55 protein-coding genes, 2 tRNA genes and 4 pseudogenes (1 of these 61 running past the window's edge) are annotated in these 57,671 nt (G+C 34.5%); 36 read left to right on the forward strand and 25 right to left on the reverse strand.

Translation table 11 applies throughout. The features are described 5' to 3' along the window. Both dacB and queA read right to left on the reverse strand, forming a co-directional pair. On the reverse strand, nt 1-65 hold the 5' end (the start) of the coding sequence (dacB, locus tag AAGD44_RS01720; protein ID WP_341764316.1) for a D-alanyl-D-alanine carboxypeptidase/D-alanyl-D-alanine-endopeptidase. It extends 1,285 nt beyond the left edge of the window; the window shows 65 of its 1,350 coding nt (coding positions 1-65); its start codon is at nt 63-65; its stop codon lies off the left edge, out of view. Nucleotides 66-222: 157 nt separating this feature from the next. Next, nucleotides 223-1,251, reverse strand: coding sequence for a tRNA preQ1(34) S-adenosylmethionine ribosyltransferase-isomerase QueA (gene queA / locus AAGD44_RS01725; RefSeq protein WP_341764317.1), 1,029 nt, complete (start codon nt 1,249-1,251; stop codon nt 223-225). Between the two features lie 337 nt (nt 1,252-1,588). Between queA and nuoL the strand changes: the two genes are divergently transcribed. From nuoL to AAGD44_RS01750, 5 genes are all read left to right on the forward strand, one after another. After that, entirely contained in the window at nt 1,589-3,511 is a 1,923-nt protein-coding gene (gene nuoL / locus AAGD44_RS01730) for an NADH-quinone oxidoreductase subunit L (RefSeq protein WP_341764646.1), read from the forward strand. A gap of 307 nt (nt 3,512-3,818) precedes the next feature. Beyond that, entirely contained in the window at nt 3,819-5,315 is a 1,497-nt protein-coding gene (locus AAGD44_RS01735; RefSeq protein ID WP_341764318.1) for an NADH-quinone oxidoreductase subunit M, read from the forward strand. A 245-nt stretch (nt 5,316-5,560) separates the two neighbouring features. Then, nucleotides 5,561-5,803: a hypothetical protein gene (locus AAGD44_RS01740; RefSeq protein WP_341764319.1), complete on the forward strand. Its 243-nt coding sequence runs from the start codon at nt 5,561-5,563 to the stop codon at nt 5,801-5,803. A gap of 276 nt (nt 5,804-6,079) precedes the next feature. Beyond that, nucleotides 6,080-6,703, forward strand: a complete 624-nt coding sequence (locus AAGD44_RS01745) for a glycoside hydrolase family 25 protein (protein WP_341764320.1) — start codon at nt 6,080-6,082, stop codon at nt 6,701-6,703. 90 nt (nt 6,704-6,793) lie between these two features. Continuing rightward, complete coding sequence (locus tag AAGD44_RS01750) at nt 6,794-8,134, forward strand: ankyrin repeat domain-containing protein (RefSeq protein WP_341764321.1); 1,341 nt, start codon at nt 6,794-6,796, stop codon at nt 8,132-8,134. Nucleotides 8,135-8,143: 9 nt separating this feature from the next. Here the strand turns inward: AAGD44_RS01750 and tsaD are convergent, their stop codons facing one another. The 15 genes from tsaD to phaZ all read right to left on the reverse strand — a co-directional run bounded on the left by tsaD (nt 8,144) and on the right by phaZ (nt 22,893). Then, a complete protein-coding gene (gene tsaD / locus AAGD44_RS01755) occupies nt 8,144-9,127 on the reverse strand; it encodes a tRNA (adenosine(37)-N6)-threonylcarbamoyltransferase complex transferase subunit TsaD (protein ID WP_341764647.1) in 984 nt (327 codons plus the stop codon). Between the two features lie 61 nt (nt 9,128-9,188). Then, the gene (gatB, locus tag AAGD44_RS01760; RefSeq protein WP_341764322.1) at nt 9,189-10,637 is read right to left on the reverse strand and encodes an Asp-tRNA(Asn)/Glu-tRNA(Gln) amidotransferase subunit GatB; all 1,449 of its coding nucleotides are present in this window, start codon (nt 10,635-10,637) and stop codon (nt 9,189-9,191) included. A 257-nt stretch (nt 10,638-10,894) separates the two neighbouring features. Continuing rightward, on the reverse strand, nt 10,895-12,394 hold the full coding sequence (gatA, locus tag AAGD44_RS01765; RefSeq protein WP_341764323.1) for an Asp-tRNA(Asn)/Glu-tRNA(Gln) amidotransferase subunit GatA: 1,500 nt from the start codon (nt 12,392-12,394) through the stop codon (nt 10,895-10,897). Nucleotides 12,395-12,407: 13 nt separating this feature from the next. Further along, complete coding sequence (gene gatC / locus AAGD44_RS01770; protein ID WP_341764324.1) at nt 12,408-12,710, reverse strand: Asp-tRNA(Asn)/Glu-tRNA(Gln) amidotransferase subunit GatC; 303 nt, start codon at nt 12,708-12,710, stop codon at nt 12,408-12,410. A gap of 128 nt (nt 12,711-12,838) precedes the next feature. Further along, nucleotides 12,839-13,396: a ribosome recycling factor gene (frr, locus tag AAGD44_RS01775; RefSeq protein ID WP_341764325.1), complete on the reverse strand. Its 558-nt coding sequence runs from the start codon at nt 13,394-13,396 to the stop codon at nt 12,839-12,841. Between the two features lie 38 nt (nt 13,397-13,434). Beyond that, nucleotides 13,435-14,151 carry a UMP kinase gene (gene pyrH / locus AAGD44_RS01780; protein WP_341764326.1) on the reverse strand — a complete coding sequence of 239 codons (717 nt, stop codon included), beginning with the start codon at nt 14,149-14,151 and terminating at the stop codon, nt 13,435-13,437. Nucleotides 14,152-14,374: 223 nt separating this feature from the next. Next, the gene (gene prfA, locus AAGD44_RS01785; RefSeq protein ID WP_341764327.1) at nt 14,375-15,442 is read right to left on the reverse strand and encodes a peptide chain release factor 1; all 1,068 of its coding nucleotides are present in this window, start codon (nt 15,440-15,442) and stop codon (nt 14,375-14,377) included. Nucleotides 15,443-15,506: 64 nt separating this feature from the next. Continuing rightward, nucleotides 15,507-16,772, reverse strand: a complete 1,266-nt coding sequence (locus AAGD44_RS01790) for a pyruvate dehydrogenase complex dihydrolipoamide acetyltransferase (RefSeq protein ID WP_341764328.1) — start codon at nt 16,770-16,772, stop codon at nt 15,507-15,509. A 16-nt stretch (nt 16,773-16,788) separates the two neighbouring features. Then, nucleotides 16,789-17,325, reverse strand: coding sequence for a translation initiation factor IF-3 (infC, locus tag AAGD44_RS01795; protein ID WP_341764648.1), 537 nt, complete (start codon nt 17,323-17,325; stop codon nt 16,789-16,791). Between the two features lie 489 nt (nt 17,326-17,814). Next, nucleotides 17,815-18,546, reverse strand: a complete 732-nt coding sequence (gene rnc / locus AAGD44_RS01800) for a ribonuclease III (RefSeq protein WP_341764649.1) — start codon at nt 18,544-18,546, stop codon at nt 17,815-17,817. Between the two features lie 23 nt (nt 18,547-18,569). Next, complete coding sequence (lepB, locus tag AAGD44_RS01805; protein ID WP_341764329.1) at nt 18,570-19,394, reverse strand: signal peptidase I; 825 nt, start codon at nt 19,392-19,394, stop codon at nt 18,570-18,572. A 16-nt stretch (nt 19,395-19,410) separates the two neighbouring features. Continuing rightward, nucleotides 19,411-20,334, reverse strand: coding sequence for an energy transducer TonB (locus AAGD44_RS01810; RefSeq protein WP_341764330.1), 924 nt, complete (start codon nt 20,332-20,334; stop codon nt 19,411-19,413). Then, nucleotides 20,324-20,758: a protein TolR gene (gene tolR / locus AAGD44_RS01815; RefSeq protein ID WP_341764331.1), complete on the reverse strand. Its 435-nt coding sequence runs from the start codon at nt 20,756-20,758 to the stop codon at nt 20,324-20,326. Before tolR ends, AAGD44_RS01810 begins: the two co-directional genes overlap by 11 nt. Next, nucleotides 20,758-21,483: a protein TolQ gene (tolQ, locus tag AAGD44_RS01820; RefSeq protein WP_341764332.1), complete on the reverse strand. Its 726-nt coding sequence runs from the start codon at nt 21,481-21,483 to the stop codon at nt 20,758-20,760. Before tolQ ends, tolR begins: the two co-directional genes overlap by 1 nt. A 102-nt stretch (nt 21,484-21,585) precedes the next feature. Further along, nucleotides 21,586-22,893, reverse strand: coding sequence for a polyhydroxyalkanoate depolymerase (phaZ, locus tag AAGD44_RS01825; protein ID WP_341764333.1), 1,308 nt, complete (start codon nt 22,891-22,893; stop codon nt 21,586-21,588). A 374-nt stretch (nt 22,894-23,267) separates the two neighbouring features. Here phaZ and der point away from each other — a divergent pair, with 374 nt between their 5' ends. Continuing rightward, nucleotides 23,268-24,614, forward strand: a complete 1,347-nt coding sequence (gene der / locus AAGD44_RS01830) for a ribosome biogenesis GTPase Der (protein ID WP_341764334.1) — start codon at nt 23,268-23,270, stop codon at nt 24,612-24,614. A 75-nt stretch (nt 24,615-24,689) separates the two neighbouring features. Here the strand turns inward: der and AAGD44_RS01835 are convergent, their stop codons facing one another. Next, nucleotides 24,690-25,421, reverse strand: a complete 732-nt coding sequence (locus tag AAGD44_RS01835) for a hypothetical protein (protein ID WP_341764335.1) — start codon at nt 25,419-25,421, stop codon at nt 24,690-24,692. Nucleotides 25,422-25,603: 182 nt separating this feature from the next. Here AAGD44_RS01835 and AAGD44_RS01840 point away from each other — a divergent pair, with 182 nt between their 5' ends. From AAGD44_RS01840 to AAGD44_RS01865, 6 genes are all read left to right on the forward strand, one after another. Continuing rightward, entirely contained in the window at nt 25,604-26,356 is a 753-nt protein-coding gene (locus AAGD44_RS01840; RefSeq protein ID WP_341764336.1) for a YebC/PmpR family DNA-binding transcriptional regulator, read from the forward strand. Continuing rightward, complete coding sequence (locus AAGD44_RS01845) at nt 26,357-27,103, forward strand: NTP transferase domain-containing protein (RefSeq protein WP_341764337.1); 747 nt, start codon at nt 26,357-26,359, stop codon at nt 27,101-27,103. A 139-nt stretch (nt 27,104-27,242) separates the two neighbouring features. Beyond that, entirely contained in the window at nt 27,243-27,872 is a 630-nt protein-coding gene (locus tag AAGD44_RS01850) for a hydrolase (protein WP_341764338.1), read from the forward strand. Next, nucleotides 27,872-29,131 carry a serine hydroxymethyltransferase gene (gene glyA / locus AAGD44_RS01855; RefSeq protein ID WP_341764339.1) on the forward strand — a complete coding sequence of 420 codons (1,260 nt, stop codon included), beginning with the start codon at nt 27,872-27,874 and terminating at the stop codon, nt 29,129-29,131. Before AAGD44_RS01850 ends, glyA begins: the two co-directional genes overlap by 1 nt. 527 nt (nt 29,132-29,658) lie before the next feature. Further along, nucleotides 29,659-29,877, forward strand: coding sequence for a palindromic element RPE1 domain-containing protein (locus AAGD44_RS01860; protein ID WP_341764340.1), 219 nt, complete (start codon nt 29,659-29,661; stop codon nt 29,875-29,877). 272 nt (nt 29,878-30,149) lie between these two features. Then, nucleotides 30,150-32,057: a hypothetical protein gene (locus AAGD44_RS01865; protein WP_341764341.1), complete on the forward strand. Its 1,908-nt coding sequence runs from the start codon at nt 30,150-30,152 to the stop codon at nt 32,055-32,057. Between the two features lie 450 nt (nt 32,058-32,507). Here the strand turns inward: AAGD44_RS01865 and AAGD44_RS01870 are convergent, their stop codons facing one another. Beyond that, on the reverse strand, nt 32,508-34,538 hold the full coding sequence (locus tag AAGD44_RS01870; RefSeq protein WP_341764342.1) for a transketolase: 2,031 nt from the start codon (nt 34,536-34,538) through the stop codon (nt 32,508-32,510). Between the two features lie 99 nt (nt 34,539-34,637). Here AAGD44_RS01870 and AAGD44_RS01875 point away from each other — a divergent pair, with 99 nt between their 5' ends. From AAGD44_RS01875 to AAGD44_RS01905, 7 genes are all read left to right on the forward strand, one after another. Beyond that, nucleotides 34,638-35,516: a DUF1189 family protein gene (locus tag AAGD44_RS01875; RefSeq protein ID WP_341764343.1), complete on the forward strand. Its 879-nt coding sequence runs from the start codon at nt 34,638-34,640 to the stop codon at nt 35,514-35,516. Nucleotides 35,517-35,569: 53 nt separating this feature from the next. After that, nucleotides 35,570-36,262: a pseudouridine synthase gene (locus AAGD44_RS01880; RefSeq protein ID WP_341764344.1), complete on the forward strand. Its 693-nt coding sequence runs from the start codon at nt 35,570-35,572 to the stop codon at nt 36,260-36,262. Further along, nucleotides 36,259-36,849: an RsmD family RNA methyltransferase gene (locus tag AAGD44_RS01885; RefSeq protein ID WP_341764345.1), complete on the forward strand. Its 591-nt coding sequence runs from the start codon at nt 36,259-36,261 to the stop codon at nt 36,847-36,849. Before AAGD44_RS01880 ends, AAGD44_RS01885 begins: the two co-directional genes overlap by 4 nt. A gap of 45 nt (nt 36,850-36,894) precedes the next feature. Next, nucleotides 36,895-38,235 (forward strand): DNA repair protein RadA, encoded by a 1,341-nt coding sequence (gene radA, locus AAGD44_RS01890; protein ID WP_341764346.1) that lies wholly within the window; start codon nt 36,895-36,897, stop codon nt 38,233-38,235. A 258-nt stretch (nt 38,236-38,493) separates the two neighbouring features. Then, nucleotides 38,494-38,697, forward strand: coding sequence for a hypothetical protein (locus AAGD44_RS01895; protein WP_341764347.1), 204 nt, complete (start codon nt 38,494-38,496; stop codon nt 38,695-38,697). Nucleotides 38,698-38,810: 113 nt separating this feature from the next. Continuing rightward, nucleotides 38,811-38,885 (forward strand) — tRNA-Ala (locus tag AAGD44_RS01900). A gap of 139 nt (nt 38,886-39,024) precedes the next feature. After that, nucleotides 39,025-39,570: a hypothetical protein gene (locus tag AAGD44_RS01905; protein WP_341764348.1), complete on the forward strand. Its 546-nt coding sequence runs from the start codon at nt 39,025-39,027 to the stop codon at nt 39,568-39,570. Between the two features lie 49 nt (nt 39,571-39,619). On the opposite strand, the gene AAGD44_RS01910 is transcribed toward AAGD44_RS01905, so the two are convergent. Next, complete coding sequence (locus AAGD44_RS01910) at nt 39,620-40,723, reverse strand: IS4 family transposase (RefSeq protein ID WP_341763462.1); 1,104 nt, start codon at nt 40,721-40,723, stop codon at nt 39,620-39,622. Nucleotides 40,724-40,921: 198 nt separating this feature from the next. Here AAGD44_RS01910 and AAGD44_RS01915 point away from each other — a divergent pair, with 198 nt between their 5' ends. From AAGD44_RS01915 to AAGD44_RS01965, 11 genes and pseudogenes are all read left to right on the forward strand, one after another. After that, nucleotides 40,922-41,632, forward strand: coding sequence for an IS6 family transposase (locus AAGD44_RS01915; RefSeq protein WP_341764349.1), 711 nt, complete (start codon nt 40,922-40,924; stop codon nt 41,630-41,632). A 114-nt stretch (nt 41,633-41,746) separates the two neighbouring features. Continuing rightward, nucleotides 41,747-42,145: pseudogene (locus tag AAGD44_RS01920) on the forward strand (type IV secretion system DNA-binding domain-containing protein); the annotation flags it as partial. 2 nt (nt 42,146-42,147) lie between these two features. Then, nucleotides 42,148-42,807, forward strand: a complete 660-nt coding sequence (locus tag AAGD44_RS01925) for a hypothetical protein (protein WP_341764350.1) — start codon at nt 42,148-42,150, stop codon at nt 42,805-42,807. Between the two features lie 95 nt (nt 42,808-42,902). Continuing rightward, complete coding sequence (locus AAGD44_RS01930; protein ID WP_341764351.1) at nt 42,903-43,868, forward strand: Rpn family recombination-promoting nuclease/putative transposase; 966 nt, start codon at nt 42,903-42,905, stop codon at nt 43,866-43,868. A gap of 153 nt (nt 43,869-44,021) precedes the next feature. After that, nucleotides 44,022-44,288, forward strand: coding sequence for a hypothetical protein (locus tag AAGD44_RS01935; protein WP_341764352.1), 267 nt, complete (start codon nt 44,022-44,024; stop codon nt 44,286-44,288). A 963-nt stretch (nt 44,289-45,251) separates the two neighbouring features. Continuing rightward, a pseudogene (locus AAGD44_RS01940) lies at nt 45,252-45,362 on the forward strand (IS110 family transposase); the annotation flags it as partial. Nucleotides 45,363-45,462: 100 nt separating this feature from the next. After that, on the forward strand, nt 45,463-45,954 hold the full coding sequence (locus tag AAGD44_RS01945; protein WP_341763541.1) for a helix-turn-helix domain-containing protein: 492 nt from the start codon (nt 45,463-45,465) through the stop codon (nt 45,952-45,954). A 4-nt stretch (nt 45,955-45,958) separates the two neighbouring features. Beyond that, on the forward strand, nt 45,959-46,456 hold the full coding sequence (locus tag AAGD44_RS01950) for an IS630 family transposase (RefSeq protein WP_341763542.1): 498 nt from the start codon (nt 45,959-45,961) through the stop codon (nt 46,454-46,456). 9 nt (nt 46,457-46,465) lie between these two features. After that, a pseudogene (locus AAGD44_RS01955) lies at nt 46,466-47,317 on the forward strand (IS110 family transposase); the annotation flags it as partial. Between the two features lie 132 nt (nt 47,318-47,449). Further along, a complete protein-coding gene (locus tag AAGD44_RS01960) occupies nt 47,450-47,686 on the forward strand; it encodes a hypothetical protein (protein WP_341764353.1) in 237 nt (78 codons plus the stop codon). A gap of 204 nt (nt 47,687-47,890) precedes the next feature. Continuing rightward, a complete protein-coding gene (locus AAGD44_RS01965; protein ID WP_341764354.1) occupies nt 47,891-49,036 on the forward strand; it encodes a hypothetical protein in 1,146 nt (381 codons plus the stop codon). A gap of 97 nt (nt 49,037-49,133) precedes the next feature. Here AAGD44_RS01965 and AAGD44_RS01970 read toward each other — a convergent pair whose 3' ends face one another. Further along, on the reverse strand, nt 49,134-49,844 hold the full coding sequence (locus AAGD44_RS01970) for an IS6 family transposase (RefSeq protein WP_341764349.1): 711 nt from the start codon (nt 49,842-49,844) through the stop codon (nt 49,134-49,136). Nucleotides 49,845-49,951: 107 nt separating this feature from the next. Here AAGD44_RS01970 and AAGD44_RS01975 point away from each other — a divergent pair, with 107 nt between their 5' ends. Both AAGD44_RS01975 and AAGD44_RS01980 read left to right on the forward strand, forming a co-directional pair. Next, nucleotides 49,952-50,569, forward strand: a complete 618-nt coding sequence (locus tag AAGD44_RS01975) for an IS982 family transposase (protein WP_341764355.1) — start codon at nt 49,952-49,954, stop codon at nt 50,567-50,569. Nucleotides 50,570-50,591: 22 nt separating this feature from the next. Then, on the forward strand, nt 50,592-51,302 hold the full coding sequence (locus tag AAGD44_RS01980) for an IS6 family transposase (RefSeq protein ID WP_341764349.1): 711 nt from the start codon (nt 50,592-50,594) through the stop codon (nt 51,300-51,302). A gap of 170 nt (nt 51,303-51,472) precedes the next feature. Here AAGD44_RS01980 and AAGD44_RS01985 read toward each other — a convergent pair. After that, a pseudogene (locus tag AAGD44_RS01985) lies at nt 51,473-51,886 on the reverse strand (IS6 family transposase); the annotation flags it as partial. A 32-nt stretch (nt 51,887-51,918) separates the two neighbouring features. Between AAGD44_RS01985 and AAGD44_RS01990 the strand changes: the two are divergent. Then, nucleotides 51,919-55,101 (forward strand): tetratricopeptide repeat protein, encoded by a 3,183-nt coding sequence (locus AAGD44_RS01990; RefSeq protein WP_341764650.1) that lies wholly within the window; start codon nt 51,919-51,921, stop codon nt 55,099-55,101. 82 nt (nt 55,102-55,183) lie between these two features. On the opposite strand, the gene AAGD44_RS01995 is transcribed toward AAGD44_RS01990, so the two are convergent. Continuing rightward, the gene (locus AAGD44_RS01995; protein WP_341764356.1) at nt 55,184-55,336 is read right to left on the reverse strand and encodes a palindromic element RPE1 domain-containing protein; all 153 of its coding nucleotides are present in this window, start codon (nt 55,334-55,336) and stop codon (nt 55,184-55,186) included. A gap of 73 nt (nt 55,337-55,409) precedes the next feature. Here AAGD44_RS01995 and AAGD44_RS02000 point away from each other — a divergent pair, with 73 nt between their 5' ends. Further along, entirely contained in the window at nt 55,410-55,937 is a 528-nt protein-coding gene (locus tag AAGD44_RS02000) for a transposase (protein WP_341764357.1), read from the forward strand. Nucleotides 55,938-55,959: 22 nt separating this feature from the next. Here AAGD44_RS02000 and AAGD44_RS02005 read toward each other — a convergent pair. Together AAGD44_RS02005 and AAGD44_RS02010 are read right to left on the reverse strand one after the other, a co-directional pair. Then, nucleotides 55,960-56,049 (reverse strand) — tRNA-Ser (locus AAGD44_RS02005). Between the two features lie 189 nt (nt 56,050-56,238). Next, complete coding sequence (locus tag AAGD44_RS02010; protein ID WP_341764651.1) at nt 56,239-56,547, reverse strand: hypothetical protein; 309 nt, start codon at nt 56,545-56,547, stop codon at nt 56,239-56,241. 215 nt (nt 56,548-56,762) lie between these two features. Between AAGD44_RS02010 and AAGD44_RS02015 the strand changes: the two genes are divergently transcribed. Both AAGD44_RS02015 and AAGD44_RS02020 read left to right on the forward strand, forming a co-directional pair. Continuing rightward, nucleotides 56,763-57,038 (forward strand): hypothetical protein, encoded by a 276-nt coding sequence (locus AAGD44_RS02015; RefSeq protein WP_341764358.1) that lies wholly within the window; start codon nt 56,763-56,765, stop codon nt 57,036-57,038. Nucleotides 57,039-57,052: 14 nt separating this feature from the next. Then, the gene (locus tag AAGD44_RS02020) at nt 57,053-57,499 is read left to right on the forward strand and encodes a hypothetical protein (protein WP_341764359.1); all 447 of its coding nucleotides are present in this window, start codon (nt 57,053-57,055) and stop codon (nt 57,497-57,499) included. The last annotated feature ends 172 nt before the right edge of the window (nt 57,500-57,671 follow it).

Here is a 57,671-nt window from a genome sequence, read left to right on the forward strand (position 1 = left end):
TCGCCGTAGGCATACGAGCTATTATAAATCATTAAACACAAGAGTAGAGAAACTATTTTTTGCATAAGCCTAATTTAAATTGAGTTAATTATTTAAACTAAATTAATCCTTTTAGTCACAGAAATAAAGCTGTTATATTAAAAATATATTATATAGCCATCAAGTAAAGTGCGACTGTGATTATTCTACTATAAAAATTTACTTGTCTTTTATCGTGCCTCTTTATTTTTTTAAATATAACAGCGATGCATCACCATAGCTGAAAAAACGCATTTTATTCTCTATTGCATATTTATATATCTTCACTGCTTCCTGATAGCCAACAAATGCACAAACTAAAATAAATAAAGTCGATTTAGGTAGATGGAAATTAGTGAGTAAGAGGTCTACCATCTGAAATTTAAAGCCTGGCTTAATAAAAATTTCTGTTTCAACCCCTCCCTCTTGTACTTGGTTATTAATTGCGGCGCTTTCTAAAGCTCTCAGTGAAGTTGTACCAACAGCGATGACCCGACGATTCTCTTTTTTTGCCTTATTAATTATATTAGCGGTAATGCTATCAATATGATAATATTCACGGTGCATTTTATGTTGCTCAATATTCTCGGTTTTAATTGGTAAAAACGTCCCAGCCCCTACGTGCAAAGTAATAAAAACAATTTCGATATTCCTGGCTTGAATTAGCTGCAGTAACTGCGTAGAAAAATGTAAACCGGCAGTTGGCGCTGCTACTGCCCCAGGATTTTTACTGTATACAGTTTGATATCTAATATTATCCTCTACTAAATTTTCTTCTCTTTTAATATAAGGAGGCAGGGGCAGGTGCCCATACTGCTCAAGAAATTCAAAAACCGAAATATTAAGCAATTCAAATTTAACCTCAACCTGTCCTAGCCCAAGTTTATGAAGGATAGTAATTTTATTACCGCTAAAATCAAATTGATCTCCTTCCTGAAGCTTTTTTGCGGGCTTAGCAAAACCATGCCATTTATTATCTCCTATTTGCTTATTTAAATATAATTCTATCTTTTTTCCATCATTATTCAGTAGTAACTTAGCCTTGATAACTTTACTATCATTAAATACTATTACATCGCCAGGCATTAAATAATCTATTATATTGTAAAATTTGTCCTGCGCTAAATGAGTATTTGGCTTAGCTATTAGCAAATTAGAGTGGTCTCGTTTTGCCTCTGGCGCTTGAGCTATTAAAGCATGAGGCAAAGAAAAATCAAAGTCTAATAATTTCATGCAACTGCAGTTCCTTTTATAAAGAGTAATTATTGTTTATTTTTGAAAAAATAATTATAACATGAAGATTAGAACATTTATATTAATTATTACTGTCCGGTTTATTTGTCGCCGCCTCAATATTTTTCGCTGATAACAATGAGCCAAAAGGTAGACGAAAAAGGATTAATAGTGTAGAAATAGCAGTATACTCTTGTACGCATCTGAATCTGAATTTGTGCGCATCTAAAATGTAAACGTATATGTTACTCCCGCGCGTTTACCGCTGCCAAATAAAATGAGGGGCCTGGCAGAACAAAAGAGTATAATATTTAGTAATTAAATTATGGATATAGAAATGATAATAAACGCTGCAATATTGATGGTTATGTTGCCGTTAATTTCTAGTATTATCAACGGTGTGTTTGGCAGATATATTAATAAAAAATACGCTACTTTAATTTCGAGTAGTGCGATAACTCTAGCGGCCCTACTATCTATCTTAATATTTTACCATGCCGGAATAAATAATAGAATTATTCATGTTATTCTAGCAAAATGGTTAATAATTTCTGAGTTAAAAATATATTGGGCTATTTATATTGATCCCCTGACCGCTATTATGTTTTTAGTAGTTACTTGGGTTTCGGCAGTAGTGCATATTTATTCTTTGGGTTATATGAAAGAGGATGAAGGATTGGTGAGGTTTCTATCTTTTCTTTCGTTATTTACCTTTTTTATGCTCATTTTAGTATCGGCAGATAATTTCCTACAACTATTTTTTGGCTGGGAAGGGGTTGGGCTATGCTCATATTTATTAATAGGTTTTTGGTATAAAAAAGAGTCTGCCAATAAGGCAGCAATTAAGGCTTTTATAGTCAACAGGGTAGGGGATTTTGCTTTTATCTTGGGTATCATCACTATTATTATTTATTTTGGCTCCTTAGAGTTTGCCACTGTTTTTATGAAAGCAGATTCTTTGGCAAATACTCCGTTTATTAGTCCTAAATTTATTAGTATGTTAGGCTTTAAACCTCTAGTCATTGATGTAATATGCTTCCTATTATTCTTAGGATGTATGGGAAAATCTGCTCAAATTGGTTTCCATATATGGCTGCCTTCAGCTATGGAGGGTCCAACCCCGGTTTCCGCTCTTATTCATGCTGCCACTATGGTAACAGCCGGGGTATTTTTAATAGCTCGCTGTTCTTATTTATTTGAGTATAGCATCGCAATACGGCAATTTATTGCTATTATTGGAGGGATTACCTGTTTATTTGCTGCAACTATTGCCATAATGCAGCAGGATATAAAAAAAATTATTGCTTATTCCACCTGTAGTCAACTAGGATATATGTTTTTGGCGTGCGGGGTATCTGCTTATAATGCAGGCGTATTTCATCTGGTAACACATGCTTTTTTCAAAGCTTTATTATTTTTATCAGCGGGCAATGTGATTCATGCTTGTCATGAGCAGGATATTTTTAAAATGGGTGATTTAAAAGGTAAAATGCCCCTTACTTATTGTAATTTTTTAATAGGATCTTTTGCTCTTATAGGTATTTATCCCCTAGCGGGATTTTATTCGAAAGATGCTATTTTAGAATTAGCTTATAGTAGTGGCAGGATAGGGCTAGTAGTTTTTGCTATGGGAATTGTTGCCACTATATTAACTAGTATTTATTCTATGAAAATTATTTTATTAGTATTTCATGGTAAAACCAGATTGAGTATAGAGGATTACCATAAGGTGCATGAGGCACCAAATATTATGAACTTACCTCTTATTCTTTTAATAGGAGGAAGTTTTTGTTCTGGAATGATCGGGTATTATATCTTGTCTCTAGATAAACCAAATGGGTATTTTAGGAACAGCATATTTAATGTCCATATTTATCAAAAATTAGTATATCATCCTCCTCTATTGATCAAATTATTGCCACTTATTGTGGGGATAATAGGAATTATTTTAGGGGTCTACTTATATACTAACCTTAAACATACCGTAAAACATGGCTTTTTTAGAAAGTTATTATTCAAGCAATATTATTTTGAAGAAGTTTATCAGATTATTTTCATAAGACCATTATCAAGGCTTAGTAAACTATTCAACATTATTGATCAAAAATTTATTGATAGGCTAGGGCCAAATGGCCTAGCTAAACTAACCAACTATTTTAGTGTAATAGTGAGTAGATCCCAAACGGGTTATATATTTGATTATACCCTATATATGACTTCATTTATTATAGTTGGGATTACTCTCTATATACTCCTCTGATATGAATTTGCATGGATTGTTATTCGGCGCTCTCCTAGATTTACTTCAGCTTCGCTCCTCAGCCTAGCCGCAAAATCATCGGAAGAGGAGTATACTCTAGGAACTTCAAGAATTGGCGTCGTCTTGCCCTAAAGATCGAGGATGCTCACGTACTTTATAGTACGCTGCGCTGCTCGACTTTGCCACTCCTCGCTCTTCTTGAAGTTGATTCTATCGTCTACCAACTCTTCAGGTACGAGCAGTATATATACTGCTTTATTTATAAAATTAATTTGAAAATATGCAAAATTGTTTTTAGGATTTTAAAATGTTAGAACTACCTATTTTATCAATAAGTATTTGTCTGCCATTATTAAGTGGTTTATATATTCTATTATTTATAGGGCAAAGCAAGTCCTCTAATAAGCAAGTTTATGCCATCTACGTGGCAGTCTTAAGCTCTTTTCTTACTTTATTATCAACGATTTATTTATTAGTACAATTTGATAACAGCTCTTATAATTATCAATTTATTGAGCAATATAGTTGGATTAAGGCAATAGGGCTAGAATTCCATGTGGGAGTTGATGGTATTTCAGTATTTTTTATTGTTTTAACATCTTTTTTGACCTTTATTTGTATAATAGCTAGTATATTGACTATACAAAAATATATTAAAGAGTTTTTACTGTGCTTTTTATTAATAGAAGCTTTTTGTATTGGGGCTTTTGCTTCCATGAATTTGTTATTATTTTACTTATTCTTTGAAATTATTCTAGTCCCTATGTATATCATTATAGGGATTTGGGGGGGAGAGAATAGAATTTATGCTGCCTTAAAGTTTTTTCTTTATACATTTTTTGGTTCAGTATTTTTCTTGCTTTCATTAATGTATATTTATAGTCAATTACATAGTTTTAATATCGTGACTCTGAACGTTTTAGTTCCCTTATTGCCCTTATCAATACAGAAAATATTATGGTTAGCCATTTTTGTGGCTTTTGCGATCAAAGTTCCAATGCTCCCATTTCATACATGGCTTCCTGATGCGCATGTGCAAGCTCCAACTGCGGGTTCGGTTATTTTAGCTGGTATATTACTAAAACTCGGCGCCTATGGTTTTTTACGGGTATTATTACCAATGTTTCCAGTTATATCTCAAGAATTTGCCTTTTATGTATTAGTGCTCAGTGTATTTGCAGTAATATATAGTTCACTTGTGGCCCTGGCGCAAAAGGATATGAAAAAGATGATAGCTTATTCATCAATAGCCCATATGGGTTATGTCACTGGAGGAATTTTTAGCCTAACAGAAGAAGGAATTAAAGGAGCAATATTTCAAATGCTTAGCCATGGGATAGTAGCTTCTTCGCTATTTTTAATAGTCGGTACTTTATATGATAGACTACATACTAAGGAAATATCGCAATATGGGGGAGTAGCCGATAGGATGCCTGTGCTAGCAGTATTTTTTATGATTTCTATGCTGGCCTCCATAGGATTACCAGGAACTAGTGGTTTTATAGGGGAATTTTTATCTATAGTCGGTATTTATAAATTTAATATGGTTATAGGGGGCGTTATAGCAATCGGTATTGTGTTAGGAGCAATTTATATGCTTAAATTATATAAAGAGGTGATGTTAGGGCCAACAAATAATGAACTGGTAAACAAAATGGAAGACTTAACTTACTATGAAATATTAACTATTGCTCCTCTGTGTACTATCATTATTTATCTAGGGCTTTATCCAACTATAATTATGAATATGCTGCATATTTCTGTGGATAAAATTTTATTACAATATATTTCTTATGGTTATTAGGTTCTGTAAAGGAAATTTTTATAGCTTGATTTATGCGTATTTTATCTGCAAAATGGTCTACCAACTCTTCAGGTACGAGCAGTATACAGGTAGGCTTAATAAAATTTTGAGCATTAATTTCCTTTTTAAATTTTAATCAATTTTTAGTATTTTAAATCTCTACCCTGTCAGTTTGATGTTTATTGCTTGTAATAGTAAGGCAACTATTGTAAAACCATAGATATAGGTCTAAAGAGGAACGAAAAATGGGAAGGAAATCCAATACTAATAACACCGCTGCAAGGGAAACCGAAATGGAAAGAGAAAAACGTTTAGATCGGGAAGAGTCAGCTAAAAAACTAAAAGCAATCATATTTGTTGTGGTGCCTCTTTTAATCGCATTTTTAGTATTCAGCTACTTTTTTCTTAACTCCATAGAAGAAAAGAGTAAAATGTTAGAAACGCAAACAAGTGGGGGAAGTGGTACAGAAGGGTCACAAGATAAATAAACTACTTCTATTATAAATTTACGACTGAGTGAGTCAAGATTATAGTAGAGAATAAAACGGCATTGCCGATAAATAGTTGATGCCTGAGCATTGTCATTGCGAAAAGGCCAGAAGGCTTATGAAGCAATCTCGAAAAATCCTGCAAACAAACCAATGTTTCCTGGATTACCGCGCTACGCTCGCTTAGCTCATAACGTTTACGGTATCCAAGCACAATCTTTGATCGCCATCAACTATTTATCGGCAATGCCAATAAAATAGGAGGTGAATTTATATATGAGCCAATATGAGCAAGCCATTGATGTCTCATGGCATCAAGGGGATATTGACTGGGAGAAAGTAAAAAATGCGGGCATTAAGCATGTGATGATTAAGGCGACCGAAGGGTTTACTATCCAAGATCATAAGTTTTTATATAACTGGGCAAAAGCTCAAGAAAACGGCATCCACCCTAAAGCTTACCATTATTTTAAAGCACTCTCAAGCACTCCTACCGAGCAAGGAGTAAATATTAGCAAGGTCTTAGGGCAGTGCGGCTTTAATAACGATAAAGACATATTAGCCATTGATATAGAAGAGGGAGGCAATCAGCGCGCCACCGCTATGCAAATAGCGCATAATCTTTATGAGTTAATAGTAGATCTAGAAAGCAAGCAAATTAGAAATATATACATTTATTGTAGTAATAATTATTGGGAAAATCATGTCAATTGGCAGGCTTATGATTTTAGTAAATATCCCTTGTGGATAGCCTCCTGGCACGACCCCAATGACCTTCCTCTCTCCCCCCAAATTCCCACTACCTGGCAAAATAAAGGCTGGGCTTTTTGGCAATATTCTGACCATGGTAAAATTGATGGAATTGACGGTTATGTCGATTTAGATTTTATAAAAAGTTGAAATATTATTATATGTTTTTTATTGCTTATGCTACGCTAAATTCCTAAGGGATTTGCAAGGTAAATAATAACTTATAGAGAGAAAGATATTATGGGAAATGAAGAAGATATTAAACGCATATTAGAATTAATGCGTACTACGCCACTAGTAGAACTAGAGGAGCAATGGTCTCAGTTTTCACGACAGGTTGACTTCTCCACAATGCATGAGGAAGAATTAGTCAATACAGTTAAGGGAAGCGGTATAAATCTTGATATGATTAGTACCGATAGACAGACGTTTTTATTATGGTCAATACGCGCGGCAGTACGCACAGGGCAGGAGAGGCTGACTAGAATATTATTGAAAGCTGGGGCTAATCCCAATCTCTCTATAGATAACAAGTGGATATTAAGTAGCTCAATAGAGTATATAGAGGATATGCGCCACTTGATAAGCCCGGTTGCTCAAGATAGGGCATTTAAAAAAATAGTGGAGTTGTTGATTGAACATAATGCGGACGTAGAGTCTGCTGTGAAGCACAGTAATTTGTTTCATAATACGGATCATAAATTACTCAAGCTACTCCTTAGTAAATGTAGTCCGGAATTTATCAAAGATAATATAGATATTGGTCTTGCTCCAAATGGTAACATTCCCTTAATAAGTGCAAATTTTGAGAAGGCACAAATCTTGCTTGAATACGGTGCGAATCCTAATGCTGTAAATCTACAAGGTAATAATGCTTTACATATGGCTGGAAACCTCAAAAAAGTACAAATCTTACTTAAACATGGTGCGAATCCTAATGCTGTAAATCTACAAGGTAATAATGCTTTACATATGGCAGCTATGCATGATATCATACCAGACCATATTGCCATATTAGAATTACTAATTAACAATAAGGCTGATATAGGGGCTAGAAATGTAGATAGAAACACTCCTTTCGATTTAGCAAGAGAGAAGTTTTATTCTATACACCCAGTCGCTAAGTTAATCCGTGATTATGAAGCAAGAATAGATGTAGTAGCTAATAATGTAATTCGTCGTATAAACGGAGAAGTATTGTCGACTCAAGAGCTGGATGAATTTGTACATATTAATAATATTCAACCACAGTTGTTAGTTGCAAAAATAGGAGAGAAAAATAGTGCTATTGATGCTTCAAAGGAGATCAAGAAGTTAGAGAACTATAGGTCAGAGAATTTTGGCCGCCTTAGTCGGATACATGCAAGAGCAATACCACAGAAAGAGAATAAGGATGAACCGAGCCTTGCTGATCTTGCTAGAGAACCTGCCTTATTCCGCCAAATTTTTCAGCATCTTCAATTCGCCCATATAAAGACTTCTACCTCTACGCCAGGCAGTTCGCATACTACGCAAGCAGCGCGTAGAAATCAGGCACCTTCAACTTCCCGTGGTGGTGGTAACGGGGGAAGGAAAGTGTAAAAGGGAAATTTATAGCTCTTCCAAGCTCCACCTAGCTTTTGGGCAAAAATTTAAAGGACTAGAGAGATTATTTTTCATTCTCTCTAGTCCGGCAAAAGCAATCATCGCCGCGTTATCTGTGCATAGTTGGGGCGGTGGTACTATAAATTGGTAGCCTAGCTTTTCTGCCTGGGCCTTTAGAATAGTGCGAAGGTAATGATTTGCTGCCACCCCCCCAGCTATAACAAAAGTTTTTTGTTTTAAAGTAAATTCTTGCATAAATGTTTGATACATGAGGGCACTATTATGCATTTTTGCTACTAGGATTTCGCCCACCACATACTGAAAGCTGGCCGCTATATCATTAATTTCCTTCTCTCCTATGGGCAGTAATTTTGAGATTAATATCCGCACCGCTGTTTTTAAACCAGAAAACGACATATTACAATTATGTTGATTTATAATAGGTTTAGGTAAAGCATATTGATACGGATTACCAAATTTTGCTCGCGCTTCAATTTCCGGCCCACCCGGGAACGGTAAATTTAGCATTTTTGCTACTTTATCAAACGCCTCCCCAACGGAATCGTCAATAGTTTGACCTAAAATTTTATACTTGCCCAGATCCTGTACGGCAATAAATTGGCTATGCCCTCCTGAGACTAATAGGAGTAAATAAGGATAGGTAACGTCATTAGTTAATCTACAGGTCAGTACGTGACCCTCAAGATGATTAACCGCAATAAACGGTTTGTCGAGCACGCTAGCAAGTGTCCTACCAAACATTGATCCCACTATTACTCCGCCAATTAAGCCAGGGCCAGAAGTAGCAGCAATCCCATCAATCTGTAATAGGGTCAATCCAGCTTCTCTTAAGGCAGCAGCTAGCGCTTTTGCTAAATTATGCAAGTGAGATCTAGCAGCAATTTCAGGTACCACCCCTTGAAATAGTTCGTGCTCTTTATTTTGGGAAATAACAATGTTTGATAAAATTTTCCTATTTGCCGTTACTATCGCTACGCCAGTATCATCACAACTTGATTCAATACCTAATATATTAATAGAGCCTTCCAGATTATTTAAGTTTTTCCTTTAATAAGCTATTAACTAAAGTAGGATTTGCTTTACCTTCAGTTTTTTTCATAACCTGCCCTACAAAAAAGCCAAATAATTTTTCCTTCCCGCTTTTATACTCAGTAACAGCATCAGTATTGTTTAATAGTATTTCATCAATTATAGAGGATAGAAGGTCAGGATCAGAAAGCTGAATTAAAGCTTTCTCTGTGATAATCTCTTGGGCAGTTTGACCTGTTTCAAACATGGTTTCAAAAACTATTTTGGCAATTTTGCCAGAAATTACTCCCTCTTCTATTAATTTTACCATTTGCGCCAGCATCTGGGGGGTGATCTTACATTCACTTAAATTTATTGAATATTTATTAAGTTGCCCAAATAATTCACTAATAATCCAGTTAGCCAGTATTTTAGGGCTACACAGCAGAACGGCAGACTCAAAATATTGGGTGACGAGCTCATCAGCCGCTAGCACTTCTGCATCATAGTTGCTTAAGCCGTATTCTGCTTTATATCTTTCAATTTTCTCATCAGGCAGTTCAGGTAATTCTGCCGCTAATTTATTAATTAGCTCTTCGGATAGAATTAAGGGTAATAGATCTGGGTCAGGAAAATAACGATAATCATGTGATTCTTCTTTTAAACGCATGGTCCTAGTTTCCCCAGTATTATCATCAAATAATCTGGTTTCTTGTAGTATTACCTGCCCTTTTTCAATTAAATTTACTTGTCTGTTTGCTTCAAACTCAATAGCTCTCATAATATTACGAATAGAATTTAAGTTTTTAATTTCACATCTTACTCCCAATTCGGCCCCGGGCAGCCTAACAGATACATTAGCATCACACCGTAGAGAACCTTTCTCCATATCTCCATCACAACTTCCTATATAACGTAGTAACGTCCTAAGCTTACGAACAAATTCTGCAGCTTCTTCAGGTGATTTAAGATCAGGCTCACTCACAATTTCCATTAACCCTATACCCGCTCTATTCAAATCAATAAAAGTATAATAAGGTGATTGATCATGTATGGATTTCCCAGCATCCTGTTCTAAATGTAATCTATTAATTCTAATTCTTTGTATGCCACGTTCTTGGGTAGATATATCTAAATAACCGTCTTGTACAATGGGATTATAGAATTGAGAAATTTGATAGCCAGCTGGTAAATCAGGATAAAAATAATTTTTACGATCAAAACGGGAGTGTAAATTAATTTGAGCATTAAGTCCAAGACCAGTCTTAATTGCTTGATGGACACAATACTCATTTAATACTGGTAGCATCCCTGGCATAGCCGCATCAATTAAAGACACTTGCGAGTTAGGAACTGCGGCAAATGCGGTTGAGCTGGAGGAAAAAAGCTTGGATTTAGAAGAAATTTGCGCATGAATTTCTACACCTATTACATATTCCCATGTGCCTGTATTGCCAATAATATAAGACATTTTAAATCCTAATATAACCTCAATTTGATATAAAAATATTAGACTTCCTGCATAAGTCGATCTAGTGGGTGTCGAGCTAGCGGGTAATTTTGTTGTCAAAACGCGGCCTGACGCTCCTCATGTACATTTGAGTATGCAAGTGCAGCTCGGCTTCGTTTTTCCTAAAAATCTCTCCTCTATTTTCGACTTATACAGGAAGTCTATTTTATCAAATCTGTTTGTTTAAATAATAGAGTTCTTGCATAGTTAAAACAATTCTATCTATGCATTTTACCTGACCTTGTGTAAGTAAAATTTATATCCTGCACCCCTCGCTCTATAGAAGCTGCGACTCGCAATGTATCATATTCATTTAGAGGTTTACCTATTACTTGCATACCAAGCGGTAATCCGCGCGCCGATAAGCTCACTGGTACAGAACAGCATGGCAGGCCTGCAAGGCTAGGCGGAATAGTAAATAAATCATTTAAATACATTGTCACCGGGTTATCTTGTTTTGTCCCTAAATCAAAAGCTTCAGTGGGAGTGGTGGGTAAAATTATTGCTTCCACTTCTTTAAAAGCTTTCTTAAAATCATCAGCGATCAAATAGCGTATTTTTTGCGCTTTTAAATAATAGTCATTTATAAATGAGGAGGAAAGCAAATATGTACCGATCATAATACGTCTTTTAACTTCCGCGCCAAAACCAGTGGTTCTAATTTTTTCATACATTTGATCAATAGATGTAGCCTCGCCCTCTATCTGAAGCCCATATCTTATACCATCATATCTTGATAAATTCGAGGAAGTTTCGGCAGGTGCTATAACATAATAAGCAGCTAAAGCATATTTAGAATAGGGCAGGGAGATATCCTTAATCTCTGCTCCCTCATTTTTCAAAATATCAATAGTTTTGTTCCACATTCTCAGAATATCTGGATGCACTCCCTCTTGCTGCATGAGATCCAAAGGAATACCTATTTTTGTTCCTTTTATACTTTTTTGGCAAGCAGATTGTAATTCTGGTACTGCAGAATTAATAGAAGTGGAATCTTTCTCGTCAAACCCCATCATTACCTGTAACATTAACGCAGCATCTTCTACCGTTCTAGTTAATATTCCCGCATGATCAAGAGAGCTAGCAAAAGCTATCATCCCATACCTAGAGCACCGCCCATAGGTTGGCTTAAATCCTACAATTCCTGTATAACTAGCTGGTTGACGTACCGATCCCCCCGTATCGCTACCTAGGGCAGCCATAGCTAAAAACGCGCTAACGGCCGCTGAGGATCCCCCAGATGAGCCCCCAGGTACCAACGGAGTGGAGGGAGCATCTATCGCCTTCCAAGGGCTAATAACAGGCCCAAAATAACTAGTAATATTAGCTGAGCCCATAGCGAACTCATCCATATTAGCTTTCCCTAGAATTACTGTACCATTATTTTGAATTCTATGACTCACAGTAGATTCATAAGTTGGAATAAAATTACTAAGCATTTTGGAGCCAGCAGTGGTTAATATCCCTTTTGTACAAAACAAATCTTTTATAGCTACAGGAATACCTTCTAATGGTCTTGCAGTACCATTAAGATAATTTTGATCAGAACTTTTAGCTTGCTCTAGCGCTATATCGATTGTTTCAGTAATATAGGCATTTAATTCTTTTTGCTTGAGCATCTCATCAATATGGGCCTGCGTCAACTCAGTAGAGGTAACTTCTTTGCTCTTTAAAGCTTTGAGAGCTTGGGCTATAGTTAATTTGTTTATTTCGCGCATATACTAATATATTTTACTCCACTACTTTTGGTACTATATAACACTTCATTTTTCGTACAATGTTACCTTGTGCTTCAGGAAGATTAGCAAATAATTGCTCAGAAATATCCTCCGACACTATCTCATCCTTCCGCATTCGTTGCTCCATATCACAAACTGAGCTTAATGGTTGAACATTATCGCAGTCTATTTCTTTAAACACGTCGATCATCTGCATGATATTAGACAACTGGTTAGCATAAGTGTCTAATTCTTCTTGAGTTAACTTAAATTTTGCTAACTTTGCTATTTTTTTTAATTCTTCATCTGTAATCATTGAATATTGCCTGAAAATATAAAAACTGTCACTCGTACTCCTCTAAGAGAAATCAAAGAATTCGTGCACATTAGATCATTGCTCATTGCCACTTCTAAAAGCCGCATGGTATTGGGGTGTCTTTCATTTCAAATAGTCAATATCTCCTGTTCTTTTTGTTTAACTTGTAAATCTATTTTATTAGAATATTCGTCAGTTAATTTTTGTATTTCTTCGGACAGGTGATGGTGATCATCTTTGGTAATAGTATTATCTTTTTCTAACTTTTTTAATTCCTCATTTCCATCTCTTCTAATATTGCGCAAAGCAATTTTAGCATTTTCGCCATATTTGTAGGCAAATTTTACTAATTCTTTACGTCGTTGCTCAGTAAGAAGAGGAACAGTAATTCTAATTAATTGCCCATCCGAGGCAGGAGTGAGACCTAGATTGGCCTCAACAATAGATTTTTCTACTGCTTTTACCATAGTTTTATCCCATACTTGTATTGCAAGAGTTCTAGCATCAGGGGTGGAAAGGCTAGCTACTTGCGCCAAAGGCATTTTGCTCCCATATGCTTCTACTTGTATAGGGTCAAGTAAGTTAATAGAAGCTCTGCTGGTGCGTAAGCCTTGTAGCTCATGATCTAAAATTTTCATTGAGCTATCCATTTTTGATCTTAACTCTTTAGATATGGTTTTGTCCATAATTTTTCTCTCTTACTAGTGAACTAATAGTTAGCATATTAACTTGCTTGAATTTTAGTATAATCTCCTTGCTCGCGCAGTACTCTTGCAAAATTACCTTTCTCTTTAATAGAAAATACCATGATTGGTAAGTTATTTTCCCTAGCCACAGCCACAGCCGCAATATCCATGACTTGTAAATTATTATTTAAAAGATTAGCATAACTTATAGTATCGTATTTAATAGCATTAGGATATTTAGCAGGATCCGCATCATATACCCCTTTTACCTTAGTGCCTTTTAGTAGTAAATCACAGTTCATTTCAATTGCACGTAACACACCTGCACTATCGGTAGTACAAAAGGGATTACCAGTTCCTCCAGCAAAGATTACTACTCTTCCTTTTTCTATATGTCTTTTTGCTTTGCGACGTATATAAGGTTCACAAACACTCATCATAGGGATGGCAGATAAAACCCTAGTAAAAATTCCTAAACTCTCCATAATATTTTGTAAAGTCAAGGCATTTATTACTGTAGCCAGCATCCCAATATAATCGCCAGCGGCTCTTTCCATACCGAACTGAACATCGGTGCCCCGGTAGATATTACCCCCTCCTACCACAATTCCAACCTGTACACCAAGTTGGATTGCTTCTTTTATATCTTCAGCTATCCGGATAATTTCAGCATATTCATGACCATATTGCTTATCTCCCATTAAGGCTTCGCCAGAAATTTTTAGTAACACTCGCTTATATTTAAGAGATGACATATCTACTTTTACCTGTGACCACTAGATCGACTTACACAGGAAGTCTAAGCGATAGGTTGGTCTTTACACTATAAGTACAAAAAACAAATTACTTGAAGTATAATTTTTGTCAAGTTTTCTTCTTACTTAAAGGGAATATAATAAAAAATTAGAGCTCACCTACATATAACATTGCCCTAATCATTACATAGCAACCTGCACAAAGGCTAGACTTCTTTCGAAACTATACTTCCGACAGTTTTCGTGCTTCATCATCCGAAATTAATGCTTCAATAAATTCATCTAACTGTCCGTTTTTTACTACTTCCTCTATTTTATAGAGAGTTAGATTAATACGGTGGTCCGATACCCTTCCTTGGGGGAAATTATAGGTGCGAATTCTTTCAGAGCGATCCCCAGACCCAACTTGACCTTTACGCACTTCTGCTCTCTCCATATCTTTTTTATGGCGCTCCGCTTCATAAACCCTAGAACGAAGAATTTTCATAGCTTTTGCTTTATTTTTATGCTGTGATTTTTCATCTTGGAGAGCCACTACAATTCCAGTTGGGAGATGGGTAATCCTTACAGCGGACTCGGTAGTATTGACGTGCTGCCCTCCTGCGCCTGATGCCCGGTAGGTATCAATCCTCAAATCTTTATCATCAATTTTAATATCTACCTCCTGCGCTTCCGGTAATACTGCCACGGTAGCAGCAGAGGTATGTATCCTCCCACTAGATTCCGTCTCTGGTACTCTTTGTACGCGGTGCACTCCTGATTCAAATTTAAGCTTAGAAAATACTGCTTTCCCTTTTATTAATGCTGAGGCTTCTTTATACCCTCCAATTCCTGTATCGTTGATTGATAATATTTCAACCTTCCAATTTTTTAGCTCAGCGTATCTTAAATACATATTAAATAAGCTGGCCGCAAATAATGCAGCTTCTTCTCCACCTGTACCCGCTCTAATTTCAATAATAGCATTTTTGGAGTCTGCGGCATCCTTAGGTAATAAGGATAATTTTACTGCTCGCTCAAGCTTAGGGATAAGATTTTCTAATTGACGTATTTCCTCATTTATCATATTTCCAGTATCATTATCAAGATCGGCTTCATTCAGCATCCCCTTAGTATCTTGAAGATCAGAAATAGCTCTATTATATTTAGTAATGGTTTCCACAATTTCTTCTAAATCTGCATATTCTTTGGAAGCTTTGATAAATTCTTCTCCAACTATCCCGCTAGCTAGTTTCTTGGATAGTTCCTGGTATTTATTGAGAATTTTTGTTAGATTATTAGAAAAGCTCATACTAATATGTTTTTGGATAAGGAAAATAGGATATAAAGGATAAAAGAAAACAGACCTAGTAGGCTTATATCAACATTAAAGCAGGGCTTTCTATAAATTTCTTAAATGCCGCTAAAAACTTGGCTCCTATAGTACCATCAATCACCCTATGATCTGCGGATAAGGTAACATCCATGATAGTGGAAATTTGTATTTGATCATTTCTGACTACAGGGCGCTTGGTACTTGCCCCTACTGCTAAAATACAGCTCTGGGGGGGGTTAATAATGGCGCCGAAATTTTTAATATTATACATTCCGAGGTTAGAGACGCTAAAACTCCCTCCCTGAAATTCAGCAGGTGATAGTTTGTTGTCTCGCGCTTTTTGAATCAATGATTGTAATTCAAGGGCTAAAGATATAATATCCTTTTGATCTGCGTTCCTAACTATTGGAGTGATCAAACCATTATCTATTGCAACAGCCACGGCTACATCTACGTTATTATAATAGCGGATAGCTGCCTCATCCCAGCTAGCATTTGCTTCAGGTATATGCTTCAAAGCGTTAGCTACTGCTAAAATAATAAAGTCATTAAGTGAAGTTTTAATATTTCTATCTTCCATCAAAGATTTATTGATATCCTCCCTCAAGTCAAGTAGCTTATCCATATTACACTCTATTGAAAGGTAGAAATGAGGGATAGTTAATTTAGAGTCAAGTAAACGCTTAGCAATAATCTTACGGATATTATTATTGGGTAGTAACCTATATTCCTCATTATTTCTTTTTAAGTCTACAATTTGATTACTACTGGTTCTCCTGGAAGAATAAGAAATTATATCTTGTTTTATTATTCTGCCTTGAGGACCGCTACCTTGTAGTTTTGTAAGGTCTATATTTTCAAGAACTGCCAGTCTTTTAGCTAAAGGCGAGGCAAATACTCGAGAGGTCTGATTAATGGGGAAGGGAGGAGGAGGGTCAATCGCTATTACTTGCTCTGGTGTTATTAGTTTCCCTTGGTTTACTAGTTTAGTTTCTGCGCTTGGAATTGTTAAAGGGGCGGAATTATTTTGGAGAATCAAATTATCTATTGCTGCGCTATCTTCTCCTTCCTCAAGTAGTACAGCTATCAGAGAATTTACTGGAACATTTTCTGTTCCCTGAGGGATAATAATTTTACTTAAAATCCCTTCTTCTACGGCTTCTATTTCCATAGTAGCTTTATCCGTCTCTATCTCGGCTATAATATCCCCAGGAACAATTTTATCTCCTTCCTGTTTGAGCCACTTGGCAATATTCCCTTCTAGCATTGTAGGAGACAAGGCAGGCATTAAGATTTTTATTGGCATAAGTATCAATTCTTATTTAGTGAGTTTTTAAGGGATCAGGGCTGACTAGCATTGTTATCTGCTTACCTTCCATTTTAGGTGCTGAATCTATTTTAGCAATACCCTCAAGATCTAGGGTTATACGAGCAAATAGTTTCATGCCAATATCATTATGGATAATTTCTCTACCTTTAAACCATAAAGAAATTTTTACTTTATCTCCTTCTTTTAAAAAATCCTTTATTTTCCGAAGTTTTATTTCAAAATCACCTTGGCTGATATTTGGCTTAAACTTCATTTCCTTCAGAACAATTGCTTTTTGTTTTTTCTTAGCATCATGAATACGCTTTTTATTTTCATATTTATATTTACCAAAATCTAAGATTTTACATACGGGTGGTTCCGCATTTGGAGAAATTTCTACTAAATCTAAATTAGCTTTTTCTGCGCGCTCTAAAGCGTCTCTAATGCTAACGATTCCAAGCATTTCACCATTTTCATCGACTAAACGAACTTGACTAGCCCTAATTTCCCTGTTAGCCTTCGGAAAATTACTGCTTTTAACTCCAAAAATAACACATCTCCTTAATTATTGTTAAATAAATTATACCTCTACTAGCTTCTGTAAGCATTTCTATATAATTAAGTAGATTTTTAAGTATTTTTACTCGCTAAGCTGCAGCGCACTAGGGATGCATGAGAATTCGAGAACGAAAATAACAACGAAATCGACCATTAGATAGAAAGGTTTATAGAACCTAATTTCTAAGAGATATATCCCTCAAAATTTATGCAATTTAACTTACTGAGAATCTAATGGATTATTATAAAAATTACAAGTAAATCTCTACTTAAGTCTTACTTATTCCCCTTAATTCATTATAAAAATAATTATTAGACTTCCTGCATAAGTCGAGCTAGTGGGTGAGTTTGTTAAACTTAGCTTAGGTTATGAGAACATTGCTATCTAATGGTCGATTTTGTCGTTATTTATATTCGCGAATTCTCATATATCCCTAGTGCACTGCAGCTTAGCAAGCGAAAATGCCTATAAATCTCCTCATCACATTGAAATATTTACAGGACTTAGATTAATCATGTTAATTAATTTGCGTGCAGCTTCTTTTTCTGCGGCTTTCATAGTAGGCCCGGTACCGGTTTGATGATATTTCTGAATAGAGTGGTTAACATCATGTAATTCCACTGTTACTAAAACAGTAAAAATAGGGGAGTGGGGCAGGCCTTCTCTCTTTATTACTTCATATAAAGGCTTGCTAGTTCCCTTTTTTTGAACCAACTCCTGTAAAGTACTCTTAGAATCATAACCAGTTAAATCAGTAATAGATAGAAACTCTTGCCACAACCCGTATAATATTTTTTTAGTGGTTTCAATGTTGCTATCAAGATAAATAGCGGCAATTAACGCCTCCATAGCATTTTCTACATTGTTCAGATTATTCCTACCTCCCAAAATTTCTTCTCCATGAGTCATGATAATATAGTCGGATAAATTGAGTTTAGCGGCAATTTTGCATAGTAACTCTTTGGATACTAAGTAAGATCTAATTTTAGCTATTTTTCCTTCATCATAAGTAAGATGATTTTTAAACAGAATTTCTGTGATAAAAAAGTTAATTATCGAGTCACCCAATAATTCTAAACGTTCATAGTTTCTTTGGTCTCCATATTTAGAGATATGCTGTTTTAGGGAAGGGTGGCTTAATGCTTCAATTAATAAGTCGTTATTATTAAAGCTGTAAGCTAGCGTTTGTTGCAATTTCTTAGGGCTAGATATACTTCCACTATTCTTGGTGGTTATCATTTTAGTGAATCAGTCCTAGCAGCCATTTGGGATGCTCCAGATAGAGGCTTAAATAACCGGTTAAGTCTTATGGAAGTAATCCACGGGACAACGCGCATCCACGTTTTAATATCAAATATTTGGTCTATTAATGGTACCTCATCTTTCCATAATTTTTCTTGGGTAGAAAATATAATAAAGCGCGCTTTAGCAATACAATTTTCAAATGGTACATATCCTAGATCCATTCTACTATCCCGAGACTCATCTCTGTTATCGCCAAGAAAAAAATATTTTCCCTCTGGTACTTCAAAGCTACTGTCTTCTGTTACTACTGCTTCTGGGAACTTTTGTAATTGATAGGTAATGTAACTTACCCCATTGGGTAAGGTTTCTTTAAATTTTTTATAAACTTTTCCAGACTCGCTAGTATATATCCCGCTTGCTGTCCGTTCTACAGCTTTGCCATTTACATATAGTAAATCATTAATTATTTGTACTTTATCTCCAGGCAAACCAATTAACCTTTTAATATAACGTATACCCATATTATTAGGAGGACGGAAAACAATTATGTCTCCCCTTTGAGGGTCAGCTTTAAATATTCGCCCACTAAAAATATTAGGGCTAAATGGGAAAGAATATCTACTATAACCGTAAGAATATTTGGTAGAAAAAATATAGTCATTTTCTAATATGGTAGGTTTCATAGAGCCGGAAGGCACAAAAAAGAGCTCCATAACAAAAGTTCTAACCAATAAGGCTAACAATATTACTAAAATTAAAGAGAATAAATTCGGAATTTGAGTATTTTGGTCGGGTATTATATTAGTCTTATTCATATTATATAATTAATCTTTATCTTATTATTTTACTAGGGTTGAAATCAAAATTAAACTCTTTCCATATATTATAACGCTTTGGGTCTAAGTTGTTGATAGGGCTTGCCTTCCATACAGCTCGTACAGCACTATCTGATAGAGCATTACAAGCATTATGGGGTATTGTAGGGCATATAGCTTCTTTTACTGTTACTTCTGTAATGCTACCATCTTGGTTAAATGCTATATATAAAATCACCCGTGCTTGTTCAATATTTTGTACTCCAATAGGAATATTCCAATGTTTTTCAATTTGTTGCTTTATTAAAGATATTTCACTAATCGATAATGACAAATTAGCATCATATGGGCCTTTTGAGTCATGGGCCTCTAACTTTTCTTTTGGCCTTGCTTTATTAGCCGTCTTAGAATTGCTCCCTTCAGAGGATTGTTCTAAATTTTTCAGTAATGAATCTAGCTCAGTTTGATCAAGAGTTTTCTTTTTAGCGGCAATTTGTTTCTTTTCTACAGGTTGTTCTTCTGGTGTAGGTTCAGGCTTCTTTTCTTCTACTGGTTTAGGTTTGCTTTCTTTTACTGGCTCAGGTTTTTCTTCTGGTGTAGGTTCAGGCTTTTTTTCTGCTACTGGCTCAGGCTTCTTATCTTTTACTAGTTCAGGTTTTTCTTCTGGTGTAGGCTCAGGCTTCTTTTCCTCTACTGGTTCAGCTTTACTTTGAACAACTTTTTTAGCTACTTCATTTTCTAAAGCTTTATAATTTTGCTTGATTTTATTAGGTACGTTCGCTTTGCTACTTATTGGTAACATCTCAAAAACTATTACTTGTTCTTCAGGGACCTTAGGGAATAAGAGAGGTAGACCGAATAAAAAGAAATATATTATTAGCAAATGTATTATAATAGAAGCAATAAAAGCAATAGAAAAAGTATCAATATTATTTTTCATTAGATTTAATATTTGAAATCAGTGCTACTTTGGTAAAGCCTGCCGCATGAATTTCAGCTACTATCTCCACTACTTCACCATATGACACGTTTTTATCGCCGCGCACAAAAATTCTAGTGTCTTTTTTTTCCTTAGTAATATTAGAAAGTTTATTAGCTAAATTTTGTCTGCTAATTTTACTTTCTAATAAATATAATTCCCCCTTATTATTAATACTAATAACCAACGGTTCATCCTGCCCTGCAAGTGGGCTAGAAGTAGTACTAGGTAAATCAACATTAACACCTGATACTAACATGGGAGAGGTAATCATGAAAATAATCAGTAAAACTAACATGACATCTACCAGGGGAGTAACGTTAATTTCACTCACTAAAGATTGCCTGGCTCTTTGATTATTTGGTTTTTGTAAACTAGAAGCCATTACATCTTCTCCTCATCTATCGCGCGAGTTAGGATAGAATTAAGCTCATTAATGAAATCATCTATTTTATTATGAATTTTAGTGATCTGCGCAGAAAGATAATTATAAAAAATAACCGCCGGTATTGCAGCAAATAAGCCAATAGCAGTAGCAAGTAAAGCCTCCGCTATACCCGGAGCTACTACCGCAAGAGAAGTGTTTTTTGACGCTGCAATGGATTGAAAACTATGCATAATCCCCCAAACAGTCCCGAATAAGCCGATAAAGGGGGTACTAGAAGCAGTAATTGCTAAGAAACTAAGATTTTGTTCTAATCTTTCTATTTCACGGTTTTTGACTAAATACATAGATTGGATAATGCGTTCTTTATGGCTTATTTTAAGATTATCCGTTAGATTTTTTGAGTTTTGGCGTTTACATTCATTCATTGCTGCTATAAACACAGCAGCTAAAGGGTTATTGATAGCCCTCTTAACAGATTCATAGAGTTGATCTAGGAGTACCCCGGACCAGAAAGTAGCTTCAAAAGAGGCTATTCGCTTTTTTAAGTAAGATAAATTAATCAGCTTATCTATAATTACTGCCCATGCCCAAATAGAGGCAATTACTAAAAGTAATATCACTGATTTGCCTATAATATCCGCAGATGATACAAGAGAAAGAATTGATGAATTGCTTTGTGCGGTAATTTCTACAGCGTCATTGATATTATTAGAGGTAGTCATGCAGATAATTAACTAAAGTTATACAATGTATTATATCTAGCATTAATTATTATTTTTGCAAGGGACTTATTGTATTATTTTCTTTTTTAGGATAGACCTCCTTTAATTGGGATGGACTACTCGCTTATCTTTTAAGAGCTTCTTTGCTCTTACTATACCTAAATGTTCTGAACTTTTATTAGGAGCATCATGTCGATAAATAAAATCTCTAATTATTGGAACAATATATTTATTAAATTTACTGCCGCTAAAAGTACCATAATGTCCTGCTCCTTCTTGTAAATGATACTGTTTCATAGAGTCAGGAATATTACAACATAATTCTAATGCTGCTTTAGTTTGCCCAACTGCCGCTATATTATCTCGTTCCCCTTCTATCCCAAGTAAAGCACATTTTGTGATATTTTTTAAGTCGATTTTACGATTTTGGGATATTAGTTCTCCTTTTGCCAGGGCGAATTCTTTGAATACTTCATGAATGGTTTGTAAGTAAAATTCTGCAGTCATATCCATAGGTGCTAGATATTCATCATAGAAAGCGATTGTATGATTGGCTTCAGCAATCTGTCCCTCTAATAAATTTTGTAATAATTCTAGGTGGGAATTAATATGTCTTGGAATATCTAGGCTCATAAAAGCCATCAGTTGCAGGAACCCTGGATATACTTTTCTTCCATAGCCTTCATAATTAACTGGGACTGTTGTAGTCATTACTTGACAAAACCAATCCATACTTTTTCTAGTTGCGAGATTATCCACTTCTGTAGGATTCATCCTTGCATCAACGGGTCCTCCTATTAAAATCATGGAGCTCGGTACATTGACATCATTACTTTGAGAGAGGATGCTAATAGCAGCAAGGAGCGGTATCGTTGGCTGACATACTGCAAGAGTATGTAGGTTTGGGCCTAAGAGAATTAAAAACTCAATTATATAATTTATAAAATCATCTAAGTCAAATTTACCTTCTTGTAGTGGTACCATATTGGCATCAACCCAATCCGTAATATATACGTCTGCAAATGGTAATAATCCTTTGACAGTGTCTCTTGTTAAGGTCGCGTGATGCCCTGCCATAGGTGCTACTATTAGTAATTTAGGTAAAACTTTAGTTATACCCACTTTGCTGAAATGTCTTAATTGACACCATGTTTTAGAGCAAACTACTTTTTCCTCTATCACATATGGTATACTATCTACGGCGCATTCATTAATATTAAATTTGGGTTTTTTATAAGTTCTTGTCATTCGCTCGGTAAGTATTAAATGTGCTAGCATAATATTAGCAAACCCTGTATTATGAATAGGATTTTTAGGACTTACCACCCAATCTTTTAAAACTTCTATATTCATACGGAAGGGGATTAGCGAAGCTCTATGTAGCTCAAGCATATTATAATAATTACTCATACATTTTTATCCTTAAAATATTACTAGCCAAGTTCTACTACATTACTAAATAAATAGTATATTAGCTAATATATTATTTATTTAACTAAGTTATTTTATCATTAAACTTAATTATATTTAATAAATCTAGGGTCTGGTAGGTAATTTTATTAAGGTTACGTGATAATAATATAGCAATGCTGATGAATTTTTATATAATATTAATTGATTTAGTCAGGCTACAGGCTACTTTATAGAAGGTGGCCTAATATAGAAAAGGTTAAGGGCCTTGAATAATCAACTCTTGAGAGGCGAGCTCATATGCAGGAAGTCGAATCTAATAGTTTATAGTAAATTAGTGTTAGCGTTAGTGAATTTTATGATAATGTTTATAGATGAATAAAAAAATTATTGCCTTAGTTGGTAGACCTAATGTGGGGAAATCCACCCTTTTCAATCGGTTAGCTTTACATAAAAAAGCAATTATTCATGACCGCCCTGGAGTGACGCGAGATCGGAAATACGCTGATGCTGGGTTAGCATCAACTGAGTTTACTATCATTGATACCCCAGGATTAGAAGAGGCAGAAGATGGCAAATTAGAAAACCGGATGATGCAACAAACTGTAGAAGCGATAAAAGAGGCAGATTTGCTCTGCCTGATTGTTGATGCTAAGGTAGGGATATTACCGGAAGATAAATTTTTTGCTAATTTTATTAGGAAATATGATAAGAAGACCATTCTAATAATTAATAAATGTGATGGAAGATTTGATTTTGCTAAAGAATATTATAAGTTAGGTTTTAATAATTTGGTTCCTATTTCCGCAGCGCATGGCCTAGGAATGGCGGACTTGTATGATGCAATAACTGAAAAATTAGAATTTGAGCAATTCCCTCTCAAGTTCACTGATCCGATAAAAGATAATTATTTACAAATAGTCATCAGCGGCAGGCCAAATGTAGGAAAATCTACTTTTATTAATGCTCTTATTAATCAACCAAGGTTACTAACCGGTAGCGAGGCGGGAATCACTAGAGAATCGATAGAAATTAATTGGGAATACCAAGGCAGGATGATCAAATTAATTGATACTGCAGGATTACGCAAGAAAACTGTAGTTACTGAATCCTTAGAAAAACTATCAACTTCTGATACTATTAATAGCATCAATTTTGCTAATACTGTAATCTTAATGATTGATTCACGTTCTTCTTTAGATCAACAAGACCTCAATATTGCCAGTTATGTAATAGAGCAAGGGAGAAGCTTAATTATTGTAGTTAATAAATGGGACCTCATTGCCGATAAAGAGAAAGAAGGCTTGAGGGAAGCATTTTTATATAAAATAGAAACTTGCCTACCACAAGTTAAAAATATACCAATAGTGTATATGTCTGCCTTACAAAAACAGAATATCAATATGGTATTAGATGCAGCTATAAAAATTTATGCTTTATGGAATAAAAAAATTACCACCAGCAAGTTAAATGATTGGTTAAGCTTTGTGACCCAAGATCATCCTTTGCCGCTACAAAAAGGTGGGCGGCGGGTCAGAATTAAATATATGACTCAAACTAAAACTAGGCCACCAACTTTTAAGCTATTTTCCAATAATCCAGAAAAAATTACCGATAGCTATACTAGATACCTAGTAAATCAATTACGTGAGGCCTTTGACCTACCAGGAGTACCAATAAGGTTTATTTATATTAAAACTGAGAATCCTTATGTGAAATAGAGGCAATAATAAACTTCTATAGAACTTAAGGAACTTGAGTGGTGGTGGAAGTAGATCTTCACCACCTTTTCTTATCTACCCCTCTCCTATAAGTGAAGCGTCTTCAATATTATCAGGCTGTATATATACTTCCTCTAATATTGTTGCTGGTGCAGGATCACTATAGTTAATCTCTGGGATTAGAGGTACTTCTCCTAATTTTACCTGTTCACCTTCTTGGTCCACAACTTTACTTTTACCCCCCAACTCATCACCAAAGCGAAAAACTTTAATGTTTGGGTGGGCAGAGAATTCAGGCAGATACAGTGGATCATAATCAAATATCTCGCCAATTTCTAGATGAAGAGGGCTGTGAGTTGGAATAGCCTTGACTCCCTCCAAAAAATCTTTAATTACTATGTTCCCTGAATTTGTACGGAACCCAATATGACTTATTTCTGGTAGCTCTTTAATTACTAATGCTTTAAACAGTGCGCAGACTTGCTTATTATACCCTACGCGTTGTTGGGGGTCTAAGCTGTCCTCTAGAAGAATATCCCCATCTTCATTTCTCTTCTTATTCATCCCATGAAATATTAAGCTGACCTTCTGAAAGGGTAATGCTTCTATATCTACGCGTGCAAATGTTCCATTATATCCTGCATTAAACCAAATCATGAAAGGGACATTTGTTCCCTGGCTTGAGTTATACTTGATGCTTTGAGATATCTGCTTAACAAGATAGTCGCACCGCTCTGTTACCTCTCTTTTGTTAAGAGCTCCACAGGGATAGGGATAATATAGATTGTTTGGCAGTAATTTAGGCATAACTTTATCCTTTATTAAAGGTTAACTGAAATACAACAATGAATTAATTATTTAATAACATATTAATGTTTGATTGTCAATAGATTTTGACTTGACTTTAACGTGCCTTCTGATAGCATCCAGAGGGGTAGATTTGGGCTCTTTTAAGAGAAGAAATTTGATAAGATTTACTTGAGAATAAAATGGCGGGACATTCAAAATTTAAAAATATTCAGCATCGCAAAGGTGCGCAAGATAAAAAAAGAGCAAAAATTTTTACTAAGTTGGTGAGAGAAATTATTACTGCCGCTAAAATGGGAACGGATGTCAATAATAATCCACGTCTGCGGAATAGTATTATTGCGGCGCGTAGTCAGAATTTACCACGCGAGCGAATTGAAAAAGCGATAAGCTCCGCTAATGATTCTAGTAATACCGAAAATTATACTGAGATTAGATATGAAGGGTATGCACCTTCGGGAATTGCCATCATAGTTGAAGCTTTAACGGATAATAAAAATCGTACTGCGGCTGAAGTGAGGGCAGCTTTCACAAAATTTGGTGGTAATTTAGGAGAAACTGGCAGTGTGAGCTATATGTTTGATCACCTGGGAGTAATTAGGTATCCGTTACAAATTGCCTCAACAGACTCTATACTTGAAGATGCATTAGAAGCAGGAGCAAATGATATGATCTCTGAAGAAGAATTTTATTTAATTTATACTGATATTGAAAATTATGCTCAAAGCCTTGAAATATTAACTAGTAAATATGGTGAACCTATAGAATCTTATATTAGTTGGATCCCTAAAAATCTTATCACTATAGATAATAAAGATAAAGCAGAGAAATTGCTAAAATTAGTCGACTTGTTAGAAGAAAGTGATGATGTACAAAATGTGTTTGGTAATTATGAGTTATCTGACGAAGTTTATGACCAGATGAAGGATATATAAATGATCTGCCAAATTATTGTTTTAGCTGCTGGAAATGGGCATAGAATGAACTCGACATTACCAAAAGTAATGCATAAGGTTGGGGGTAAAGCAATGATAGAGAGGGTGCTTGCTAATGCCCAAAGAATAACGGATGATATTATTTTAGTGCACTCTACCCAGTTAGAGCCGTATATTACTTCTTATAGAAATATTTGCAAGTTTGTATTACAACCAAGGCCAGTTGGAACAGCAGGCGCTGTTTATAATGCTTTAGATTTAGTAGATGATAATAAAATAGTCGCGGTATTGTATGGAGATAATCCCCTGATTACCCCTACGATTATAAATGAATTACTGCATCATTTAGTAGCTACTAATTCATCTCTTGCCACCCTATGCTTTGAGCGAGAGAATCCTGCGGAATACGGCAGAATAATTACTGATCTATTAGGTAATTTTATAAAAATTGTGGAATTTAGAGAAGCAAATAATGAGGAGAAAGCGGTCAAGCTTTGTAATTCTGGAATTATGGCATTTAAACCTGCTATATTGAGAAAATATTTACCCTTAGTTTTGCAGCAGCATTCTGATCCCTTAAAAGAAGTATATTTAACCGCTATTGTAGAAATTGCTAAAACGCAAGGGGAGCTGGTGTCTTATTTATTGTCTCAAGATGATAATTTAGTAGTTGGGGTCAATACTACCCAAGAATTAGAAGAGGCGAATAAAACTATTACTCATTTAGATATAGCCTGCGGTATTTAGCTGGTGACACTTGATTTTGCAGGATTCGGTTGTGCTCACGTATTCTCTATACGCTGCGCAACCTCGCCTTTAAATTCAAGTGTCACCAGCTAAATCACTTTGGCTATACGCTAGCAAACAATTAATTGATAGAGAAATTATGGCAAGTGAAATATTATCATACCCGGAGGTAAAGAGCTTAGATAATGAATGTAATAAATTAATAGTACTCTTACATGGTCTTGGCTCAGATGGTAATGATTTAATAGGATTAGTTCCTTTCTTAGCCCCGGAATTGCCCAGTTGCCACTTTATCTCTCCTCATGCTGTTGAACCTTTCCAAGGAAGGCCCTATGGTAGGCAATGGTTTCCGATTAATGGCTGTAGCCCTGAAATGTTTGCACGAAACATTAGCTTGCTTGAAAATATCATTCAAGAAAAACAAAAAAAGTTAAATTTAACTAATAAAGACACTATTATTATCGGTTTTTCGCAAGGTACGATGGTAGGATTATATTTAAACTTCTTGCAAAAAGAACCATTTTATGCGGTCGTAGGATTCTCGGGTAGGTTAATTCTGCCTCCCGAATGTATAAATAAAACTACTCCCATTTGCCTAGTACACGGCGAATTAGATGATGTAGTTAAGATCAGCGGTATGGAGGAGATAATTGAATATTTAAAAAAATATAACATCCCTTACAGTAGTTATAAAATACCCGATCTTATGCATACTATTGATTCTCGGGGGCTTAAATTTGCACTAAAATTTATCAAGGAGCTGAATTAATGAGTATTTTTTCAAATAAATTATCTGAAACGGATAATGAAATATATCAAATTATTAATGAAGAAGCAAAACGGCAGAATGATGTTATAGAATTAATCGCTTCAGAAAATTTTGTTAGTCCAGCAGTATTAGAAGCGGCAGGTTCAGTTCTGACTAATAAATATGCGGAAGGCTACCCTGGCAAACGGTTTTATAATGGCTGTGATCAGGTAGATAAAATTGAAAATCTAGCTATTGACAGAGCCAAAAAGCTGTTTAATTGTAAATACGCCAATGTACAACCGCATTCTGGCTGTCAAGCTAACCAGACAGTATTCTTAGCCTTATTAAAACCTTATGATACCATCCTAGGAATGTCATTAGATACGGGGGGACATCTAACGCATGGTGCCCCTCCCAGCCTATCTGGCAAGTGGTTTAATGCTACTTCTTATAGTGTAGATAAAAACACTTATTTAATTGATTATGAGCAAGTAGAAAAATTAGCTTTAGAACATAAACCCAAATTAATTATTGCCGGCTATTCTGCCTACACGCGGCAATTGGATTTTGCTAAATTTAGAGAAATAGCTGATAAAGTTGGGGCGTATTTACTAGCAGATATTGCACATATCGCTGGGCTGGTAGCGACAGGAGAACATCCTAGCCCATTGCCTTTTGCGCACATTGTCACTTCAACTACTCATAAAACTTTACGGGGACCGCGGGGAGGCTTAATTCTATCAAATGACGAAGAATTAGGAAAAAAAATAAACCTTGCTTTGTTCCCTGGGCTACAAGGTGGACCTTTAATGCATCTTGTGGCGGCAAAAGCTGTAGCATTTTTAGAATGTTTAAAGCCAGATTATACGCTATATATTAAGCAAGTAATTGCTAATGCTAAGGCTCTTGGTAGCAGCGTAATGAAAAGGGGCTATGATATTTTAACTAGTGGTACTGATAATCATATGATATTAATTGATTTAAGAAAAGATGGGATTACCGGTAAGCTAGCTGCTGATGCACTTGAAAGAGCAGGGCTAACTTGTAATAAGAATGCAGTACCATTTGATCCTACTTCTCCTTTTATCACCTCTGGTATTAGATTAGGAACGCCAGCCTGTACTACCAGAGGGTTTAAAGAAAATGAGTTTTTAGAAATTGGTGAAATGGTATGCGATGTACTAGATGCGCTAAAAACCAACCAACGTATTAGTGAATGCGAGGATAGTGTTTATAAGCGAGTCCAGCATCTAGTCAATAAATTCCCTATCTATTAAACTCCCTGCATAAGTCGATCTATCCTCCTCTGAAGATGAATTTGCATGCGTCGTTACCATTCCGTCCCTATTATCTATAGGCTCTACCCTCGCTCCTAGCAGCAAAATCATCGAAAGAGGAGGATCAGTTGGTGATTTTGTCATCAAAACTTGCTTCCGCTCCTTATCTCCTCATTTCCTTAAAATTCCCTGTAAGATGCGAGCTAGGGAAGAAATCTATTTTTAAATCCAACTCGAGGAATCATTCGAGTAATAAAGAAAAAGATTTCATAAGTCATGTGACTTATATACCATAGATATAATTTATTCCTGTAAATAATAATAAATCATTAAAATTTATCTAGAAATTCTTCATTAAATCCCTTTTAATATATTACGAAACCTATGATTAAATTTATATATATAATTGCTATATAGGAAATTAATTATAAGTTAGGTAAATAAAAATAAGCAACGCTGGCTACTAAGCGGAAAGCATTTGCGCCAGATAAAGCCTCTATTTGCATCAATTAAATATATTAGACCTCTTGCATAACCTAAAGATAATTGAAGAATTTTTAGGAGAAACGAAGTCGAGTACCGCAGCGTACATAGACGTACGTGAGAAACAGAGAGGAGTTTCGACGACAAAATTACCAATTAGATTAGGTTATGCAAGAGGTCTATTATACTGCAGCTCAACAATTCTTATTTCATTTGAAATGATAAGCACCTACTGGCCCCATGTAAATGTTAGCAGTTTGTAATTATTTTATAATAGGAATAAGGGGTTTTTTTGAGTGCGAGGGAAGTAATGCAGGCAAGGGATTCGACAGTTAAGGAGCTATTGTTTGTAGCCTCTTAAAGAAAATGGAATTAGCGAGTTAGAAGGAGTTTGAGATTAGATAAACCGGATGGATACCAAGCAAAATTAAATAATAATTAATATTATTTAATTCCAGAGTTCAATTCAATAAATCTCACTTTTTACTGCAGTTAATTATTAATCAATTATCAACAATAACAACAAGGGAGTTTTATGAGAAAATCAATTAGAATGGTTACTAAACAGCCAAAGGGAACAGAAACGAAGGAACATGATATATCGCTTGATTCTACCAACTCAGTCATTTCCGATAGTTCAAGCAGTTCCGGCAGTGCTACTAAGGATTCTTCCCCCTTAAAAGAGCAAGGAAAAGGCTTACAGAGTCTAGCGAGCATGGAGGGCCTAGCGACTATTATGGCACTGCAACAAGCCAGGCAGGATTCTAAGGGGATCTTGGCTGCTAAAAGTGGCGCTCAAGTATGGGCCAAACACCCTGAGAATTTAGAGCCTCAACATAAGAAGTTGCTGGTAGAAGTTTTAAAATTTGAAATATGGGCCTCCTTAAAACAAAATGCAAGTAAATCTACGCTTGAAAAATATGCACAAAGGCTAGAGAACATCTTAAAGGATGATAATGATGCGGCTTTTACTTCTTATAAAGCTATTAAGGAATTGGTACAAGATACAGATAAATGGGAAAAATCTACGCGATTGTTTTTTAAAACTCATATTATTGATAAGATTATCTCATTAGGAATTACGGCACTAGAAAGTTTAGTAGAACAATTACAAAATTTACTCACTGCTGATAAGTTAGATATTGAAGCAGCTCATGCTAAAGTCGATGAGATTGATCGATTCATGCACGAAAATTCTGCTCATTTAGATATAGGAGAGAAAGTGACGCTGCAAGAGAATTTTTGTACATTATTACAAAATCTTGCTAACCAATGTATGGAAAATGAGCAATATCAAGATAATGTAGAGTTTTTAAGGAAAGCTGATGAATATACTGAGAAGCACAACGCTACCAAAGCACTAATTGCTAGGGAATTAGGGGTAGCTTATTCTTTGCTAGCTAATCAAGCACCAGGCGCGATGGGAGTTTCGGAAAAGAGTACGTGGGAAGTGCAAGCGATAGATAAACTAGCGGAGGTACTTAAGTCCACTCCTAAGGAAGTAGACCAGCGCCCAGAAATTTTGCCATACTTGGCACAAGCCCATTATCAACTAGAGAATTATGATGACGCTAAGATCACTTGCACTATTGCTATGGAGCTCTGGAAAAGTGGAAAAATAGAAATAGATCCATATTATCAAGATAGAATAGCGGACACTCTATATAAGTGTGGTAAGCAATTTGGAAAAGCGCAAGCCAGCTATCCTAAAGCTTTTGATTGCTATGAAAAGGCTATTATATCTAGCTTTAATCTAGAAAAAGCTACGACTGCAATAAGAGAGATTGATAAATTTAAAGATGAGCTTCCTCCTAATTTTAGTATAATATCTTTTATTGATAATGTCGAAAAAGCCTTAAAAACAGCAGGAATACAAAAGGATATTAACGAATTCTATCAAGAGGGCAGCCCCCTGATCAAACTTGCTGCTTATTGTACATTAGGGGAAAGTAAGATAGGGCAATATAAAATAGAGCCGTTTAAAGCAGCTAAAAGATATGCTGACGAGTTAGTAGGCCAGAATCCAGCTACAATTTTACAACTCAAATCTTACTATACTAAAATAGCTCTGGGATTAATTAATACCCATCCGGATTTAGCAGAGGCAGCGCAGGATATGAGAAATGTTAGTGACACATTACAACGTACTCCGCAAGTTTTTAAGATTTTGCGTGAAAAGCCAGACATGATTATCGCAAAGCTTTCATCTATCTTACCGGCAGAGGAGCTAAAGGCTTTCTCTAAGGCTCTTGATGTTGACACAGCCGCTTCTACCTCGTCCGCTCCTAAGCCAGCACCAAGAAGCTCAGAGCATGCTAATAAGGTTTATGACCTTGAGAAGGAGCTGGAGGCTAAAGTTGGTAATAATGAGCTTAGCAATATTTATCCCGATTTATCAAATGCATTAGGAGAAGTAGCGGATTTACCTAGTAGTATCGCTTAATTTTCTTGATATAGACTTCCTGCATAACTCAAAAATAGTGGAGGGATTTTTAGGAAAAATGAAGCTGAGCCGAGCTGCGTATAGCCAAAGTGATTTAGCTGGTGACACTTGAATTTAAAGGCGAGGTTGCGCAGCGTATAGAGAATACGTGAGCACAACCGAATCCTGCAAAATCAAGTGTCACCAGCTAAATACCGCAGGCTATACATGAATGCAGCTGAGGAGCGGAGGCAAGTTTTGACGACAAAATCATCCACTAGACCGGGCTTATGCAGGAAGTCTATTAAAATGCTCTATAAATCACTTCTATCAAAATTTCCTGCACAGCAATTATATTTTATCTATATTTAAAATAAGAATTGTTTAGCTAAGGAGGTTAGACAAAAGCACGTTTTTGTTGAATTTATAACTACTTATAGCATATTTCTAAGATATAAGAACCTAGGGCTGTCACTGCCTGATTTTGGTAAGAATTTGCTTTGCTATATTAGTAGAAGTTAAACCAAAGAAGGAATATAATTCACTAGCCGAAGCAGAATGCCCAAAATTATTAACTCCGAAAAACATACCGTCTTCTCCGATAATTTGGTGCCACCCAAAGCTACAGCCTGCTTCTATAGCAACCTTGAGCTTGGTATTAGATAAGATATTTTGGATATAGTCGGTATTTTGTTTAAAAAATAGTTCAAAACATAATAGTGAAACTACCCTGATATTTAAGCCATTTTGCTCAAGTATTTCTTTGGTGGATAAGGCAATTGCTAATTCAGAGCCTGTGGCGAATATAGTGACATCTGATTTATTCATCGAATCTGCAGTTATTAGACCTCTTGCCAAACTCGCTACTACATTACCAGTAGGAGTAGAGTTTGGAAAAAGATCTACTATATAGCCTCCTTTATTGGATGTAGGATTATCGTTAAATATTTGAGGAACAGCTTGCCTAGTTAACGCAAGGACAGAAGGGCCTTGGGTATTAGATAAGGCAAGCCTCCATGCTTCTTTTGTTTCAATAGAATCAGCAGGACGAAATAGAGTCATCCCTGGTAAAGCCCTAAGATTTGCTAGATGTTCAACAGGCTGATGAGTAGGTCCATCTTCTCCTACCCCAATTGAGTCGTGAGTTAATACATAAATAACTTGCTGCTGCATGAGACAAGCAAGCCTCATGCTAGGTTTCATATAATCAGAAAACACTAAAAACGTTCCTCCTATTGGCAAAAAACCGCAGAGAGATAAACCATTCATTATGGCAGCCATTGCATGTTCGCGGACCCCGTAATGGATGTAATTTCCGCTAAAATCATCTTTATTAATAGCTCGTATTTTACTATTTTGGATATTATTAGAAGGAGCTAAGTCAGCGGAACCGAAAATAATTTTATCCGATTGCGTGGCTAACTCTGCGATAATTTTACCAGAGGAGGTGCGAGTAGCTTCCTCCTTGTCCACCTTAGGCATATTGGTAAGAAAGCTACAATCAATATTAGGTTTGTTTAGATAATATTTGAGATCTTTGCTCAGGGTATCAAAATTTTTATACCATCGATTATAATTTTCTTGATTTCTTAGCCATGCATCTTGCCATGTTTCTTTTAAATCTTGCGGGATATAGAATGCCTCATCTTTAAACCTTAACCTTTCTTTCATTAACTTAATTTCTCCAGCTCCTAGGGGGGAGCCATGCACACTTGCTGAGCCTACTTTATTAATACAACCTTTACCAATTAAGGTACGGCAAGCAATAAAATAAGGTTTATCAGAATTTTGGGCTTTACTTAATACTGAATTAATATGAGTAAAATTATGCCCATCTATTACTGCAGTATTCCAGCCTAAAGCTTTAAATTTCATTATATGATCTTCTGAAGCAGTTAAGCTTACAGGGCCTTCAATTGTGATTTTATTATCATCAAATAGAACTATCAAATTATTAAGAGAGAGGTGACCCGCGACCGAAGTGGCTTCATAGCTTATGCCTTCCATTAGGCATCCATCTCCAACTATACAATAAATTTTATGATCACTAATAGATTTTCCTAATTTGTTTTCATATTTTTTTTGAGCAATAGCCATGCCTACTGCATTAGCAAAACCTTGCCCTAGGGGACCAGTACTCGTCTCAATCGCTTCATATGCGCCATATTCTGGGTGGCCAGGAGTTTTAGAGTGAAGGGTACGAAATTGTTGTAAATCTTGTAGATAAAAATCCTTATAATTGGTTAAGTAGTAAAAAGTATAGAGAAGCATAGAACCATGACCTGCTGATAGCACTAAGCGGTCTCGATTAAACCAGGTAGGGTCAATTGGATTAAATTTTAAAAAATTAAATACCAACATGGTCATAACATCCGCCATACCAAGTACCATTCCAGGATGACCGGACTGCGCAAGCTCTACACTATCACTAGCTAAAACCCTTATACAATTGCTTAATTTTAAGTAGTTTTTTGAATCTTTGAGTATTTTATTAAACTGCATTATAATAAATATTACTTTTTTATGTTTAAAATAGATGAAAAATCTTTATAAAAACTATATAAACTGATACAAAATAGACCTCAAGTAAAAATAGATATTATGACAACAAAACTATTAATCGCTTTTGTGTGGGTTAGAACTTTATTTAGACAATTATGGTTATCTATTAGTTCCGTAAGATTTTATCAAGAAGTATATAGATTTTATCAGGGTTATGGCACTAAATATTTATTTACTATATCTTTTTTATCTTCTTTAATATATTGCTTTTTTATTTTACATTATTTATTAACTTTAAAAGATTATTTTACGGACCAGCATTTAACTAACAATGCTACCACTATTGGTTATATATTAACCCAACTGCCGGAGATTTATTATGATGGAAGTAAGATTGTAGTAGAACAAGAAGAGCCTATATATTTATTTGATGAAAATGATAATAAAATTGCGGTTATAGATTCAAAAAATCAATTATCATACAATGAGAAACTGAGGATCCCCGTAGTTTTTTCTAGCCATAATATAACTATTTCTACTATTAAGATTACTGATCAACAAAAGGGCGATTTTACTATTGAATATCCTAAATTATTGAATTCGGAAGCACATTTACTTACTGCAGAAGTAATAAAAAAGTATTTCTCTAAGATCACCAATAGAGCTCCTAAAATATTTATTTATCTTGTTACTCCTTTAATAATAATTGGGTGGTTTTGTTACAATTTATTGGAGAAAAGCTTTGTTATTCTGTTAGTCTATGTATTAACTAATTTTTTTGGCCCTAAATCTTCTATCCAGGCGTGTAGTAGAGTAGTGTTATTTTCTAGCGGTGTATCTCTATTACTACAACCATTGGCAGTTATATTTTTACCCAGCTTAAATAGCCTAATATTCTTCATACAAATGTTTGCTAACTTATTATTGTTTTTAGGAATTTTGAGAATACGTAATAATAGTAATACTCTACACACATGATTTTTAAATCTAACACGCGGGATCATGCGAGTATAGAATTCTTAGTAATAATTATGCAAAGATTAGCAAAAGTCATTAGTAATGCCGGACTATGTTCACGGCGGGACGCAGAAGTCTTAATAAAAAATAATCAAGTAAAAGTGGATGGCGTGATTATTAATTCTCCTGCTATCAAGGTGAGTCACATTTCGACCATTGAAGTTTCAGGAAGAGTAATAACACAAGAGAAGCTGATTCGTTTATGGCGATATTATAAGCCTGTTGGCTTAATTACTACTCATAAAGATACCCATGGTAGGGCCACTGTATTTGCAAATCTGCAGGGTTTGCCAAGGGTCATTTCAATAGGTCGGTTAGATTTAAATAGTGAAGGATTATTACTGCTTACTAATAATGGTGATTTAGCGCGCCAACTTGAATTACCTGATACTAAAATGGAGCGTATATATAAAGTAAGAGCTTATGGCAATCCGTCTATTTTATTAAAAAACTATCAAAACATAACAATCGAACAAGTAAGATATTATGTTAAATCAATTGAATTAGTGAAGTCATCTCACTCTAATAGCTGGTTTGAGGTAGTTCTTACCGAGGGTAAGAACCGTGAAATTAGAAGAATATTTGAATATTTTGGTTTAAAAGTTAATCGTTTAATTAGAATCCAGTATGGGGATTTTGTGTTAGGAAATTTGCAGCCAAATGAATATCAGGAAATAGACTACAAACAATTTAAGCAATTTTTATGATTAGAATTATAGCAGGTAAGCATAAAAATCGTATAATTCCCACTTTTAAAAACGCAAATTATCGACCTTCTACTGGAAAAATAAGAGAGGCGATTTTCAGCATCCTCACCTCAGGAGAATTTGAGAGTAGAGAACTATTTGCCAGTAATACTAGTATACTTGATTTATTTAGCGGTACCGGTAGTCTTGCGTTTGAAGCGCTCTCAAGAGGGGCAGGGCAGGTGACACTAGTTGATATAAATGCTAATTATCTACGAGTAGCTCAGGAATTTGCTATGTTAATACAGCAAGAAGCTAACACTATTTTTTTAAATCTTAATGCTTGTACCTTGCCAAAAGCTACTAAAACATTTGATTTAGTCTTTATCGATCCTCCATATTATAATAACTTGGTAATAACATCAGTTAATAGCTTAAAAAAAGGTGGATGGTTAAAAGAGGGTTCAGTGCTGGTAATAGAGCTAGGCAAAACTGAAATATTCGCTGATAATTGCTTTGAATTAGTTAAAGACAAAATATATGGAGATAGTAAGTTATTAGTTTTAGAATATAGCAGCTATTTAGCATTTGACTTCAGGGGAGAATGATGATCGTTTTCTCAAGTGGAGAAATTCGGACGGAATGTATGTAGAATGAGTAAAGTAAAAAAACAATATATATGTAGTAATTGTGGTAATACTACTCCCAAATGGGCAGGGCAATGTTTTGATTGTGGTTTATGGGGAGTAGTTGAGGAAGAACTCGTGAATAATTCTCCATCAATTAAATTAGGTAATAAACTCCAGGTCCAGAAGCTTGATGGGATAGTTGAAGAGAGATTATATAATATCACTCCTATTAATGAGTTAAATAGAGTTCTGGGAGGAGGGCTAGTCGCTGCTTCAGCAACTTTAATTGGCGGTGAACCTGGCATTGGAAAATCCACTTTATTATTACAATTAGCTTCTGACTCCTCTTCTACGAGCATGAATTGTTTATATGTAACGGGGGAAGAATCAGCTCAACAAATAAAACTCCGAGCATTAAGACTTGGGCTTAATAATCAAGCCACCTCTATATTAGCTGCGGTAAATGTTGAAGATATTATTGCTACTATTGAGGCGAATAAACAAAATATTGATTTAATAATTATTGATTCAATACAAACTATGGTGACTAGTACGCTGTCCTCCCCTCCTGGTACTGTGTCGCAAGTAAGGGCGTGTGCGAATGAATTAGTGAGCTATGCTAAAAATAATAATATCATAATTTTAATTAGTTGTCATGTTACCAAAGATGGGCAATTGGCCGGTCCTAAGTTACTTGAGCACCTTGTGGATACGGTATTATACTTTGAGGGGGATCATAATAGTCATTTTCGTATTTTACGTTCTAGCAAAAATAGATATGGAGGAGTAGGGGAGATTGGGGTTTTTGATATGACCGCTAGCGGCCTTAAAGAAGTCCCTAATCCTTCAGAATTATTTTTATTAAAAAGAGAAAAAAACGTCAGTGGGGTGGCAGTATTTGCTGGAATTGAAGGCTCTAGACCGTTATTAATCGAAATACAAGCATTAATTGCCCCCTCAACTATTCCTATGCCTAGGCGTTCAGTAGTAGGGTGGGAATTGAATAGGTTAGCGATGATAATAGCAGTGCTTAACGTACGGTTTAAGCTGAATTTATCTACTAAGGAAGTATATTTAAGTGTGGCAGGAGGACTGAAAATTACTGATCCTGCTTCAGATTTAGCGGTAGCCGCAGCTTTAATTTCAGCAGCAACCAATAAAGCAGTACCAGAAGAAAGTATTTTCTTTGGAGAAATTGGCTTATCCGGGGAAATCAGAAAGGTAAACGGGGCAAAAACTAGGATCAAAGAAGCTAAAAAGTTAGGGTTTAATAAAATAGTTTGCTCTAAGCTGGAAAAATTAGAATATGAATTAATTCATCCTATTAGTAACTTAAGAGAATTGGGAGCGTTTCTAGAAAAATAAACATTCATAAATATTATTTTTATAACATTTAGTTAGAAAAATAGAAGCGATAATTAAGAAAAATTAATAAATCTTTAGTCAGCAAATGAATGGCAGGGCGCCTAGCCCAGGATCTTAAATAATTATAGTAATTAATTCAAAAGGGGCAAAAGAGTACCTCACTGCTTTTAACGTCTATTATATATTATAGCTTTTCCTTGACAAATAATAAATGCTCGTTATTTTATAGGTTAAGATTAAGTGATTATAGGTCCTATTATGTCAACAGCAAAAACCGCCTCTAAAAATAACCCTACCTCTCGGGAGCAAGCTAAAGAGTATTTTTATCAGGGCAAAGAAATTAAGCCAGTAAAGCTTATAACGAATGAATCTACGCGTTTTGCAGCAGAGTATAAAAAATCAGGAGACTTAGTGGTAGGAGCAGATAGCACTATATTGCCTTGGGTCAGAGCAAAAAATTAAATTCTGATATATGGGGTAAGATATTTAGACCATATAATTATTAGCGAATTTTCTTACGTAACAGTAAGAAAATCTTGATACCTAACTTTTTGATCTCAGGAATATCTGTTTTTGGGGATGTAGCTCAGGGGTAGAGCATCTGCTTTGCACGCAGAGGGCCGGGGGTTCGATTCCCTTCATCTCCACCACATACTTATCAGGCCTCCAAGAATTTCATAATTTTCTTCCAAAATCCATATGCTGCCTATATGCTGCTTTTAAATACAGTTATGGCTATTTAAATTGCTCGCAAACCCTTACTGGATCTGATGTTCAGCAGGCAGGATTATGCAGCAAATAGTCAACTTTCCTTCCACCCCCCATATTTCTACTGATAGTAACAATGATGCTATCTTCTATAATTTTGTTGGTAATTTTGTGCCACCAGAGTGGCGGGATCTTCAAGGTAGTGGCGGTAAGGATTTAAGTAAAACTGCGCGTCAACTCCTCTCTTTGATAGTTTTTCGCCTTCAGATTTGTCATAATAGCGGCTCCCATCTGCAAGAAGATGAGTTGCAAGAATCTTATCATTTCTTTGAGCAATCACTCGGAGTTTGTCAAAGGCGGATTAGACAATGTATGCTTGAGCTGCAAAATGGAAGTTTTATTCATCTATACAATGCCACCGTTATCAAACAGCACATAAAATGTCGAAATACTCCATGCATCAAATTGGCAAAAAATTTTCAGCCTTACCCGAAAAAAATTTCGCATGAAGCTGAAAAAAGTTTCGGGTTAACCCGAAAAAAATTTCAGGCACACAATATTATAGATATTAATAATAAATCTAATAGGTTTTGTCGCATCTGCAAGTGTAGTTTTATCTGGATTTAAAAATCTCAAGATTAAAATATTATGCAGCCCTCAGTACATGACATAAAGGTTAACATGATATAATTGTTGGTAATTTGGGGATTAGAGGCTTGATAAATATATCAATAATGCTGGATAGTTCCTTGTACATTTGCCCTTGGTTTAAATATATTCTTCGTAAGTAATCAAGTCCATACCTAAAAGGTGACATAGCCTTTCTGCCGTGAGTTTTCAATTTTATAGGCCAGATAGAATGCCGCCATAAGCCCACAGTATAAGCAAAGGTAAAAGTTATAGCTAATATCCCTAATAATTTGTTTATTCTATCCAAATGTACTAAATGGGTATTTTCAAAGTTGAAGCCACGCGTCTTAAGGCATGCAAAAAGATTTTCAATTTCCCAGCGTTTTTTGTAAATATCCAAGGCCTGATAGGGGTTGTCATTGGTTGCTATAATTACTAATTCTCCTTCTCCGTTACGCAAAGCAGCCACAGAAACTTTAGGTCCTTTATAGTTCTTACCTAAATATCTCTTACCTCTGAGTACTTTATATTCATTATTCTGTAACTTCTTTACTAATGGATTTGCTGTCACTAATTCGTTTTCTGATCTACCAATAGTTAAATTTTGCTTAATTCTTATATAAAATGGAATATTACGATCTGCTAGAAATTTCAACCAGTCATCACCGATAAATTCACGATCTCCAAGCAATGCTGATATTTTTTCTACTCCAAATACTTGCAAAAATCTACCTATTAATTTCTGACGTTCACCACTATTTGAAACGCCAGTTTTTGGTAACATGTCCCACATGATTGGTATAGCTATGCCATTATGGCAGATTGATAATACTAAAATATTGATATCAAGCTTGCCAAATTTCCAGTTAGTACGATCCAAAGCCAACAACCATTTTTCTGATTCAATTTTGGCAAATGCTACTAATAATTTAGCCAGTGCAGTATAACAAAAACTAAAGCCAGAAAAAAATCTTTGTAGTTTGCGATATCGAGAATTATCATTGCCAGCTCCTTGAACTACCAAAGCTAGTTGAGTAAGATTGACATCTCTGACATAGAACAATCCTGTTATTATCTGCTCGATTAATTTTATACTTGCAAAACTCTTAAAAAAATAGTTTCCTAATAGTTGTGATAACGCTGAAGTCATTCTCCTTCTCCTTAAGTCTTAGACAACTTAAGTTATAGGACTTTGATCATGCGTTATCCACTGTTTTTTTCCTTGTTAACCTTTATGTCATGTACTGAGATGCAGCCATTAATGTTACAAAATTGGTTCTGTCGCATTTATTGACTAATAGTTTAGCAGAAGGTATAAAGACATAAAAATACAGTCAAAATAATTAAGATGCCATTTCAAATTTCTGCTAAATTGTTAAAATATTTCAAAGGATATTGCTCATCAGCTGAAATCATCATGTTATTTGTCTACATGAAGTGTAGATTTTCTTTAAGCTATAGAGATTTAGAGGAGATGGCTGGAATTAGAGGAGCATCGATAGATCACGCCACTTTACAAAGATGGGTTATAAGGTTTGTAAAATTAATAGATATGCAAGTCAGGAAATACAAGAAGCCAGTTGGTAGAAACTGGAGAATGGATGAAACGTATATTAAAGTAAAGGGTAACTGGGTTTATCTGTATAGAGCAGTTGATACTATGGGTAACACCATAGATTTCTGCTTAAGGAAACATAGAGATACTGCAGCTGCTAAAGCATTCTTTCGGAAAGCTTTTAGACATAACGGTCATCCTATAAAAGTGAATATTGATAAAAGCGGTAGCAATACTGCTGCCCTTAACAGCATTAATAAGGATTTGCACGAGGAACAAAAAATTAAGGTTACTCAGGTTAAATACCTCAATAACATAATTGAGCAAGATCATCGCTTTATTAAGAAACGAACTAAGCCGATGCTTGGCTTCAAAAGTTTTGCTTCTGCTAAAATTACTATTGCTGGCTGCGAGAATATTAGGATGATTCAAAAAAAACAAATTACTAAGGCTAACTATAATTTTTCTACTTTTGAAAATTTTGTAACATTAATGGCTGCATAATATTTTAATCTTGAGATTTTTAAATCCAGATAAAACTACACTTGCAGATGCGACAAAACCGGTAATTTATCTGGTTTTACTACTTTAACATCAGAGGCTAGAAAATATGGGGGATGCGTACTTAGCGCTACCCAATCAATTAATCAAATATTTGATAATTTCGGCATGTTGCAAGGCAGTAGTATCTTTGGCCAATTTGCTACTAAGTTTCTCTTTAGAAGTGATGAGCCAGCCACAGCTAAAATCATCACCGAGATTTTTGGACAACTAGAATATGCTACTTCTCAGAAGAATACCTCTTATGGGGCTAATGAGTATCGTGATGGTATTAGCTATACTGAACAAACCAAACATAAAGCTTTAATTACTACAGATCACCTTGCTACTTTAGCGGATCTAGAATGTTTTGTTGGTCTACCTGAACCAAAAGCCAGAATAGCAAGAATCAAAGTACCATTAGCAGTTGATGCTCCCTTGAAACACCCTGGTTTTATTGAAATAAATAAAGAATAAGTATGCAGGATCAAATAAATAATAATCTAACAATAGAAGACCAATTACAGCAAACCTTGAAGAAATTACATTATGAGATAGATTTTGTCACAAAATCACTTGATATTAAGAGTCAGAATTTCAATGCTACTTTGCAAAGCTCTATCTTAGAATTTGAGACTTTATTAAAAAAATTAGAGAATTTAGTTGAACAAAATAAAGAACAACAAAATAGAATATCCAATGAACTAACGACATTTACTCTTTTGCCAGAAAAAATAACCAGCAACATAGTAAATATTGTCCCACAAATAGCGCGTGCAGTAGAAACAATACATCAGTCTCATATTATAAAGATTAAAGAGCAGTTTCTCTCATTACAACAAGAAATAGCTAAAGAAATAACTAATTATCACAGTAAATTGGCAGAAATAACAAATAGATGTTTAGAAGATAGTAAAATAATATCAACAAGAAGTAGAAGAAAGTTTTGTACCCTACTCGCGATAATGGTGGTATTCTCTGCTCTAGTTTCAGGTATTACCAGCTATTTCGTCACCATTGGTTTCCCAAGATATGTTGAAATCAAAGGGGTGAATGACTTATCGGTGTATGATAGTAGAGTAGAAGTCTGGGGATCAGTTAAAGATCAAAAGGACTTAAAAGTTAACAAAACTAAGTAATGTTAGGGTCCTGCTCAATCTAAGTTAACTAAATGAACTTGGCTTTATAAGAACTTTGCTATAAAGTAGGTAGCAATAAAAACAGAAAAGGTAAAATGGCTGATCGCTTTAAACATGATAAAATCTTTCGAAAAGCGTTGCAGAACCCGCTAGTAGCACATGAGTTTTGTAATGCCCATTTACCGAAATCTATTAAAGATTCGTTAGATTTCTCTAGTTTAAAAATGGATAATACCACTTTTATAGAACAAGATTTAAGAGACTCGATTACTGACGTACTATTTCAAGCTAAGTTTGATAAGCAAGATGGTTATTTGTATCTGTTACTGGAGCATCAGAGTCATCCTGATCATTTTATGGCGTTCAGACTCTTCAAGTACATGATCAATATTTGCGATAGACATTTAACACAACACCCCAATACTAAGACTTTGCCATTAGTATACCCTTTGATATTTTATAACGGTACAAGAAAATATAATGCACCTCTTAATTTGTGGAAGTTATTCGAAAATAGTCAATTAGCAAGAAGCATTTGGATCAATGATTACCAACTGGTAAATGTTCACGACATTCCCGATAGTGAGTTCAGAGAAAGAATTTGGTCAGGGATTCTTGAATTTTTTATGAAGCACATACACGAACGAAATCTACTTAAGAGATGGCAAGAAATACAAGATATATTACCGGAGTTTACCAAACTAACTATTGGCTATAGTTATCTTGAATTAATTCTTCGGTATACTTTGACAAGAATAAAGCAAGATGATAAAATAGAGTTAGAAAAGTTGTTAACAGCAACATTAAATCAAGAAACAGGTACAAAACTGATGTCTAGTTTAGCACAACATTGGGAACAAATCGGAGAAGCTAAAGGAATCCAAATCGGAGAAGCTAAAGGAATCCAAATTGGTGAAGTCAAAGGTATTCAAATCGGAAAAGCTGAAGGAAAAGCTGAAATGATAAAGATGATGAGGAATAATGGATATTCTATTGAAGAGATTTCTAGAATTACCAAATTATCTATTACTGAAATAAGTACATTATTGCAATTAACATAAATTCATGATTGGCAAATTACTACTGTTATCAGATTACTTGAAGAGAAAACCACTGTTGATTACATTGCCGAAGTTACTGGTTCTAATATAGAACAGATACAAAAGATAAAAAATAAGCTACAATATAATTATGTTTTTAAGTAAAAATTAGTAATGTTACTAACTCCAAAACAGCTAGATTTGATTGAGTTGATAGATAAAAAAGTAAAAGAAATTGTTGCCAGAGGGGGAAGTGAACAAGAAATATTAGTGACTTTTGTAGATGATATGCTTGCTATAATGACTATAATAGATTCTGTTAAAGAAGGTACAACTGAAGAAGAACAAAAGTACTTTAATCAATATAATGGTTTTTATCAATATATAAAAATCTTAGAAACTTTAGCAGTAGGTATTAAGAATGCCAAGGGTAAAGTTTAGAATGATTATCAAAGAAATTACAAGTTAATAAAGTAGTAATATTAACAATTTTTAATATTTTTTGTAAAAAATCTATCTTATTTTAAGAGGTTTTTAGCTATTAAATTTAATAAGTATTGTAGAATGGATATTAAAACAGAAAACCTTTTAAAAACGCTTGTATGACTGTTTTTTGATAGGCGGCTAAATTTTAGTTAAAAATTACCCGCTAATTGTGTTTTGTAAAGTAGTTTAGATATGTAAAATTGATGAGATAGAGAATAGCTTATAAAAAATTAGAATTACAGAAATATAAAAAAGGTAGCGGAAGAATGATTATCAACGCATTAGTTCTGATATCTAAGACTTTAGGTAAAAAGATTGGTTATTTTTATGAGGGTTTAGAGTCTATAGTTGAAATAACACTTCTTTAAAATAACAAACTACTAAAACAGTACTTAACTCGAAATTATAAATTTTTGTTTTATTTGTATTTACTGTTTGTGTATATAATCACATTTTACTGTTTTTTTAAACAATCAGTAAAAATCTACATTTAGGGGTTCTGACAATTCTAAAGCCTATATCTAGCTATAGTATCTTATTTTAGTACAATAAAATTTAAAATCAAGCTATTTTTTTATTATAATTGCTTATCAGGGTAATAATAATTATCTATGCTATATTCTATCGTTTTACAGACCAAAGTAAAGTCTCGACACATTCTCAAGCTAGTAAAGCCTTGTATCTTGATATTGTCTTTCGTGAGAAACTATAAGATACTTAAGGGCACTTAAGTAAGAAGGCTAGATATACTGTGTATAACCTTAGGACAAAGATCCTGTCGTTTAGATAAGTAACTAGCCTTCATCTACTCATTGAAGATCGGACGGTGTCTTAGGTCTTGAAGTTTACATCAATGAACCTGTATTTACAAGGTTGGTCTTTGAGTATTTCATTAATTATTAACATAAATAGTATTATATGGACAGTATAATTTTAGGTATAGATATTTCTAAACAAACATTTGATGTAGCATTGTTAATTAATAACAAAATAAAAACTAAAAAATTTGATAATAATTCCAAAGGTTTTATACCATTTCCCCATTATAAGCAGAGATATTAGATTGATAGAATGAGTAATTTATGATATAAAGCTAGGTAATAATGAAATAATAGGAAGTAACAAGGAAATGCCTAAAGTATCAAAAATGATAAATGACGAATTAGTATTAAAAGCAAGGGAAGCTTTGAATAACGGAGGGAAGAATGGTGTTGTAGTAACAAGATTAAAAGCCATACTAGCATCGAGTAAGCATGGTATTAAGAAAGTAGCGGAAGTTTATGATATCAACAGATCTTCGCTACATAGATGGGTTGCTCTATTTCGAGATCAAGGCATTGATGGTCTCAAGAACATAGCAAAGCCTTCTAGATCAAAATTAAATACTGCTCAAAAAGATGAGATTAAAACTTTGATAAAGAGAGACAGTAGTATTACGATTAAGAAATTAAAGATAGTGATAAAAGAAAAATTTGATATAGATATAGAAAAATCTAGTATACATAGAATGCTAGGGGCACTTGGGTTTAGGCATATTACTGGTAGAAAGAGGCATTACAAAGCTGACACATCTTCTCAAGAAGAATTCAAAAAAAAATCTACAACAAGTACACCAAGATAATCCTATGGTACCTATTTATTTTTTTGATGAGACTAGGTTTGGGACCAATACAAAACATGGTTTAGGATGGTTTGAAAAAGGCAGTAGGACTCCAGTTCCTACAAAGCTGGGATTTAAATCATTTTATCTTTATTCTGCTACAAATCATAGAGATGGAGACTCTTTTAGTTTAATTATTCCGAATGTTGATAAGGCCTGTATGCAAGTTTTTCTTAATGAATTTGCGAAACATATAACTACAAAAGTTATACTAGTGATGGATGGAGCTGGATGGCATAAAGGTCTTACAATACCAGCTAATATTGAGATTATGTACTTACCACCATATAGTCCAGAGTTAAATCCTGTAGAGAGGTTGTGGCAACATTTAAAAGATTCGGTATTAAAAAATAAAGTTTACGATTGTTTAACTAAACTTGAAGATGCTGTAATTGAATTTATTCAATCTATTTCAATAGAAACTATAAAATCTATATGTAATTGTTCATATATCTATTTATAATAGGGAAATGGTATTAGTGGGTTAATAGAGTGGTTAAAAACTAAAGAAATTGATACTGCTCATGCATGTATGGAAGCTACTGGCTCTTATGGCTTAAAGTTAGCTCAATATCTTTATGATAAGAATTTTAAAGTTAGTGTAGTAAACCCTGCTCGTATCAAAGGTTTTGCAATGAGCAAACTTTGTCGTGTTAAAACTGATAAAGTAGATAGCGAATTAATAGCCCAATTTTGTATAGCAATGACGCCTGACCTTTGGCAACCACTACCTTCTCATATCCATGAATTACAACAATTGGTAAACCGTTTAGATGCTTTAATTGCCATCAAAAATCAAGAAACTAATCGGTTAGAAGCATCATCTGATATAGTTACTGTAAATGTTCAAGCTCATATTAAATTTTTGAATGAACAGATCAAAGAAATAGAACAGCTAATTAGCAATCATATCAAAAACCATAAAGAGCTCGATGATAAGGGTACTCTTCTTGCTTCAATTCCAGGAGTAGGAGAAAAAACAATAGCCGTAGTTCTTGCTTTCTTATCTAATATAGAGAATTTTGATTCTGTAAAACAAGTAGTAGCATTTGTTGGCCTCAACCCCAAACAGCGTCAATCTGGTACTTCAGTACGGGGAGCTAGTAGAATATCAAAAACAGGTTGTTCAGATCTGCGTAAAGCTTTTTATATGCCTGCTATAGTCTCTCTTAAATTTAATCCAATTGTTAAAGAATTTGCGCAGCGTTTAAGTAGTGTAGGAAAACCTAAGATGGTTATTGTAATCGCTGCTATGCGTAAGTTGTTACATATCATTTATGGGGTACTTAAAAATAAAAACTCCTTTAATGAAAAAATTGTTTAAAATATAGAGAATGTTATAAAAATTTAACAATAAATTTTTATAACATTCTTAAAAATTTGTTGACTCTCAAGACGGTATCTTAGTGAGTATAATGAAAATACGCTAGAGCAATTACCTTTCAAGATATTAAAGATGTTGTGGAAAGAGGACGTGTTAAAGTTACAAAACTATGGTGAAATTCTACAAATTGCCATAACAGAAAATGTTGAGGCTTTAAAAGAGCAGATTTCCAAATCTTTCTCAGAACAATCTAATAACTCTATACCTACAGAATCTTTACAATTTACTATAGACTCTGAAAATCCTTCATCAATCGAAGGGTATATAACTGAAACCTCGATTCTTGGAGGAGTAGAAGAGCATATTTAAGTCCAGAATGCTGGTTAATGCATGAAAACCCGCGCCTAAATAGAATTCTTGCTCAACGTTATTTCACTAATAATTTGTAAGCAGTAAAAATATCAAGATAGTCAAGTTAGAAAAAGCTAAAATAAGGATACAGCAGAAAATTGACTCTTACTTCTCAAATCTTGTAAAAAATCGTAGACCCTAATTGAAAAAAGTTGAAATAATATGTTAAATGTTAATAATACTCAGCAAAGTTCTAGTCAGGCAGATCAATGCGTTCTAACACTACGGAATCGTATAAATTATTGTAAAAGCAAAACCAACTGTTCTGAACTTAACCTTAGCAAATGTTTTGCCCACTTGAATAAGATTACCCCTACACTTATAAAACAAGTTAATTCTTTATTTAAAGAAGAACTGATACAGGATTCACTATCACATATTAGAGCAATTAATTTAGCTAATAACAACCTATATTGGCAGATTATTGAATATTTATTCCAAGATGCAAAACTGCCAGAACGAATTACTGATATTAATTTATCTCAAAATAAAATTGGGAAATGCGCTCATCTCAATGAATTGAATCGCCTAGATCTCACTAGCTTCGCAAATGTAAATAACCTTAACTTAAGTGAAAATTATATATCTAAAACTGAGGGAAAAAGAGTAATAAAGGCTGTTAAAAATATGCCACAACTTCAGTCTCTTAATTTATCTTATAATGATATGTTCAATGATGAAGAAACAGCTCAAAAAAGTTTAACACGTTTAAAAGACTTGATTGCAATAGTTGCTACAAAAAAGATTGATCTTAAGAATCTTGATTTATCTTTAAATCGTTCTAGTCAATATACTGATGAATGTTTAAAAGTGTTGGTTAACTTAAACAGCCTTACCTACCTTAATATCTCAAAAAATGATATTGATATAAGAGAAATACCTAAATTAGCAAAAATTTGTGAAAATTTGCCGCAAGTAGGATTTACTCTTGGAAATTCAGCTTTAAACCAATTTTTTCAATTATGTCAAAATGAAAAGTCAGAAAATAGGGACAATATAAAACCGAAAATAATAGATATTGTATTTAAGACAGTAAAAGAAGATTCTGAAGATACCATAGAGATATTGCAATATTTCTTGCAAGAAAAGCACGATCAATATCAAATCTCTGGGAATGTAACAGATGACAATGGTGTTACTCTATTAGAGGCGTGCCCTAACTCAGAAGTACGGCAATTTTTATTGCAGTGTGAAGATATGTCTACTCATACCTATTCTATTTCTGAAGAAAGTACATTGACAACTTCTGAACCTATTTATGTTGTATGGGAACCTCAACTAACAGGTACTACTAACGAGCAGACCTAACCTTATATTATACAGTATTAGTATAATGGATTTAATAGGTTTTGTCGCATCTGCAAGTGTAGTTTTATCTGGATTTAAAAATCTCAAGATTAAAATATTATGCAGCCATTAATGTTACAAAATTTTCAAAAGTAGAAAAATTATAGTTAGCCTTAGTAATTTGTTTTTTTTGAATCATCCTAATATTCTCGCAGCCAGCAATAGTAATTTTAGCAGAAGCAAAACTTTTGAAGCCAAGCATCGGCTTAGTTCGTTTCTTAATAAAGCGATGATCTTGCTCAATTATGTTATTGAGGTATTTAACCTGAGTAACCTTAATTTTTTGTTCCTCGTGCAAATCCTTATTAATGCTGTTAAGGGCAGCAGTATTGCTACCGCTTTTATCAATATTCACTTTTATAGGATGACCGTTATGTCTAAAAGCTTTCCGAAAGAATGCTTTAGCAGCTGCAGTATCTCTATGTTTCCTTAAGCAGAAATCTATGGTGTTACCCATAGTATCAACTGCTCTATACAGATAAACCCAGTTACCCTTTACTTTAATATACGTTTCATCCATTCTCCAGTTTCTACCAACTGGCTTCTTGTATTTCCTGACTTGCATATCTATTAATTTTACAAACCTTATAACCCATCTTTGTAAAGTGGCGTGATCTATCGATGCTCCTCTAATTCCAGCCATCTCCTCTAAATCTCTATAGCTTAAAGAAAATCTACACTTCATGTAGACAAATAACATGATGATTTCAGCTGATGAGCAATATCCTTTGAAATATTTTAACAATTTAGCAGAAATTTGAAATGGCATCTTAATTATTTTGACTGTATTTTTATGTCTTTATACCTTCTGCTAAACTATTAGTCAATAAATGCGACAGAACCATCATTACTGTGTATTGTTTCATAGAAGAAAAAATGACTATAATAACCAAAAATATCAAAGTAAGGAAAGCAGGATTTCCACCTTGCTTAAGTGACGTGGAAGCATTAACAATGGAAGTGGTGGGAGAATTTATCGGTTTGCACCAAGACAAGCAGATATGGGAATATTTTAAACGTCATTTTCAAGAATGGTTTCCCAATCTAAAGAGTAGACCGTCTTATGTGAAGCAATGTAGCGGTCTTTTATCTATTAAGAACATGCTGCTTGCCGACTTGTTTAAGAGTGCAAGCAAATCAGATCTGCATATGATAGATGGGGTACCGATTCCTGTAATAAATTTGGCCCGAGCAACGAGAGGGCGATGTTTTAAGGAATACGCTGACTATGGGTACTGCGCTTCGAAAGATAGCTATTATTACGGTTTTCTAGGACACGTATTAATTAATGAAGAAGGTCGAATAGCTGGATTCATGATAACTCCTGCTAATGGGTCTGAACGTGAAGCTCTGCAAGTAATGTCTCCTAATATTAGTGGCATGGTACTGGGCGATAAAGGCTATCTTGGTCAGGATTTAAAAGATGAGTTGGCCACCAAAAAGGTTCTGTCGCATTTATTGACTAATAGTTTAGCAGAAGGTATAAAGACATAAAAATACAGTCAAAATAATTAAGATGCCATTTCAAATTTCTGCTAAATTGTTAAAATATTTCAAAGGATATTGCTCATCAGCTGAAATCATCATGTTATTTGTCTACATGAAGTGTAGATTTTCTTTAAGCTATAGAGATTTAGAGGAGATGGCTGGAATTAGAGGAGCATCGATAGATCACGCCACTTTACAAAGATGGGTTATAAGGTTTGTAAAATTAATAGATATGCAAGTCAGGAAATACAAGAAGCCAGTTGGTAGAAACTGGAGAATGGATGAAACGTATATTAAAGTAAAGGGTAACTGGGTTTATCTGTATAGAGCAGTTGATACTATGGGTAACACCATAGATTTCTGCTTAAGGAAACATAGAGATACTGCAGCTGCTAAAGCATTCTTTCGGAAAGCTTTTAGACATAACGGTCATCCTATAAAAGTGAATATTGATAAAAGCGGTAGCAATACTGCTGCCCTTAACAGCATTAATAAGGATTTGCACGAGGAACAAAAAATTAAGGTTACTCAGGTTAAATACCTCAATAACATAATTGAGCAAGATCATCGCTTTATTAAGAAACGAACTAAGCCGATGCTTGGCTTCAAAAGTTTTGCTTCTGCTAAAATTACTATTGCTGGCTGCGAGAATATTAGGATGATTCAAAAAAAACAAATTACTAAGGCTAACTATAATTTTTCTACTTTTGAAAATTTTGTAACATTAATGGCTGCATAATATTTTAATCTTGAGATTTTTAAATCCAGATAAAACTACACTTGCAGATGCGACAAAACCGTAATGATAAACTCTTCTAGGGTCATAGCTTCTTTCTCGATAATTGAACTATGACCTTATTAGGCTATCCTATTCTTTTGTCAATCTTAAAAAAAAGTCGAACATGGCGTTTTTATAGGATGACCGTTATGTCTAAAAGCTTTCCGAAAGAATGCTTTAGCAGCTGCAGTATCTCTATGTTTCCTTAAGCAGAAATCTATGGTGTTACCCATAGTATCAACTGCTCTATACAGATAAACCCAGTTACCCTTTACTTTAATATACGTTTCATCCATTCTCCAGTTTCTACCAACTGGCTTCTTGTATTTCCTGACTTGCATATCTATTAATTTTACAAACCTTATAACCCATCTTTGTAAAGTGGCGTGATCTATCGATGCTCCTCTAATTCCAGCCATCTCCTCTAAATCTCTATAGCTTAAAGAAAATCTACACTTCATGTAGACAAATAACATGATGATTTCAGCTGATGAGCAATATCCTTTGAAATATTTTAACAATTTAGCAGAAATTTGAAATGGCATCTTAATTATTTTGACTGTATTTTTATGTCTTTATACCTTCTGCTAAACTATTAGTCAATAAATGCGACAGAACCAAATATTCTAAGGCACTTTGTCTACTAGGTCAAATTGCACTCGAACAAAACAATCTGGATGAAGCATTTAAATATGCTAAGAAAGCATTAGCGCAAAAACCTAACTGTCTTGAAGCACTTTGCGTCCTAGGTCAAGTGGCAATCGAACAAAACAATCTGGATGAAGCATGTGGTAATGCTAATAAAGCATTAGTGCAAAATCCTAACTGTCTTAAAGCACTTTGCGTCCTAGGTCAAGTTGCACTCAAACAAAACAATCTGGATGAAGCGCTTGTTAATGCTAATAAAGCATTAACGCAAAAACCTAACTGTCCTGAGGCATACTGCATCCTAAGTCAAGTGGCATTAGCCCAAGAAAAACTGGAGGAAGCATTTGATTATGCTAATAAAGCATTAGCGCAAAAACCTAACTGTCTTGAAGCACTTTGCGTCCTAAGTCAAGCTGCACTCAAACAAAACAATCTGGATGAAGCACTTGTTAATGCTAATAAAACATTAGCGCAAAAACCTAATTGTCTTGAAGCACTTTGCGTTTTAGGTCAAGTGGCACTCGAACAAAACAATCTAAATGAAGCATTTGCTAATGCTAAGAAAGCATTAGCGCAAAAACCTAACTGCCCTGAGGCACTTTGCGTTTTAGGTCAAGTGGCACTCGAACAAAACAATCTAAATGAAGCATTTGCTAATGCTAAGAAAGCATTAGCGCAAAAACCTAACTGCCCTGAGGCACTTTGCGTTTTAGGTCAAGTGGCACTCGAACAAAACAATCTAAATGAAGCATTTGCTAATGCTAAGAAAGCATTAGCGCAAAAACCTAACTGCCCTGAGGCACTTTGCGTCCTACATCAAGCTTCATTAAAGGGAGCTAAAGATGCAAAAAATCAAGGTAATTATCAGAAAGAGTTAAAATATTTAAAGGAAGCATATAAAAATATTAAAAAAATAGAACAGTTTAAACGTGATGATCCTAAGCTACTTTGCAAAAAAGCTGAGGTTTTATTAGCTCTTGCCCAAAATGCACAAGAAAGTGTTAATGTGCAATTATTAATTGAGCTAAAAGATGACTTTAAGAATATTGAACCAAAATTAAACCAGCAACATCCTGGTATACTCTACTCTCAAGCTTTAGTTTTAATTAAGCTCGCTGAGTATGAAAAAGAATCTTTTAATTACGACGCAGAGTTAGATCTTTTGAAAAAAGCAGATAAAGCATTTATAAGCGGAGCAAAGCTTGTACCTGATGATGACATGGTACCATCTCCCCATATTTTAGTCTTATTTAGTATGGCTGAGAATGCAAACAAACGTAATAGTCCTGAAGAAGCATTAAAGTCTTGGGAAAGAATAGGAGAAATAATTAAGGATACATTACAATTAAAGCAATCATACGCTGGAATATTGACTCATCAAGCCAGCGCGTTATTTAAGCGCGCTGAATGTCAGGAAAAATGCGATGATAGGGCACAGACAATTTGGCAGGAAACTAAGAATACTGCCAAGGCAGCATTAGCAGAAGAGCGAGATGTTCCCTATCTTTATTATATATTAAGTCGAGCTGCCCTAGAACTAGGGGAGCTAACAGAAGAACTTGATCATTTCGAGGAAGCCTTAGGACCACACGATATTAATAATATTAAGCCCTTTATATATTCTAACATAGGACTAACTTATAAAAAATTTGCTGAGAGACAAGAAGAGCAGTTAGTTTTTTGGGAGAAAGCAGATGAAGCTTTTGATAAAGTATTACAACTATTAAAAAAATCACTAAAATCTTTTAAAGAAATATCTCTATATATTGATACATGTGATCACAAATGTACAAATTTAATAGAATGGGCTAAATATGAAGAAGAAATTGGGGATAAAACTAAGAAGGAAGCACGTTGGTTGGAAATATATAAAGTATCAAGAGAAGCATTAAAGTTATCTGACGAGAATAATTTGCGTTTATTAGGTATTGCAAGTGAAGCTTCCCTCAAATTAGCTGAAAATGCAATAACATTTGATGAGCTTCACAATGCCCAAAGTTTTTTGGTAGAAGCCTTCAGATTTGAAAAAGCATTAAACTTAAATAATGATTTTAATAGGCTGATTCGTATAGGTAAAGGTTGGGTAAAGGTAGGAAATACTAAAAAAGTACTTGAGGTTTTCCATGAAAAATTAAAATTAAACACTAATGATGCTGAGCTATATTATAATATAGGTTTAGATTGTACAAAATTGGCTGATGAGGCAAAAAAATCTAATAATCGTGAAGAAACATTAACTTTTTTAGAAACAGCATTAGAGAGTATTAATAAGTCATTAGCAATAAATCCTAGCGCTGATGCGTATATTATTAATAAAGCTCAAACTTGCAAAAAGTTGGCTGAGCAGGAAGAACAACCAACTCAGGAAAAAGAACTGAATAAAGAAAAAGAGCTACATTATTGGCTGGCTGCACGCGACGCTTTTTGTAAAATGTTAATAAGCTCTACACATCCTGAGTTTAATGGGTACTACTACTGGTTGGACACTCTAACTGCGCAAATAACTATGCAAATGACTGAGAAAATGATACAACAGAATAATGCAAAAAAAATCCAGCATTGTATGGACCAACTTAATGAATTTACTAGACAATTCAAATTAAACGCTCAGGGTAATAAGATTAATGAAGATACAAGGCAATACTGGAAGACAGCTCAAAGTCTTAAAAAATTAGCGGAAGAGAAGGGACAAAAGAATAATGAACAAGAAATAAAATATTGGAATAACGCACTTAAAGCTTTTACTACAGTACTACATTATACTCAGAATGTTCTTGAAAAAAATAACAATAATATAGAAAATGAAAGAGCGAATATTTACTCAAAGCTAGTAAAGCAATATAATACCTATCCTGGTGATACACAGGGTTTCAGTGCCCCTCTTCCACTAAACTATGATTTAAACTATGATTTAGAACTACCGCAACCCTCAGAAGATGCAATAGAAAAATACAAGAAAAATACTGAAGCAAAATGCTGGGTCTTGCTAAACAAAGTAGAAAAGTCAGAAATTTTTGTTCATAAAACAGTAATAATCCCCCATCAGGATCCGCTTGCTGATGACTCTGATGATGATGTGGCTTGCATTGGGATACCTCCAGCGCATTATTAGGTGCTGTCTCAAGAAGTGTGTAAATTTCTGAAGTAGGTTATATTAACAATAATATAATTTAACAGGAATGACATGAGTAATACTAATGAAGAAAAAATAGACCTCTTGCATAACCTAATCTAATTGGTAATTTTGTCGTCGAAACTCCTCTCTGTTCCTCACGTACGTCTATGTACGCTGCGGTACTCGACTTCGTTTCTCCTAAAAATTCTTCAATTATCTTTAGGTTATGCAAGAGGTCTAATGAAACAAGCAGTAGATAAGTAGATGATTTTTGTAAAATTTATCAAGAATGGAGAAAACATAAGTTGTTACAAGGCAACAGGCAACGGATAAGAGAAGGAAAGTTATCGCTAAGTGAAGCAATATCAATAATGATATTTTATCATTTTAGTCCTTATAAAAATTTAAAATTATATTATAACTCACAGGTAATAAAAGGGACTTTATTCAGCAACCCGCCATGTTATGACCGATTTATCCAATTAATTCTATCATTGTTTATACCGCTTATAGTAATGATGCATTATTTAAGTGGCAATAAGACTGGCATATATTATGTGGATTCAACTTATTTTGCAGTTTGTAAAAATATTAGGATTACCAGCCATAAGACTTTTGCAGGACTTGCAGCAAGAGGTCATAGTTCTATAGATTATTTTTATGGATTTACACTACATATGATTATTAATAATCACAGTGAAATAGTAGCGATTAAAATTACTCGAGGTAACGTAGATGATCGTAAGGCTTCCAAGCGGATAAAACTTTTAAAGGTTCTGAAAGCCTTGAAAATCGTATTTCAGGACCTTAAACTAAATGGCCAGAATTTTTAAAAAAAAGAGCGTCTGTTCCGAATGGCGGATAGGGTGGGATTCGAACCCACGGTACGGTTGCCCGTACGCTAGTTTTCAAGACTAGATCCTTAAACCACTCGGACACCTATCCGAAATTATTCATATCAGAAAGGTGTCGCAAGTTCAAGATAAAGTTAAGGCAGAGTTTTATAAATTTTAGAATTTTAAAAAATTTTTTATGTGATCAGGTACAACAAACTGTTCTATAATCTATATTATGGAAAGTAATTATTCTAGATCTCTTTTAATTATTCTAGATCTCTTTTAAGGTCTATGATTTTTAGTTTTTAGTTGTGACTGAAGCGGTAAGAAAATTTTTTGCTGCTACTGATTCTCCAGTATAAACTATATTTTTATAACCCAGACGCACCGCACTAAACAAAGCTGCGTGATCATTTCCTACATGAATGATAATGTCACTGATATGAGCAAATTCTTCAAAAAGCTTTTTAAATATATAATCTAAAATTAAGATCCCATAGTATCTGGTACTACCCGTTTGGTTAGTTAAAATAATAGGATCCGGAAATTTGAGCAAAAAATTTCGGGCTGTAGTAAGATTTGCTACTGCGTAAATTGGCTGGCTCATTTTTATCTCAGTATCCTTAAAGTTTAATAGTCTTTTGTTGATGTAAATTAGTGACAAAGGGACTCCTTAAAAAAGTTTTTATCTATAGTTTTGATTTTTATTTAATAGTTCTTAAAAAAGGATTGAAACTATTGTTAGCGCAGTGTATATATATTATATAAAGGCAAAACTTTAATAAATCTAATATTAATATAAGGAGTCCTGTCGTGAACGATATGCATACCAAATCTGCTAAAGAAGATGTTGAAGGTATAAAAAAAGATATAGAAAGCTTAGTGAATCGTTTAGGAAGTATTAAAGATAAATCGGGTGATATTATGTCAGAACAATTCGAAAATTTAAGTACAGTTATGTCAAGTTTTAAAAATAAAGGTGTTGAGAAGGGACAAGATGCATTAACCGATATATGTGCTTCTACCCGCGATCACCCGGTCAGGAATCTAGCATATGCTTTCGCTGCTGGTATTTTACTTGCCTTCTTTATTAAATAAGGGAAATAAATTAAATGCTAAAAGCTTTATTAGTTGAATGGTTAAGGCCATACATAATAGAAGAACAGGAGTCGTATACTAAGCGTGCTGTGTACGTCCTGAACGTGATAGGGGTGGTATTACTAATAGCTGCGAATTACGTTTATTTCTATTTTCCAGATAATTCAAACCTTATTACTTTAATGAGCGGTGGTACTTTGTCAGTGTTAATTGCGATGTTTATTGAAAGCTTACGGTGTTATTCTCGATATAAGAACAAATATAAAACGTTCAATGCGATAAAAGCTTCTGGTCAAGAAGTAGTAGAGGCTGCTACCACTAAGATGAGCCATTTGATACCATGGGGTAAGCTAGTTAATTACTTGCCGGTAATTGTGCGTATTGTTCCTACAAGCGTATTAACATTTATAATATATAAGGTCATTAAAAGGGCGATGTTGACAAATTTTTCTAAAAAATAGAGTTGCTTCTACTGAAAGTGATCTTTAGGGCCTAAGAAAATTATTAAGCTTTCTCTTGTCTCGATCATCTATATTGTGGAGGAATAAAGTTTCCTTATAGCTAAGCCCCGTACTGGCCAAATTATAATTAATTTTTGGCCAGTACGGGGCTTTTGTATTCGCAGCTCCCCCA

Origin of the sequence: Candidatus Tisiphia endosymbiont of Beris chalybata, assembly GCF_964026555.1 — a bacterium.
GTDB lineage: Bacteria > Pseudomonadota > Alphaproteobacteria > Rickettsiales > Rickettsiaceae > Tisiphia.

Excerpts from the sequence above, each read along its gene's own strand:
- queA (WP_341764317.1), bottom strand. The coding sequence starts at position 1,251 with ATGAAATTATTAGACTTTGATTTTTCTTTGCCTCATGCTTTAATAGCT.
- nuoL (WP_341764646.1), top strand. The coding sequence starts at position 1,589 with ATGATAATAAACGCTGCAATATTGATGGTTATGTTGCCGTTAATTTCT.
- AAGD44_RS01735 (WP_341764318.1), top strand. The coding sequence starts at position 3,819 with ATGTTAGAACTACCTATTTTATCAATAAGTATTTGTCTGCCATTATTA.
- AAGD44_RS01740 (WP_341764319.1), top strand. The coding sequence starts at position 5,561 with ATGGGAAGGAAATCCAATACTAATAACACCGCTGCAAGGGAAACCGAA.
- AAGD44_RS01745 (WP_341764320.1), top strand. The coding sequence starts at position 6,080 with ATGAGCCAATATGAGCAAGCCATTGATGTCTCATGGCATCAAGGGGAT.
- AAGD44_RS01750 (WP_341764321.1), top strand. The coding sequence starts at position 6,794 with ATGGGAAATGAAGAAGATATTAAACGCATATTAGAATTAATGCGTACT.
- gatB (WP_341764322.1), bottom strand. The coding sequence starts at position 10,637 with ATGTCTTATATTATTGGCAATACAGGCACATGGGAATATGTAATAGGT.
- gatA (WP_341764323.1), bottom strand. The coding sequence starts at position 12,394 with ATGCGCGAAATAAACAAATTAACTATAGCCCAAGCTCTCAAAGCTTTA.
- gatC (WP_341764324.1), bottom strand. The coding sequence starts at position 12,710 with ATGATTACAGATGAAGAATTAAAAAAAATAGCAAAGTTAGCAAAATTT.
- frr (WP_341764325.1), bottom strand. The coding sequence starts at position 13,396 with ATGGACAAAACCATATCTAAAGAGTTAAGATCAAAAATGGATAGCTCA.
- pyrH (WP_341764326.1), bottom strand. The coding sequence starts at position 14,151 with ATGTCATCTCTTAAATATAAGCGAGTGTTACTAAAAATTTCTGGCGAA.
- prfA (WP_341764327.1), bottom strand. The coding sequence starts at position 15,442 with ATGAGCTTTTCTAATAATCTAACAAAAATTCTCAATAAATACCAGGAA.
- AAGD44_RS01790 (WP_341764328.1), bottom strand. The coding sequence starts at position 16,772 with ATGCCAATAAAAATCTTAATGCCTGCCTTGTCTCCTACAATGCTAGAA.
- lepB (WP_341764329.1), bottom strand. The coding sequence starts at position 19,394 with ATGAATAAGACTAATATAATACCCGACCAAAATACTCAAATTCCGAAT.
- AAGD44_RS01810 (WP_341764330.1), bottom strand. The coding sequence starts at position 20,334 with ATGAAAAATAATATTGATACTTTTTCTATTGCTTTTATTGCTTCTATT.
- tolR (WP_341764331.1), bottom strand. The coding sequence starts at position 20,758 with ATGGCTTCTAGTTTACAAAAACCAAATAATCAAAGAGCCAGGCAATCT.
- tolQ (WP_341764332.1), bottom strand. The coding sequence starts at position 21,483 with ATGACTACCTCTAATAATATCAATGACGCTGTAGAAATTACCGCACAA.
- phaZ (WP_341764333.1), bottom strand. The coding sequence starts at position 22,893 with ATGAGTAATTATTATAATATGCTTGAGCTACATAGAGCTTCGCTAATC.
- der (WP_341764334.1), top strand. The coding sequence starts at position 23,268 with ATGAATAAAAAAATTATTGCCTTAGTTGGTAGACCTAATGTGGGGAAA.
- AAGD44_RS01835 (WP_341764335.1), bottom strand. The coding sequence starts at position 25,421 with ATGCCTAAATTACTGCCAAACAATCTATATTATCCCTATCCCTGTGGA.
- AAGD44_RS01840 (WP_341764336.1), top strand. The coding sequence starts at position 25,604 with ATGGCGGGACATTCAAAATTTAAAAATATTCAGCATCGCAAAGGTGCG.
- AAGD44_RS01845 (WP_341764337.1), top strand. The coding sequence starts at position 26,357 with ATGATCTGCCAAATTATTGTTTTAGCTGCTGGAAATGGGCATAGAATG.
- AAGD44_RS01850 (WP_341764338.1), top strand. The coding sequence starts at position 27,243 with ATGGCAAGTGAAATATTATCATACCCGGAGGTAAAGAGCTTAGATAAT.
- glyA (WP_341764339.1), top strand. The coding sequence starts at position 27,872 with ATGAGTATTTTTTCAAATAAATTATCTGAAACGGATAATGAAATATAT.
- AAGD44_RS01865 (WP_341764341.1), top strand. The coding sequence starts at position 30,150 with ATGAGAAAATCAATTAGAATGGTTACTAAACAGCCAAAGGGAACAGAA.
- AAGD44_RS01870 (WP_341764342.1), bottom strand. The coding sequence starts at position 34,538 with ATGCAGTTTAATAAAATACTCAAAGATTCAAAAAACTACTTAAAATTA.
- AAGD44_RS01875 (WP_341764343.1), top strand. The coding sequence starts at position 34,638 with ATGACAACAAAACTATTAATCGCTTTTGTGTGGGTTAGAACTTTATTT.
- AAGD44_RS01880 (WP_341764344.1), top strand. The coding sequence starts at position 35,570 with ATGCAAAGATTAGCAAAAGTCATTAGTAATGCCGGACTATGTTCACGG.
- AAGD44_RS01885 (WP_341764345.1), top strand. The coding sequence starts at position 36,259 with ATGATTAGAATTATAGCAGGTAAGCATAAAAATCGTATAATTCCCACT.
- radA (WP_341764346.1), top strand. The coding sequence starts at position 36,895 with ATGAGTAAAGTAAAAAAACAATATATATGTAGTAATTGTGGTAATACT.
- AAGD44_RS01895 (WP_341764347.1), top strand. The coding sequence starts at position 38,494 with ATGTCAACAGCAAAAACCGCCTCTAAAAATAACCCTACCTCTCGGGAG.
- AAGD44_RS01905 (WP_341764348.1), top strand. The coding sequence starts at position 39,025 with ATGCAGCAAATAGTCAACTTTCCTTCCACCCCCCATATTTCTACTGAT.
- AAGD44_RS01910 (WP_341763462.1), bottom strand. The coding sequence starts at position 40,723 with ATGACTTCAGCGTTATCACAACTATTAGGAAACTATTTTTTTAAGAGT.
- AAGD44_RS01915 (WP_341764349.1), top strand. The coding sequence starts at position 40,922 with ATGCCATTTCAAATTTCTGCTAAATTGTTAAAATATTTCAAAGGATAT.
- AAGD44_RS01925 (WP_341764350.1), top strand. The coding sequence starts at position 42,148 with ATGCAGGATCAAATAAATAATAATCTAACAATAGAAGACCAATTACAG.
- AAGD44_RS01930 (WP_341764351.1), top strand. The coding sequence starts at position 42,903 with ATGGCTGATCGCTTTAAACATGATAAAATCTTTCGAAAAGCGTTGCAG.
- AAGD44_RS01935 (WP_341764352.1), top strand. The coding sequence starts at position 44,022 with ATGTTACTAACTCCAAAACAGCTAGATTTGATTGAGTTGATAGATAAA.
- AAGD44_RS01945 (WP_341763541.1), top strand. The coding sequence starts at position 45,463 with ATGCCTAAAGTATCAAAAATGATAAATGACGAATTAGTATTAAAAGCA.
- AAGD44_RS01950 (WP_341763542.1), top strand. The coding sequence starts at position 45,959 with ATGGTACCTATTTATTTTTTTGATGAGACTAGGTTTGGGACCAATACA.
- AAGD44_RS01960 (WP_341764353.1), top strand. The coding sequence starts at position 47,450 with ATGTTGTGGAAAGAGGACGTGTTAAAGTTACAAAACTATGGTGAAATT.
- AAGD44_RS01965 (WP_341764354.1), top strand. The coding sequence starts at position 47,891 with ATGTTAAATGTTAATAATACTCAGCAAAGTTCTAGTCAGGCAGATCAA.
- AAGD44_RS01970 (WP_341764349.1), bottom strand. The coding sequence starts at position 49,844 with ATGCCATTTCAAATTTCTGCTAAATTGTTAAAATATTTCAAAGGATAT.
- AAGD44_RS01975 (WP_341764355.1), top strand. The coding sequence starts at position 49,952 with ATGACTATAATAACCAAAAATATCAAAGTAAGGAAAGCAGGATTTCCA.
- AAGD44_RS01980 (WP_341764349.1), top strand. The coding sequence starts at position 50,592 with ATGCCATTTCAAATTTCTGCTAAATTGTTAAAATATTTCAAAGGATAT.
- AAGD44_RS02010 (WP_341764651.1), bottom strand. The coding sequence starts at position 56,547 with ATGAGCCAGCCAATTTACGCAGTAGCAAATCTTACTACAGCCCGAAAT.
- AAGD44_RS02015 (WP_341764358.1), top strand. The coding sequence starts at position 56,763 with ATGCATACCAAATCTGCTAAAGAAGATGTTGAAGGTATAAAAAAAGAT.
- AAGD44_RS02020 (WP_341764359.1), top strand. The coding sequence starts at position 57,053 with ATGCTAAAAGCTTTATTAGTTGAATGGTTAAGGCCATACATAATAGAA.